The 57,671-nt window shown below is 38.2% G+C and carries 56 protein-coding genes (1 of these 56 running past the window's edge); 43 read left to right on the top strand and 13 right to left on the bottom strand.

What is annotated here, in order from left to right; genetic code table 11:
* A protein-coding gene (locus ACQ93I_RS14915; protein ID WP_431699207.1) for a TOTE conflict system archaeo-eukaryotic primase domain-containing protein crosses the window boundary here: on the top strand, window positions 1-963 show its final stretch. 2,025 nt of this gene lie to the left of the window's left edge; 963 of the gene's 2,988 nt are visible here — the last part of the coding sequence; its start codon lies beyond the left edge, outside the window; it ends in the stop codon at window positions 961-963.
* Between the two features lie 71 nt (window positions 964-1,034).
* Here the strand turns inward: ACQ93I_RS14915 and ACQ93I_RS14910 are convergent, their stop codons facing one another.
* Both ACQ93I_RS14910 and ACQ93I_RS14905 read right to left on the bottom strand, forming a co-directional pair.
* On the bottom strand, window positions 1,035-1,625 hold the full coding sequence (locus ACQ93I_RS14910) for a transposase (RefSeq protein ID WP_431699206.1): 591 nt from the start codon (window positions 1,623-1,625) through the stop codon (window positions 1,035-1,037).
* Between the two features lie 179 nt (window positions 1,626-1,804).
* The gene (locus ACQ93I_RS14905) at window positions 1,805-3,670 is read right to left on the bottom strand and encodes an ABC-F family ATP-binding cassette domain-containing protein (protein ID WP_431699205.1); all 1,866 of its coding nucleotides are present in this window, start codon (window positions 3,668-3,670) and stop codon (window positions 1,805-1,807) included.
* 276 nt (window positions 3,671-3,946) lie between these two features.
* Here ACQ93I_RS14905 and ACQ93I_RS14900 point away from each other — a divergent pair, with 276 nt between their 5' ends.
* From ACQ93I_RS14900 to ACQ93I_RS14875, 6 genes are all read left to right on the top strand, one after another.
* On the top strand, window positions 3,947-4,735 hold the full coding sequence (locus tag ACQ93I_RS14900) for a polysaccharide biosynthesis/export family protein (RefSeq protein WP_431699204.1): 789 nt from the start codon (window positions 3,947-3,949) through the stop codon (window positions 4,733-4,735).
* Between the two features lie 3 nt (window positions 4,736-4,738).
* Window positions 4,739-7,207: a polysaccharide biosynthesis tyrosine autokinase gene (locus tag ACQ93I_RS14895; RefSeq protein ID WP_431699203.1), complete on the top strand. Its 2,469-nt coding sequence runs from the start codon at window positions 4,739-4,741 to the stop codon at window positions 7,205-7,207.
* A gap of 80 nt (window positions 7,208-7,287) precedes the next feature.
* On the top strand, window positions 7,288-7,656 hold the full coding sequence (locus tag ACQ93I_RS14890; protein ID WP_431699202.1) for a four helix bundle protein: 369 nt from the start codon (window positions 7,288-7,290) through the stop codon (window positions 7,654-7,656).
* A gap of 87 nt (window positions 7,657-7,743) precedes the next feature.
* Complete coding sequence (gene gmd / locus ACQ93I_RS14885) at window positions 7,744-8,874, top strand: GDP-mannose 4,6-dehydratase (RefSeq protein WP_431699214.1); 1,131 nt, start codon at window positions 7,744-7,746, stop codon at window positions 8,872-8,874.
* A 36-nt stretch (window positions 8,875-8,910) separates the two neighbouring features.
* Window positions 8,911-9,831, top strand: a complete 921-nt coding sequence (locus ACQ93I_RS14880; protein WP_431699201.1) for a GDP-L-fucose synthase family protein — start codon at window positions 8,911-8,913, stop codon at window positions 9,829-9,831.
* 202 nt (window positions 9,832-10,033) lie between these two features.
* A complete protein-coding gene (locus ACQ93I_RS14875; RefSeq protein ID WP_431699200.1) occupies window positions 10,034-10,708 on the top strand; it encodes an outer membrane beta-barrel protein in 675 nt (224 codons plus the stop codon).
* Window positions 10,709-10,755: 47 nt separating this feature from the next.
* Here the strand turns inward: ACQ93I_RS14875 and asnB are convergent, their stop codons facing one another.
* Window positions 10,756-12,468: an asparagine synthase (glutamine-hydrolyzing) gene (asnB, locus tag ACQ93I_RS14870; RefSeq protein ID WP_431699199.1), complete on the bottom strand. Its 1,713-nt coding sequence runs from the start codon at window positions 12,466-12,468 to the stop codon at window positions 10,756-10,758.
* Window positions 12,469-12,894: 426 nt separating this feature from the next.
* On the opposite strand from asnB, the gene ACQ93I_RS14865 reads away from it, so the two are divergent.
* Entirely contained in the window at window positions 12,895-13,263 is a 369-nt protein-coding gene (locus ACQ93I_RS14865; protein ID WP_431699198.1) for a DUF3276 family protein, read from the top strand.
* Window positions 13,264-13,468: 205 nt separating this feature from the next.
* Entirely contained in the window at window positions 13,469-13,597 is a 129-nt protein-coding gene (locus tag ACQ93I_RS14860) for a hypothetical protein (RefSeq protein ID WP_431699197.1), read from the top strand.
* 37 nt (window positions 13,598-13,634) lie between these two features.
* Here the strand turns inward: ACQ93I_RS14860 and ACQ93I_RS14855 are convergent, their stop codons facing one another.
* On the bottom strand, window positions 13,635-14,336 hold the full coding sequence (locus ACQ93I_RS14855) for a cytidylyltransferase domain-containing protein (protein ID WP_431699196.1): 702 nt from the start codon (window positions 14,334-14,336) through the stop codon (window positions 13,635-13,637).
* A gap of 126 nt (window positions 14,337-14,462) precedes the next feature.
* Between ACQ93I_RS14855 and ACQ93I_RS14850 the strand changes: the two genes are divergently transcribed.
* Window positions 14,463-14,855 carry a four helix bundle protein gene (locus tag ACQ93I_RS14850; protein WP_431699194.1) on the top strand — a complete coding sequence of 131 codons (393 nt, stop codon included), beginning with the start codon at window positions 14,463-14,465 and terminating at the stop codon, window positions 14,853-14,855.
* Between the two features lie 35 nt (window positions 14,856-14,890).
* Here the strand turns inward: ACQ93I_RS14850 and neuC are convergent, their stop codons facing one another.
* Complete coding sequence (gene neuC, locus ACQ93I_RS14845) at window positions 14,891-16,045, bottom strand: UDP-N-acetylglucosamine 2-epimerase (RefSeq protein WP_431699193.1); 1,155 nt, start codon at window positions 16,043-16,045, stop codon at window positions 14,891-14,893.
* Between the two features lie 171 nt (window positions 16,046-16,216).
* On the opposite strand from neuC, the gene ACQ93I_RS14840 reads away from it, so the two are divergent.
* Complete coding sequence (locus tag ACQ93I_RS14840) at window positions 16,217-16,510, top strand: GIY-YIG nuclease family protein (RefSeq protein WP_431699192.1); 294 nt, start codon at window positions 16,217-16,219, stop codon at window positions 16,508-16,510.
* Between the two features lie 126 nt (window positions 16,511-16,636).
* Here the strand turns inward: ACQ93I_RS14840 and ACQ93I_RS14835 are convergent, their stop codons facing one another.
* Together ACQ93I_RS14835 and ACQ93I_RS14830 are read right to left on the bottom strand one after the other, a co-directional pair.
* On the bottom strand, window positions 16,637-17,632 hold the full coding sequence (locus ACQ93I_RS14835; RefSeq protein WP_431699191.1) for an N-acetylneuraminate synthase family protein: 996 nt from the start codon (window positions 17,630-17,632) through the stop codon (window positions 16,637-16,639).
* Between the two features lie 7 nt (window positions 17,633-17,639).
* Complete coding sequence (locus tag ACQ93I_RS14830) at window positions 17,640-17,795, bottom strand: hypothetical protein (RefSeq protein WP_431699190.1); 156 nt, start codon at window positions 17,793-17,795, stop codon at window positions 17,640-17,642.
* 248 nt (window positions 17,796-18,043) lie between these two features.
* On the opposite strand from ACQ93I_RS14830, the gene ACQ93I_RS14825 reads away from it, so the two are divergent.
* Window positions 18,044-18,877, top strand: coding sequence for a polysaccharide pyruvyl transferase family protein (locus tag ACQ93I_RS14825; protein ID WP_431699189.1), 834 nt, complete (start codon window positions 18,044-18,046; stop codon window positions 18,875-18,877).
* An 88-nt stretch (window positions 18,878-18,965) separates the two neighbouring features.
* A complete protein-coding gene (locus tag ACQ93I_RS14820) occupies window positions 18,966-19,808 on the top strand; it encodes a class I SAM-dependent methyltransferase (protein ID WP_431699188.1) in 843 nt (280 codons plus the stop codon).
* Between the two features lie 153 nt (window positions 19,809-19,961).
* On the opposite strand, the gene ACQ93I_RS14815 is transcribed toward ACQ93I_RS14820, so the two are convergent.
* The 6 genes from ACQ93I_RS14815 to ACQ93I_RS14790 all read right to left on the bottom strand — a co-directional run bounded on the left by ACQ93I_RS14815 (window position 19,962) and on the right by ACQ93I_RS14790 (window position 25,333).
* Window positions 19,962-20,267 (bottom strand): type II toxin-antitoxin system RelE/ParE family toxin, encoded by a 306-nt coding sequence (locus ACQ93I_RS14815; RefSeq protein ID WP_431699187.1) that lies wholly within the window; start codon window positions 20,265-20,267, stop codon window positions 19,962-19,964.
* Window positions 20,267-20,485 carry a hypothetical protein gene (locus ACQ93I_RS14810; RefSeq protein ID WP_431699186.1) on the bottom strand — a complete coding sequence of 73 codons (219 nt, stop codon included), beginning with the start codon at window positions 20,483-20,485 and terminating at the stop codon, window positions 20,267-20,269. Before ACQ93I_RS14810 ends, ACQ93I_RS14815 begins: the two co-directional genes overlap by 1 nt.
* A gap of 277 nt (window positions 20,486-20,762) precedes the next feature.
* Entirely contained in the window at window positions 20,763-21,905 is a 1,143-nt protein-coding gene (locus ACQ93I_RS14805) for a glycosyltransferase family 4 protein (protein ID WP_431699184.1), read from the bottom strand.
* A 73-nt stretch (window positions 21,906-21,978) separates the two neighbouring features.
* Window positions 21,979-23,403 (bottom strand): UDP-glycosyltransferase, encoded by a 1,425-nt coding sequence (locus ACQ93I_RS14800; RefSeq protein ID WP_431699183.1) that lies wholly within the window; start codon window positions 23,401-23,403, stop codon window positions 21,979-21,981.
* A gap of 185 nt (window positions 23,404-23,588) precedes the next feature.
* Window positions 23,589-24,398 carry a formyltransferase family protein gene (locus tag ACQ93I_RS14795; protein WP_431699182.1) on the bottom strand — a complete coding sequence of 270 codons (810 nt, stop codon included), beginning with the start codon at window positions 24,396-24,398 and terminating at the stop codon, window positions 23,589-23,591.
* A complete protein-coding gene (locus ACQ93I_RS14790; protein WP_431699181.1) occupies window positions 24,386-25,333 on the bottom strand; it encodes a polysaccharide deacetylase family protein in 948 nt (315 codons plus the stop codon). The genes ACQ93I_RS14795 and ACQ93I_RS14790 overlap by 13 nt, the downstream gene beginning before the upstream one ends.
* A gap of 244 nt (window positions 25,334-25,577) precedes the next feature.
* Here ACQ93I_RS14790 and ACQ93I_RS14785 point away from each other — a divergent pair, with 244 nt between their 5' ends.
* The 30 genes from ACQ93I_RS14785 to ACQ93I_RS14640 all read left to right on the top strand — a co-directional run bounded on the left by ACQ93I_RS14785 (window position 25,578) and on the right by ACQ93I_RS14640 (window position 57,550).
* Window positions 25,578-26,534 (top strand): glycosyltransferase, encoded by a 957-nt coding sequence (locus ACQ93I_RS14785; RefSeq protein WP_431699180.1) that lies wholly within the window; start codon window positions 25,578-25,580, stop codon window positions 26,532-26,534.
* A 41-nt stretch (window positions 26,535-26,575) separates the two neighbouring features.
* Window positions 26,576-27,490 (top strand): glycosyltransferase, encoded by a 915-nt coding sequence (locus ACQ93I_RS14780; RefSeq protein ID WP_431699179.1) that lies wholly within the window; start codon window positions 26,576-26,578, stop codon window positions 27,488-27,490.
* Window positions 27,487-28,611 (top strand): glycosyltransferase, encoded by a 1,125-nt coding sequence (locus ACQ93I_RS14775; RefSeq protein ID WP_431699178.1) that lies wholly within the window; start codon window positions 27,487-27,489, stop codon window positions 28,609-28,611. The genes ACQ93I_RS14780 and ACQ93I_RS14775 overlap by 4 nt, the downstream gene beginning before the upstream one ends.
* A gap of 29 nt (window positions 28,612-28,640) precedes the next feature.
* On the top strand, window positions 28,641-29,486 hold the full coding sequence (locus tag ACQ93I_RS14770; protein WP_431699177.1) for an ABC transporter permease: 846 nt from the start codon (window positions 28,641-28,643) through the stop codon (window positions 29,484-29,486).
* Window positions 29,487-29,489: 3 nt separating this feature from the next.
* Window positions 29,490-30,704 (top strand): ABC transporter ATP-binding protein, encoded by a 1,215-nt coding sequence (locus tag ACQ93I_RS14765; RefSeq protein ID WP_431699176.1) that lies wholly within the window; start codon window positions 29,490-29,492, stop codon window positions 30,702-30,704.
* Window positions 30,705-30,730: 26 nt separating this feature from the next.
* Window positions 30,731-31,489 carry an FkbM family methyltransferase gene (locus ACQ93I_RS14760; protein ID WP_431699175.1) on the top strand — a complete coding sequence of 253 codons (759 nt, stop codon included), beginning with the start codon at window positions 30,731-30,733 and terminating at the stop codon, window positions 31,487-31,489.
* 10 nt (window positions 31,490-31,499) lie between these two features.
* Entirely contained in the window at window positions 31,500-32,582 is a 1,083-nt protein-coding gene (locus tag ACQ93I_RS14755; RefSeq protein ID WP_431699174.1) for a DegT/DnrJ/EryC1/StrS family aminotransferase, read from the top strand.
* On the top strand, window positions 32,575-33,444 hold the full coding sequence (locus tag ACQ93I_RS14750; RefSeq protein WP_431699173.1) for a sulfotransferase family protein: 870 nt from the start codon (window positions 32,575-32,577) through the stop codon (window positions 33,442-33,444). Before ACQ93I_RS14755 ends, ACQ93I_RS14750 begins: the two co-directional genes overlap by 8 nt.
* Window positions 33,445-33,484: 40 nt before the next feature.
* Window positions 33,485-34,375 carry a glycosyltransferase family 2 protein gene (locus ACQ93I_RS14745; protein ID WP_431699172.1) on the top strand — a complete coding sequence of 297 codons (891 nt, stop codon included), beginning with the start codon at window positions 33,485-33,487 and terminating at the stop codon, window positions 34,373-34,375.
* Window positions 34,372-35,505, top strand: a complete 1,134-nt coding sequence (locus ACQ93I_RS14740) for a glycosyltransferase (RefSeq protein WP_431699171.1) — start codon at window positions 34,372-34,374, stop codon at window positions 35,503-35,505. Before ACQ93I_RS14745 ends, ACQ93I_RS14740 begins: the two co-directional genes overlap by 4 nt.
* A gap of 99 nt (window positions 35,506-35,604) precedes the next feature.
* Window positions 35,605-36,465 (top strand): glycosyltransferase, encoded by an 861-nt coding sequence (locus ACQ93I_RS14735; protein ID WP_431699170.1) that lies wholly within the window; start codon window positions 35,605-35,607, stop codon window positions 36,463-36,465.
* 2 nt (window positions 36,466-36,467) lie between these two features.
* Window positions 36,468-37,385, top strand: coding sequence for a glycosyltransferase family 2 protein (locus tag ACQ93I_RS14730; protein WP_431699168.1), 918 nt, complete (start codon window positions 36,468-36,470; stop codon window positions 37,383-37,385).
* Entirely contained in the window at window positions 37,378-38,331 is a 954-nt protein-coding gene (locus ACQ93I_RS14725; protein ID WP_431699167.1) for a glycosyltransferase family 2 protein, read from the top strand. The genes ACQ93I_RS14730 and ACQ93I_RS14725 overlap by 8 nt, the downstream gene beginning before the upstream one ends.
* Window positions 38,328-39,353 (top strand): glycosyltransferase family 2 protein, encoded by a 1,026-nt coding sequence (locus ACQ93I_RS14720; RefSeq protein WP_431699166.1) that lies wholly within the window; start codon window positions 38,328-38,330, stop codon window positions 39,351-39,353. The genes ACQ93I_RS14725 and ACQ93I_RS14720 overlap by 4 nt, the downstream gene beginning before the upstream one ends.
* A 49-nt stretch (window positions 39,354-39,402) precedes the next feature.
* Complete coding sequence (locus tag ACQ93I_RS14715; RefSeq protein WP_431699165.1) at window positions 39,403-40,143, top strand: class I SAM-dependent methyltransferase; 741 nt, start codon at window positions 39,403-39,405, stop codon at window positions 40,141-40,143.
* A 2-nt stretch (window positions 40,144-40,145) separates the two neighbouring features.
* Window positions 40,146-41,084: a glycosyltransferase family 2 protein gene (locus tag ACQ93I_RS14710; RefSeq protein ID WP_431699164.1), complete on the top strand. Its 939-nt coding sequence runs from the start codon at window positions 40,146-40,148 to the stop codon at window positions 41,082-41,084.
* Entirely contained in the window at window positions 41,081-42,301 is a 1,221-nt protein-coding gene (locus ACQ93I_RS14705) for a hypothetical protein (RefSeq protein ID WP_431699163.1), read from the top strand. Before ACQ93I_RS14710 ends, ACQ93I_RS14705 begins: the two co-directional genes overlap by 4 nt.
* Before the next feature lie 57 nt (window positions 42,302-42,358).
* Window positions 42,359-43,465 carry a non-hydrolyzing UDP-N-acetylglucosamine 2-epimerase gene (gene wecB, locus ACQ93I_RS14700; protein ID WP_431699162.1) on the top strand — a complete coding sequence of 369 codons (1,107 nt, stop codon included), beginning with the start codon at window positions 42,359-42,361 and terminating at the stop codon, window positions 43,463-43,465.
* Window positions 43,458-44,708 carry a UDP-glycosyltransferase gene (locus ACQ93I_RS14695; RefSeq protein ID WP_431699161.1) on the top strand — a complete coding sequence of 417 codons (1,251 nt, stop codon included), beginning with the start codon at window positions 43,458-43,460 and terminating at the stop codon, window positions 44,706-44,708. The genes wecB and ACQ93I_RS14695 overlap by 8 nt, the downstream gene beginning before the upstream one ends.
* Window positions 44,709-45,878: a glycosyltransferase family 4 protein gene (locus ACQ93I_RS14690; RefSeq protein WP_431699160.1), complete on the top strand. Its 1,170-nt coding sequence runs from the start codon at window positions 44,709-44,711 to the stop codon at window positions 45,876-45,878.
* Window positions 45,875-46,954: a glycosyltransferase family 2 protein gene (locus tag ACQ93I_RS14685; protein ID WP_431699159.1), complete on the top strand. Its 1,080-nt coding sequence runs from the start codon at window positions 45,875-45,877 to the stop codon at window positions 46,952-46,954. Before ACQ93I_RS14690 ends, ACQ93I_RS14685 begins: the two co-directional genes overlap by 4 nt.
* Window positions 46,955-46,978: 24 nt before the next feature.
* Window positions 46,979-47,602: a hypothetical protein gene (locus ACQ93I_RS14680; protein ID WP_431699158.1), complete on the top strand. Its 624-nt coding sequence runs from the start codon at window positions 46,979-46,981 to the stop codon at window positions 47,600-47,602.
* A 31-nt stretch (window positions 47,603-47,633) separates the two neighbouring features.
* Window positions 47,634-49,199 (top strand): glycosyltransferase family 2 protein, encoded by a 1,566-nt coding sequence (locus ACQ93I_RS14675; protein WP_431699157.1) that lies wholly within the window; start codon window positions 47,634-47,636, stop codon window positions 49,197-49,199.
* Entirely contained in the window at window positions 49,196-50,212 is a 1,017-nt protein-coding gene (locus ACQ93I_RS14670; protein WP_431699156.1) for a glycosyltransferase family 2 protein, read from the top strand. Before ACQ93I_RS14675 ends, ACQ93I_RS14670 begins: the two co-directional genes overlap by 4 nt.
* Before the next feature lie 2 nt (window positions 50,213-50,214).
* Window positions 50,215-50,997 carry a hypothetical protein gene (locus tag ACQ93I_RS14665; protein WP_431699155.1) on the top strand — a complete coding sequence of 261 codons (783 nt, stop codon included), beginning with the start codon at window positions 50,215-50,217 and terminating at the stop codon, window positions 50,995-50,997.
* 84 nt (window positions 50,998-51,081) lie between these two features.
* Complete coding sequence (locus ACQ93I_RS14660; RefSeq protein ID WP_431699154.1) at window positions 51,082-52,014, top strand: glucosamine inositolphosphorylceramide transferase family protein; 933 nt, start codon at window positions 51,082-51,084, stop codon at window positions 52,012-52,014.
* A 31-nt stretch (window positions 52,015-52,045) separates the two neighbouring features.
* Window positions 52,046-52,852 (top strand): class I SAM-dependent methyltransferase, encoded by an 807-nt coding sequence (locus ACQ93I_RS14655; RefSeq protein ID WP_431699153.1) that lies wholly within the window; start codon window positions 52,046-52,048, stop codon window positions 52,850-52,852.
* Window positions 52,853-54,130, top strand: a complete 1,278-nt coding sequence (locus ACQ93I_RS14650) for a glycosyltransferase (protein WP_431699152.1) — start codon at window positions 52,853-52,855, stop codon at window positions 54,128-54,130.
* Window positions 54,131-55,026: 896 nt separating this feature from the next.
* Entirely contained in the window at window positions 55,027-56,109 is a 1,083-nt protein-coding gene (locus tag ACQ93I_RS14645) for a glycosyltransferase (protein ID WP_431699151.1), read from the top strand.
* A gap of 73 nt (window positions 56,110-56,182) precedes the next feature.
* Window positions 56,183-57,550 carry an O-antigen ligase family protein gene (locus tag ACQ93I_RS14640; protein ID WP_431699150.1) on the top strand — a complete coding sequence of 456 codons (1,368 nt, stop codon included), beginning with the start codon at window positions 56,183-56,185 and terminating at the stop codon, window positions 57,548-57,550.
* The last annotated feature ends 121 nt before the right edge of the window (window positions 57,551-57,671 follow it).

Below are 57,671 nucleotides of genomic sequence, written 5' to 3'. Positions count from 1 at the left end.
CGTTCTGAGCTTACTCCTGTAATTTATGATTATCGGGATCATAAAATAGAGTACCTGAATAAACTATTTCTGAAGAGAAATACCTATTATCGTCATTTCGACAAGCAGGTTACTTTGTTTGATGAAGAAGAACTGTCAATGAAAAATTCTACAGCTCCAGAAATTTTTAGTGTTGATGAGGATCTCAATATTTTGTGGGAGGATCTTGATTTTCGCTTTGGTGCAGTTGCTTTTACTTATCAAATACCCAACCCTGCCATTAAACTTGAATTTGAAGTTGAAAATGACCTTTTTAGACCGGAGTTTGACGTTCTGAAACCTTATTTTGCTAAAGTTTTGAAGTCGGGAAAAGTCCGGATTAAAATTTCTGCTGAAATTCAGGAGGGAAAAATTATTTCTCAAATGGCAACTTCCAAAGCTCTGGAAGAGCTGGATGACGAAATCCTGCAAAGTGTCAAATTCAGATTTTTGGAGAAAGGACTTTTCAGTAAAAAAAGTGGGGGTGAAGAAATGGAAAAAGAACAACTTCAAACAGAAAATAACATTTCAGCTATTTTTAGTTACGGGGAAGATTTACTTCAGGATCTTTTAGATAATTCAAAGTACAAGCATCACCGGCAATTAAGGTACTTAGCAACCAAACATGAATATACTGTCCTGAGACTTCGTTTTGTCCTTGATCCGTTTTCTTTTGTATTCCTTATTTCAGGAATAGATCAATACCACCTTGTGCTCGAAACTCTAGACACAGAAGAAGCGACTTATGTGTGGCATTTCAATAAGAATGAACTTCAGAAATATCTAGTTTATATTAATGGGGAATTAAATTTCATTCGGAATAAAGGAAGAAAAGAATATCTTGAAAATCAGCCAAAAAATTTCAGCCGTATCTTTCATGATTATTCTGATGATAGAAAGGGATTTATTGTTTGGAAGGATTTGCTGGAGGAGAGGGTGTTTTAGCGTTGTCTAAAATTTTGGTCATGCCCTGTCTCAATCACCCCTTTCGGCGGCTTAGAATCCCGAAAGCGGGTTCAAAACAAATCCCTTCCCTCATTTCTCTCATGGTAAGCCTTAAAGTTATCTATGTCACCGAATATTTCAATGACTTCTTTTCGTTTTACGATAGTTGGATTATCGGATATAATAATATTATAGGAGGACCAGGGATATTCTCTCATTCTTTGAACAACCCCATGATGAACAGGATTATTATGGATGTAAAAAATTATTTGTTTAAGATAATCTTCAGACGTGATTCTTTTTCTTTCAAATGATTTCTCCATAAGACTTCCCGTTCTGCCATACTTTTTGTTGATGGCTTGAGCATAAGCATTAAATAAATGACCAAGCTGCCTGGAGGCATCGGGTTTCTTCGATTCTTTACCCGGAAAAAATAAATAATCTTCTTTTTTTATTTCGCTGTCGGTTTTAAGATAAAGAAGTAGGTGAAAATGGTTACGCATGAGGCACCAGGCAAAGGTATCAGCAACTGGAGGAATATATTTCTCATAGAGCCGCAGGAAATACGAATAATTTTCTTCCTCAAAAAAAATGTTCGAGCCATTGTTTCCACGGTTGTAGATGTGGTAAAAGTTTCCCGTTTCTATAGGTTCGATTTTCAACTTTTTGTTATTGAGGATTTAATTTAAAGATATGAATTTCCTTAAATCAACCGCTTTCAGGATTGAAAAAACCGCTGAAAGAGTTTCAATCACCCCCTTTCGGCGGCTTGGAGCCCCGAAAGAGGGTTCTGCGAGAAGTCAACCGCTTTCAGGGTTAAAAAACCGCTGAAAGGGTTCTCTTACTCCATTTTATCTCCCAGTTCAAACCACCTCTCGGTTTTCTGTTCTATCTCAGCCTCGATCTTTCCAAGTTCCATGGAGGCTTTTGTGATCTCATCGGGACTTAGATCCTGCAGGAATTTTTGCTGAACATCATTCTTTTTCTTTTCCAGGTTATGGATCTCTTTTTCCAGCCTGTTGTATTCCTTCTGCTCATTGTAGGTTAGGGTCGTAGAGGTAGTGTTCTCTTTTTTCCAGGCTTTTTTCTCTGTTGAAGCTTCAGCCTTTTCGGTAGGTTCAGCTATAGAACTCGCTTCATATTCCCTGTAATCGGTATAGTTTCCGGGGAAATCTTCAATTTCTGTTGTTCCTTTAAAGACAAAAAGATGGTCCACGATCTTGTCCATAAAATAACGGTCGTGAGAAACCACTACAAGACAACCCGGAAAATCGAGCAGGAAGTCTTCGAGTACGTTCAAGGTCACAATATCGAGATCGTTTGTGGGCTCATCCAGGATAAGAAAGTTTGGATTCTGAATAAGGACGGTACACAGGTAAAGCCTCTTCTTTTCTCCACCACTTAATTTTTCTACATAATCGTACTGCTTCTTACGGTCAAAAAGGAAACGTTCCAAAAGCTGCTGTGCAGAGATTTGCCGGCCTTTTTTCAGCGGAATATAATCTCCAAATTCCCTTATCACATCAATGACCTTTTGGCCGTCCTTTACCTCAATTCCGCGTTGGGTGTAGTAACCAAACTTAATAGTTTCCCCAATGGTGATCTTCCCGGAATCGGGAGCAAGGGTGCCGGTGAGAATGTTTAGAAAAGTGGATTTTCCGGTTCCGTTTTTTCCGATAATTCCCAGCCTGTCGCCCGGCTGAAAGTTGTAACTGAATTTATCAAGCAGTTGGAGATCGCCAAAGCTTTTGGAAATATTATGGAACTCCACAATCTTATTCCCCAGGCGCTCCATATTGATCTCCAGTTGCACCTGGTGGTCGTTGCGGCGTTTTGAGGCGCGGTCTTTAATTTCAAAAAAGTCGTCTATACGCGATTTAGATTTGGTTGTTCGAGCTTTTGGCTGGCGTCGCATCCAGTCCAGTTCCTTCTTGAAAAGTTGTTTGGCTTTATCGGTATTGGTTTGCTCTAAAGCAATGCGTTCATCTTTTTTGCTGAGGTAGTAGGAGTAATTGCCTTTGTAGGTGTAAAGATTTCCGTCCTCAAGCTCTACGATCTCGTTACATACACGTTCCAGGAAGTACCTGTCGTGCGTTACCATAAAAATGGTGAAGTTCTCTTTACGGAAGAATTCCTCCAGCCACTCGATCATATCAAGATCGAGGTGGTTGGTAGGTTCATCCATGATGATGAGGTCGGGTTTATTTAGGATCATGGAGGCCAGGGCGAGACGTTTCTTTTGTCCGCCGCTAAGACTTCCTACCAGCGCGTGAAGATCTTCAAGCTTCAGTTTAAAAAGGATCTGTTTATAGGTGGTTTCAAAATCCCAGGCTTGATGGGCATCCATCTGTTCAAAAGCCTTTTGATAGGCATCGGAATCTTCAGGATTTTCAAGTGCTTTTTCGTAGCGCTCGATAACTTTCAGGATTTCATTATCTGAAGCAAAGATGGTTTGTTCTACCGTAAGTTTAGGATCCAGATTAGGTTCCTGCGGAAGAAAAGCTGTGGTGATATCCTTTCTATATACCACATTGCCCGCATCGGGAGTATCGGCGCCCGAAAGAATATTGAGGAGAGAGGTTTTTCCTGTTCCGTTTTTGGCCACAAAGCCCACCTTGTCTCCTTCATTAATTCCGAAGGAAAGATTTGAAAAAAGTTCTCTTTCTCCGTAAGCCTTGGCTACATTTTCTACAGATAAATAATTCACACAGATATTTTTGGCAAAAGTAGGTATTTCAATGATCAATTAACAATTTAGAATTAGCAGAGGGATTTTGGTGATTTGAAAATTTGAAGATTTGAGGATGTGGGATTTGAAGATGAAATGGAGTTCGACCAATCTAACGCCGGTCTTTACTTGTATAAAATCTTACAGCTAACATTAGCCTTCTGCCTTTGATTAACAGTATTTAACAAACTAGTGATGCAATTATTTTATTATTAACCTTCAAGACCTATATTTGTCTCAAGCTATTAGTCCCAAATGAGTATCAGGCAATTAATTGTTGTTGTTAGTATTCTGTTTTTTGTTTCTTCCTGTGTGCCCACCAAGCGGTTGATGTACTTGCAGGAAGATGGTAAGGAGGCAGACAGTTTAATTTCTATAGAAAGAATTCAGAAACCCTATAGAATTCAGGTTAATGATCTTCTAAGTATCAGGGTTAAGGCAATAGACCAGGACGTGGTTGGGATGTTTAACCCTATTGGGGAGCAAAATCCTAACGCCACGGGAGAAGAAAGGCTTTATTATGACGGCTTCTTAGTGGATGCTCATGGAAATATTCGAGTGCCCACCCTGGGCGAGGTGAATGTGCTGGGTTTCACGGTAGAGGAGGTGAGAGAGAAGATCGAAAAAGCCCTTTTAGACAAGTATTTCAAGGAACAGGCAAACATCTTTGTCACGGTTAAGCTGGCGGGAATAAGATATACCACAATTGGAGAGATAGGATCAGGAACCCAGGTGATCTATAAAGAGCAGGTGACGATTATGGAAGCCATAGCCCAGGCCGGGGATATATCTGAGTTCGGAGACAGGACCGATGTGGTGATTGTGCGCCAATACCCGGGCGGGGAGAAAAGACACCATATTGATCTTACAAGCATAGATGCGATGAAGTCGCCGTACTATTATATTCAGCCTAACGATCTTATTATCGTGAATCCGCTTCCGCAGAAAGCATTGGGACTGGGTACTACAGGGCTGGAAGCCTTTCGTACTATCACGACTATTTTAGCGTTTGTAACTTCAACAATATTATTAATTACCCGGTGATGTATGGCACATGAAGATGATCATATTAGTGATGTAGGTTCCACATTTGACTTTAAAGGATTTGTGCTGAAAGTCTTTAGCTATTGGCAATTAATTCTGTTGTCTATAGCTATAAGTCTGGGAGTGGCTTATTACAATAATGTACGGAAACTTCCTGTTTATCAATTAGGGAATTCCATTTCCATAAAAGACGATCAAAACCCTTTTTTTACCAGTAATACCAGCCTCACTTTTAACTGGGGAGGAACCTCAGACAAGGTGAATACGGCCATGACCATTTTGCGGTCAAGATCGCATAATGAAGAGGTGGTAGAGCGCTTGCAGTACTATATTGCTTATCAACAGGACGGAGAATATCAACGTGTGAATGCTTACGGTTTCACTCCTTTTAAAGTAGTGGCCGATACTTCTGCGTACCAGGCCCAGGGAACCACTTTTACCATTCGTTTTAAAGATCCTGAAACCTTTACGCTCAGCACGACTTTTGCCGGAGGAAATGCTTCGGTATATAATTATGATACGAAAGAATATGGCAATGTGGTGGTCGAGGAAGGGGAGTTTAGCCGTGAATACCGGCTTAACGAGCCCATAAATTTGCCATTTTTCAATGGTAAGCTTGTGCCAACGCCACGTGCTCCTGTTATAGATAAACCTTTTTATGTGCAATTCCGGCATTTTGACGGTACTGTAGGGAGGTTCCGCGGAGTGGCTGTAAGTCCGCAGTCGCAGGGAGCTTCGGTTTTAAATCTTTCCATGACAGGTGATAATAAAGCTGAGATCGTAGATTACCTTAACGGGACTGTACGGGTATTGAGTCAAAATATGCTGGAGCGCAAGAACCTTTTTGCCACCAAGACCATTCGGTTTATTGATAGTAGTTTAAGTGTCAAGGCTATGGAGCTTAAGGTGGTGGAAGATGAATTGAATAGGTTTAGAAATACCAATTCTATCCTGGATATTTCTGCGGAAAGCAGTCAGTTAAACTCCAAACTTACGGGGCTTGATGTGAGGAAAGAAGATATTTCGCGTCAACTGGCTTATTATGAAACCCTGCAGGATTACCTGCAATCGCGAAATGATTATTCTGATGTACCGGCACCATCGGTAGCGGGAATTGCTGAAGGAAGTATTGTTAGCGGAGTAGGGCGAATTGTTTCCCTTGCCGAAGAAAGGCGGAAATATGAATATTCTCTACAGGAAAATTCCCCTGTTTTTCAGGATATAGACCGGCAGATAAATGCCGTAAAAGATGTGCTGCTCGAAAATATGTCTTCCTCTCAAAACTTACTCAGGCAGGAGCTGCGCGACATTAATAGAGAAATTGCACTGGCCGAAGCCGAAATTAGGAAACTACCGCAGGAAGAGCAGGACTTGCTTAAAATTCAGCGAAAGTATTCTATAAGTGAGCGCACTTATAATATGTTCCTGGAAAAGCGTAGTGAAGCCGGACTCGTTAAAGCAGCCAACGTGAGTGATGTTATGGTTATTGATACCGCCAAAGATACCGGTGGCGGCCAGATTGGACCAAATACACAACTTAACTATGTGATGGCATTAATGGTGGGTGGAATGATTCCGCTGACTTTTGTTTTCCTGTTAGTTTTTCTGAATACCAACGTGCACAACGCACAGGAAGTCACCCGTTTATCACCCATTCCCATTCTGGGCATGATTGGGAAAAGTAGGATGGACACAAATCTTGCGGTCTTCAATAAACCCAAATCGGCTATTGCTGAAGGTTTTCGGGGGTTGAGGTCCAGTCTGCAATTTATGTACAAAAAGCAGGGGGTGAGCGGCTCTAAAACGGTGATGATCACTTCTTCGGTTTCGGGGGAAGGGAAAACTTTTTGTGCCATGAACCTCGCCACTGTTTTTGCTTTGAGTGAAAAGAAGACACTGTTGTTGGGTGCCGATTTACGTAAACCGAAGATTTTTGATGATTTTAAGATCAATAACGATGTGGGAGTGGTGAATTATCTTATAGGGCAGGAGTCCCTGGAGGCAATCATACAGCCAAGTATGGTGCCACACCTGGATGTGATCACTGCAGGGCCAATTCCGCCAAACCCTTCAGAATTACTTATGAACGAGCAGATGGAAACCCTCATGAGTGAACTTCGGGAGCGTTATGATTACATTGTTATGGATACCCCGCCGGTGGGTGTGGTTGCCGATGCGCTCAACCTCATAAAATACGCCGATGCCACTCTATACCTCATCCGCCAGGATTACACAAAACGCGGAATGCTGGAGGTGATCAATGAGAAGTATAACAAAGGTGAAGTAAAGAATATTTCATTCGTTCTTAACCACTTTGTGCACCGGGCCAAGTACGGGTATGGCTATGGTTACGGCTATGGCTACGGTTACGGCTATGGGTATGGCCAGTATGGTAAAGGTTATGGGCAGCAGGAAACAAGGACTGGCAAGCTGAAGAAGAAGTGGAGGGAGTTGGTTAGGAACTTTGAATAGTCGTTAGACTATAGACGCTAGTCAGTAGTGATTTTTACCTCTTAATTTTTTTATTTGAGGCAAACGAATAACTCAAAAAAATGGAAGAACTGCCTAAATTTAAATTCGAAGATTTACAAGTATATCAGAAGTCTCTTGATTTTGTTGATCTAGCTTATGAAGTTTCGAAAAAGTTTCCGCATTCAGAATTATATAATCTTACTTCACAATTTAAAAGGGCAGCGGTCTCTATATCATTAAATATAGCTGAGGGATCAGGTGATACAGATGCTCAATTCAACAGGTTTCTTCAAATTGCCAGTGCATCCATTAAAGAGTGTGTTGTATGTTCCACAATTGCAAATCGACAGAATTTTATATCTGATCAGGAGAATTTAAATAATCGAAAAAAACTCGCGGAACTTTCAAAAATGATAAGTAGTTTGAAGAAGTACCTAAAGAAGAGTTGAGTTGAACAGTTGAACATTATCGACTATCGACTACCGTCTAAAGACTTTATTTTAACAAAAAACCAAAAACCACAAACCACGAACTCTATCAAGAATAACCAACAAAAAACCGCCCTCATAACCGGCATCACAGGCCAGGATGGAGCTTATTTAGCCGAATTCCTGCTTGAGAAAGGATATGTGGTGCATGGGATCAAAAGGAGGTCTAGCCTTTTTAATACAGAAAGGATAGATCACCTGTATCAGGATCCGCACGAGAAGGATATCAGGTTTAAGCTACATTACGGAGATCTAAGTGATTCTATGAATCTCACGAGGATCATTCAGGAGGTACAGCCCGATGAGATCTATAATCTTGGAGCAATGTCTCATGTGAAGGTGAGCTTTGACACCCCGGAATATACTGCTAATGTCGACGGATTAGGGACTCTTAGGATTTTAGAGGCGGTAAGGCTTCTTGGTTTCACTAAGAAAACAAAGATCTACCAGGCTTCAACTTCAGAGTTGTACGGACTGGTACAGCAGGTGCCGCAAAACGAAAGCACTCCTTTCTATCCGCGGAGCCCTTATGGTGTTGCGAAATTGTATGCCTACTGGATAACGATTAATTACCGGGAGGCTTATGAAATGTTTGCCTGTAATGGAATTCTATTTAACCATGAATCTCCGCTAAGGGGAGAAACTTTTGTCACCCGTAAGATCACTCGTGCCGTTGCCCGTATTGCCCTGGGAATGCAGGAAAATTTCTTTTTGGGAAATCTGGACGCTGAAAGAGATTGGGGGCACGCAAAAGATTATGTGGAAGCTATGTGGCTTATGCTGCAACAGGATCAGCCAGGTGATTATGTGATCGCCACTGGAAAAACTACTTCAGTAAGAGAACTGGTGCGAATGGCTTTTTCATGTGTTGGAATTACTGTGGAATTTTTAGGTACAGGAATCCATGAAATTGCAAAAGTGGTAAAATGCGAAAATCCCGATTTCCAGGTAGCATCAGGAGCTACAGTGCTTCAGGTAGATTCTAAATACCACCGTCCCACAGAAGTGGATCAGCTTATCGGAGACGCTTCAAAGTGTAAAGAAAAACTGGGATGGAAGCCAAAATATGCTCTACAGGACCTTGTAAAGGAAATGATGGAAGCCGATGTAAACCTCTTCCGTAAAGAAAAATATTTAAGAGAAGGAGGACACAAGACATTAGATTATAATGGAGAGTAGTCCGTAGTCTATTGACGTTAGAGGGTAGATTTAGAAATGGAGAAAGATTCAAAAATATATGTTGCTGGACACACCGGAATGGTGGGTTCGGCATTACTGCGGAAGCTGGAACAGGAGGGTTTCAAAAATGTCATTTTTCGCACCTCATCCCAACTCGATCTTACAAATCAGGAAGCGGTAAAAAACTTCTTTGAAAAGGAAATTCCTGATTATGTTTTTCTTACAGCTGCAAAAGTTGGTGGTATTATGGCCAATAATACTTACAGAGGCCAATTTTTGTACGAAAATCTGATGATCCAAAATAATGTGATCCACCATAGCTATTTGAATGGTGTCAAAAAGCTCCTTTTTTTGGCTTCTTCCTGTATTTATCCTAAAATGTCACCCCAGCCCATAAGAGAAGACTACCTGCTCACAGGAAAGCTGGAAGACACTAATGAACCTTATGCTATCGCCAAGATTGCCGGTTTAAAAATGTGTGAGAATTACAATCGGCAGTACGGTTGTGATTTTATTTCAGTAATGCCTACAAATTTATATGGTCCCAATGATAACTATGATCCTGAGACTTCTCATGTGCTTCCGGCTTTACTTCGGAAGTTTAATGAGGCAAAAGTAGAAGATAAAGCTTCCGTAGAAGTATGGGGAAGCGGGGAGCCGAAAAGGGAATTTTTACATGTAGACGATCTTGCTGATGCCTGCCTACACCTCATGAAGACATACAGCGGAAATGTTAGCGTAAACATCGGGACAGGAGAAGATTTATCTATTAAAGAACTGGCAGAAATGATAAAAGATATTTCAGGTTACTCGGGAGTGATTAGCTGGGATAGGTCTAAACCTGATGGTACGCCCCGAAAGCTGTTGGATGTAAGCCTGATTCACGACCTTGGCTGGAGGCATAAAATTGGTCTTGAAGAAGGTCTTGCAAAAGTTTATGAGGAAGAATTTTTGTAGTAGTGGAGAGAGAAGAGAGTGGAAAGAGGCAACCCACTAATGACTACCCACTACCTACTACAGACTATCGGCTACAGACAACTCCTATCAGCCTCAAATGAAATAATTCTCCAGCTTATCCGTTAGATAAATGCAAATTTATTGGGGTATATAAAAAAATCCTTTTTATTTGTAAACCAAATTGACGCATATTCCAAATCTTATGAAAAAATATCTTTTAGGCCTGTTTTTTATTTTTACCACAGTTTCAATAAGCTTTTCTCAAGAACTGAGTTATGGTCTAAAAGCCGGAGTTAATCATCCTATGGGTGGTGAGATTGTAGGGTTACAAAACAACTATGCATTCCAGAAGAATACTTCTGAGGCTGAGGGGAATCTTGGCTTTCATGGAGGTATCTTTTTACAGGTTGATTTTGGTAAGTTTTTTGTTCGGCCCGAGGTAGTTTATACTTCATTAGATACAGAATTCACTTTTATAGAAGAAACTTCAATCTATTCTGTTCAAAAATTTGATATTCCCCTATTAGTAGGTTATAATATTTGGGGGCCAATTGATATTTATGCAGGACCTGTGTATTCGAATATACTGGATGCTACTTTGGAGGGGGAAGAATTCCTGAACCCAATTGTTGTTCAAGACACACCAATAAATGCTCAGGTTGGCGTGAAAGTTGAATTTGGAAGATTTGGATTGGATCTACGGTATGAAAGATCTTTGTCTTCGGCTGAGCTTCAACGTCTAGATTTTGGTGAAGGTTATAATGAAATCAATGAAGCAGAATTCACAGATTCCAGGCTAAATCAAATAATTGTGGGAGTGATCTTCAAAATTGGAGGTCCAGGACTAAACGAAAGACGACGAAGGGCCTGTTACTAAAAAGAATTTGTTGACTTTTCTGTAAGTTAATTAGCTTCCTTTTTTCTTTAATCTGTTAGTTTAAGGAGTAATGCTGTGTTCACCCATTGCCACACATGGAAACTACTCGTGTTATCTCCTGCGAGGTATTTTTTCCATTCTTTCTGAATTGCGCCGTGATCAAACCAATCTGTTGCTGAAGTATTTTTAAGGTGTAGCAATTGCTCTTCCACAAATGCTTTAAGTTCCTGACTTAACCATTCCCGCTGGGGAGTTTGGAGAGGACGTTTTGGAGCATAAGAGATAGTAGAGGGAACTAGAGGTTTCAAGATTTCGCGGAGCATATATTTTCCAACTCCATTCTTGATTTTATAATCCTTTGGTTGTGCAAAAGCGAGTTCGACGAGGCGGTAATCAAGAAAAGGCTCCCGCAGTTCGGTGCTATAGGTCATGGAAATCCTGTCATTGAATCGCAGCGCTCGTGGGAGTTTGGTATAAAAAAGGTCCCGAAACTGCAGATTTTGCAGTCTGTTGTCGAACGGTTCTGGATAGTTTGGCTTTTGTGCCAAAGCAGCAAAATCTGGATTTAGCACCTGTGTCCGGAAAGGAGAATTTTGCCCGGTACCCTGAATGATTGAGCCGGAGGTTTGATAGTAGTCATACCCCGCCCATTGCTCATCCATTCCCTGCCCGTCAAGCAAAACCTTTACTCCGTTAGCATGAGCCTGTTCAAAGATTTTTGAATAGGCGAGGGTAGGAATTCCTCCGAAGGGCTCATCCTGTTGCTGAGTAATCTTTCTTGCAGCGGTCTCAACTTCAGAGGCCGTAAAAAGCACTTTTTGAAGCGGATTTTGAGTGGTAGCGATCATCTGTTCCACCCATGGAAGTTCATCATAGTGCTCATCTCCCGTGTAAAAAGAATAGGCTTGAATTTGCTGTTTATCTTGAAGAAGATTAACCAGAGCTAACAGGAGCGAACTGTCCACTCCGCCGCTAATATTAAAAGCTACCGGGACGTCTGCACGAAAACGAAGTTTGATACTGTTTTTCAGTAGTTCGAGATATTCAGCTTTTGCCTGTTCAAAAGAGCTTCCGGATCTTACATCTTGGACTTCTGAAACGAAATCATACCATTTTTCAAGTCTGAGCCGACCTTCAGAATATTCCAGCAAATATCCACCCGGTAATTGTTTGATGTTACTGTAAAAAGTCTCTTCCGGCATACCGTAGGAGCCATAGCTAAAATAATTTGCCCAGACCTTCAGGTTTGGTGGGGTGTCAAAAATGACATTTTTGAGCGTCTTTATTTCACTGCTGAAGTAGAGGTTTTTGCCAGCTTCAGAATAATAAAAAGGTTTCACTCCAAACCTATCCCGTGCAGCAAAAAGCTTTTTTTCCCGGCAATCCCAGATGGCGAAGGAGAACATTCCGTTGAATTTGTGCAAACAATCCTTTCCCCATATTATGTATGCGGCTAACAGAACTTCAGTATCTGATGTAGTTTTGAAGTCATAATGTCCCCTTAATTCTGTCCGCAGCTCTTTGTAGTTATAGATCTCTCCATTAAAGGATAACACGTATCTACGGGAATTATCTATAAAGGGTTCATTGGCATCGGGAGAAAGATCAATGATGGAGAGCCGGTTATGGCCTATTGCTGCAAACCGGGGATCAATATAAGTGCCGGTATGATCTGGACCACGATGTCTTTGGGCCTGAAGCATTTTTTGAAGTTCTGCTTCAGAAGGGTTGGGGCCAATGATTCCTGCTATTCCACACATTTTTTAATGTTTAATGTATATTAAATATTGTATAGTGATTCAAATCTATGGTAAAGCACCAAATTCCAAGCACCAAATTCCAGTTTTATGTTGTATTTGGTATAACAACAAGAAATATATAGAACCGTGTTTGGTTTTGCCCCTCACCCTAAAGGGAGCCCAAAAACGGGTTCAGAAAATTCAACAACAAGCAAAAAAAATCTATAAGCTCTTTTCTTAAGTCATGGGCGGAAAACCCTCTTTGTTTAATACAGAGAAGATACCAGGAATAATTTTTAATTTTTATAACAAAATGAAGAGTAGGTATTTACATAGATATTCTATCTTTAAAGTCTAAATTTCAATTCACCCCATTCGGTCGGAGAAAGAATTAAGCTACATCTGGAGACGGCTAAAAATTGTTTAATAATAAAATTACTTGGAGAAATGGATCACAATTTATTCTCAACGCGATTACAGTCAGGAAATAGAACTTACTTTTTTGATCTTAAGACAACAAAAAATGGCGATCCCTATTTACAGATTATTGAAAGTAAACGAAAGGGAGAGGCGGAATTTGAGAGACGACAAATTATAGTCTTTGATGAAGGAATCCATAAATTCTCTCAAAAGATAACTGAAGTAGTCGAAAAAATACAGGTTGAACAAAACAGTTATGTTTCTAAAAAGAGGAACCAATTTCCGAATGCATACCAACCCTGGACACCTGAAGAGGACGACCAACTTGAATTGCTATACTGCGAAGGGAGAAAACCGGCCGAATTGATCAGGATTTTTTGGTCGGAAAGATGGTGAAATCCGGTCGAGAATAAAGAAACTGGAACTTAAAGAAAAATATAGAGAATAATATCTGTGGTACCGGTTGACCCTTGGAGTAGAATTTAAGCTCATACTTCCCACTTTCCACTCTCCACTGAAAAAAAGCACCAATAAATAAGCACCAAATTTTTACCCGCCGAAGCTTTCAGCGTAGGTAGGCCAATTTCACAAACAAGGAACTATGAACAACAAACTAAAAACTACTACCATCTCCCGACTACCGTCTAAGACTTTTCAAAAGACCGTTTTCGATTTTACCCCTCACCCTAAAGGGAGCCGAAAAACGGGTTCAGAAAATTCAGAACAATAAACTAAAAACAACAAACCAATAGTAAACGCTAAACAGTCTACGAAAAATCTGATAACATAGTCAAAAGTCTCTCGGCTTTCTCCCAATCCGCAGGCGTATCAATATTTACATGCGGATCTCCGGTAGTGTCAATGAAACCTATCTTATTTCCGTATAGGGAATTTTGTTTCTGAAGAACCTCTGCCTTTGTAATATAAATAGCCCCATCGCGATGATAGGCCTTAGGAAGGTCCTGCCTTCGGGAAATTATCTCTTTGTCTCCGGTAGCAATTGCTAATTGTCCATTGTTTTGTTCAAAGATCCAGTGTGGATTAAATTCCGCAGGTACTTCGCGAACAGAGATCAGGGAATCGAATTTCCCTTTAGAAAATTGCTCTATGGCTGCATCTATCAATCCATTTCTACGAAAGGGAGAGGTAACCTGCAGCAGACAAACTGCATCAAAATTTTGCCCTTTTTGAGCAAAGAATTTCAGCGCATGCTGAATTACTTCCAGAGAAGACGTATCATCGGCTGCCAGTGCCGCAGGTCTTTTAAAATAAACTTCCAATCCCATTTCTTCAGCAACTGCAATGATCTCAGGATCATCAGAAGTCAGGACCACTCTGGACAACAACTTTGACTTTTTAGCTGCTTCAAAAGTATATTGCAGCAAAGGTTTTCCTCCCAGAGATTTAATATTCTTTCCGGGTATTCCTTTACTGCCGCCGCGGGCGGGGATAAGTCCGAGAATTTTCATTATACTGTTTTCTGTTTTCGGTTTTTTTGTTCTCTGTTTTTAAACTTTGCCTATGAAAAGAACAGATGAACAAATAAAAGCAAAAGATTCTAAAGGAAATAATTACTATTTTACTAACAAAAGAAGATGGGCAGAATTGACAAATTTGAAGACTTAGAAGTGTGGCAACTGGCATGTGAAATTTGTGCTGACCTGGAGGAATTGTTTATGACAACCCCTTTAGGCAAAAGATATTCGCTAATGAACCAGATGGATCGCAGCTCGGGATCTGTAATGGACAATATTGCAGAAGGTTTTGGAAGAGGAGGAAATCTCGAATTTCGAAATTTCCTGGGTTTTTCTAAAGGCTCTTGTTCAGAATTAAAATCCCAACTGTATAGAGCAAAGGACAAAAAATTAATTTCTAACGAACAATTTGAAGCTCTTGCTGAAAAATGTGACAAGGAAAATGCAAAGCTAGGTTCCTTTATTAGTTATTTGAGCAAAACTGAATTTAAAGGAACAAAATTTAAAAAATAGCAGCTTCAAACAGCAAACAGTAAACAGTGAATGTTTTAATAAGTAATAGTCTTCGAATACGTCAATTCCACCGTCGCAAGGATCTCCGCTATTTTCTCTCCAGCGTTTCCATCGCCGTAGAGATTTGAGCTTTCAAATTTTCCAGTTTCTAGGGCAATTTTTGTTGCTTCTAAAATGGCCTTCTGATTATAAGCTACATCGGTCACATTCTGCGCCCGACTTCTTCTATTTTGCCGGTTTCCGATGTTTACGACGGGCAGTCCCAAGTAGGAGCACTCTCTTAGTCCGGCACTCGAATTTCCTATTAAAGCTTTAGAGCTGTTAAGAAGCTTCAGGAAATCCAGGGGATCCATATTTTTAAAAAAATGAATGTTTTTCGGCTGTTCGAGCTCACGAAACGTTCTTATTCCGTTCGAAGTTCCGTCAGAACCGGCATCAACATTAGGCCAGAACCAAAAAGCCGGATAATTCAGCTTTTTTACAGCTCTTAATGTTTCCATAATGTGCTGTTTGGATTCCTTATATTCTGTAGTTACCGGGTGCTGCATCACCACTATATAACCTTTCTCCCAATCCAGATTGGCACCTACCCCGCCATATCTCTTAAGCGGATCAAAGTCGAGATAGGGATAGTCGGTAATTTGTTTTGCAAGGTCTATCGAAGGGCAACCGGTGTTAATCACCTTATCTGGCTCTTCTCCTAACTTTATTACTCGCTCCCGGGCGTCATTAGTACATACCAGGTGCAGATCTGCCAGTTTAGTATTTGCATGCCTTACCTTTTCATCTATACTCCCGGTGACTTCCCCACCCTGTATGTGCACGAGCGGAATGTTCTGATAGGAAGCAGCTATGGACGTTGCAATGGTTTCAAAACGATCTGCAATGGTGATGACGGCGTCTGGTTGTAAATTATAGAATACGTTAGTAAGCTCCATTACTCCCAAACCGGTCGTTTTTGCCATAGTCGTAGGGTTTTCACCCTCCAGCACCATAAATACTTTTGCAGCAATGGGAAATCCATCCTTTTCTATGAAATCCACGGCATTTCCATACCGGTCAAGCAAGGCCGAACCCGCGATCACCAGTTGTAATTCCAGGTCGGGGTGATTTTTAATAGCGGTGAGTGCTGTTTTTATTCGGCTGTAGGAGGGGCGGGCGGTAACTACGACGCAGATTTTTCGTTTCATTCAGTTCTCGGTTGTCAGTTAGGCTAAAGTAATAAAAATGTTGTTGGGGAAGGTCATTACGAGGACGCCCGTTCCTGGGGGAGACGTCATTGCGAGCCCAGCGAAGCAATCCGTTACTATTTTACTCACTGCCTCTTCAGTAAAACTCGGTCCATTTTTCTAAATTAGTATATGCGTACTTCCCATGTCTACATTCTTACCAACAAAAATCACACTGTCCTTTACGTGGGAGTTACTTCAGATCTGGTTAAAAGGATCGGTCAACATAAGACTAAATTTTACAAGGGTTTCACCTCCCGTTACAACTGTGACCATCTCGTCTACTACCAACCTTTCAGTGATATTCGTGATGCTATTATGTATGAAAAGAAGCTCAAAGCAGGAAACAGGGCGAATAAGGAAAAGCTGATCAATGAAATGAATCCTGAATGGAAGGATTTGGCTGAAGAATGGAAGTTTAATTAAAAACGTTATTGCGAAGGAGCTGCTTGCAGCGACTGACGCAATCTGCCGTAGTGTAGTCACAATCATGTTAAGAGTAAGCCTCAACGGATTGCCACGCCGGATTACATCCGTCTCGCAATGACGTTACTATTCAAGATCCCTCTGGTTTAAAAAATCCCACTGCACCAATTTTCTGCTCAAATTTCTCCCAATCACCTCCCTAAAATTTGAAGCGTCGATTCCAAAACCTTTTGGCTTTTTAGACTCCAGATCTTCAAAGGTTAGGATATGACCTGCGGGGAGATCTTTGTTTACCGCAAGGGATTTTTCGAAAATGTTTTTTAGGTCGTTGAAAGTCGTATTGTCCGATTTTTCTACAGGCTTTTTTAGAGCAGTGGAAATATTTTTCACTGCCGAAACCAGCTGTTGAATCTCTGCAATTTCTAATGAAGAAGATGCATCAGGGCCGAACATTTGTCGGTTGAAGACAGCATGAAATTCCAGGATCTCCGCTCCTAAAGCGGCGGCAGCAATGCAGGTTTCTATTTTAGCGGAATGATCTGAATATCCCACCGGGACTTTGTATCGTTCTTTTAATTCTCTAATCACGTTAAGTCCGTAATTTTCGGGACGGGTAGGGTAGGAGGTTGTGCACTGGAGGATGGAAAAATCCACATTCAGGTCTTTAAGGAAAGCCGTTGTCTTATCCATCTCTGCAAAAGAACTCATCCCTGAAGAAAGAATTATTAGTTTTTTTGTAGCAGCGATCTTTTGTAACAGCAGAAAATTATTGACCTCGCCCGACCCAATCTTGTATCTTTTTACATCAAGCTTCTCCAGCAAATCTACTGCCGCATTGCTGAAAGGGGAAGCCATGAATTCCACCCCTGCTTCTTCACAATGGGTCTTTAACTCCTGCCATTGTTCTATTGAAAATTCCATACGTTTCCAGTAGTCAAACCTGGTTTTGTCCTGTGTAGAGAATTTCACACGAAAAGGTTCATGTTCGCTGCTTTCAGCTTCGGCAATATGCACCTGGAACTTCACGGCATCGACCCCGGTTTTCGCCAGGGCATCGATATAGGAATGGGCAATCCCCAGACTGCCCTCATGGGCCTGGGCTATTTCTGCTATGATAAACATGTTTTTTTCAGTTGTCGGTTGCCGGTTTCCGGTTAACCGGTTGCCAGTTGCCAGTTGCCAGTTGCCAGTTGCCAGTTGCCAGTTGCCAGTTGCCAGTTGCCAGTTGCCAGTTGCCGAATTGTTTAAAGGCTAAAGTAGTAAAAATGTTGTTGGTCCCCGTCATTGCGAAGGAGCTTGTTAAAGCGACTGAAGTAATCCGTTTGTCAGTTAGCCACGATCATGATTGGAAAAAGGCTCAGCAGATTGCTGCATTCGTCCTGCGGACTCTCTCGCAATGACGGTTCGCGTTGAGAAACGTAATTGCGAGCGCAGTGAAGCAATCCGTCGTAGGATACCACAATGCCTCTTAGAGCCTCCAGATAAAAATTAATATATTTGATTTCGGGTAAAACCTCCTTAATTTCATTAAAGTTGAATAAGAACCAATATTTCCGAAGTCATAAAAAGATCCCTCTCTTCTACTGGAGTGAAAGGCGTTTTATCTTCAGGGAGAAAGAGAATTATGGGGATTTGCTTTCCAAATACCTGGTAGAGAAGATTAGCGGGAAGAAGACGCGGTTCGTTCATCCTAAGAAGCAGCCCTGGTATAACCGAAAAAAGATAAACCTTTTGGCAGTAGGGAGTGTTCTCCACCATGCTTCAAAAGATAGTATTGTTTGGGGCAGTGGGATCATTGACCATGAACAGGAAATTTCTGAAGCTGATTTCAGAGCAGTGCGGGGGCCAAGGACCCGAGAACATCTTCTTAAGCTTGGGTTCGATTGTCCGGCTGTATTTGGAGATCCGGCATTGCTGCTTCCGAAGTATTATCATCCAGAGATTGAAAAGAAAGCTGAACTGGGGATCATTCCGCATTACCATGATTTTAATGATGCAAAAGAAATTTTTTCCGGCAGGGAAGGGGTTGAGGTGCTCGATCTCCTCACTATGGATGTTGAGGAAACTACAAGGGAGATACTGGGCTACAAAAGGGTGCTCTCCACTTCGCTTCATGGTCTCATTGTAGCTCATGCCTACGGTATACCTGCGATCTGGATAAAAATGTCTGATAAAATATTCGGCAACGATATTAAATATTTTGATTACATGGATTCGGTGGGGATGGAAATATATAAGCCGGCTTTTATAGCAAAAGCGCCTACGGAAGAAGAGATTCAAAAAATGTTTTCTAAGTACCCCGTTTTGCCGGAAGAGATAAAAGTTCCAGAGCTTCAGGAGAAACTTATGGAAGTCTGTCCTTTTTAATGAAGTTTTACTATTTCCGAAGTAAAGATGCTTATAGTGAGAACTGTTAGAAAATAGATTTTTCTATTTTTAGCAAATAATATTCAGAATGAGTTTAGATAATCAGCAGAAGAATAAAGAGCACTATGACCAGCTTTATGGCGGGTATAACATAAAAAATATTCTGCACTGGATCAATCATCTGGATAGCTTTCTGGACTCTGCTACCACTACCGAAACCAGTTGGTTTGCTATGTATAAAAATGATTTCAGAAATAAGATCCGCGGGAAAAAAGTTCTGGAAATGGGCTGTGGCGACTGCACTAATGCAGCTGTTATGGCAGCACTTGGAGCTGAAGTTTATGCTAATGATATAGCCGATTCTAGTGGAAGGATAATTAAAGCCTTAAATGAAGCGTATGACTTTCGGTACCCAATTACTTTTATAAGCGGCGACTTTCTCAACAATGACCTACCCTCAAAGAATTTTGATTATGTGGTAGGAAAAGCTTTTTTACATCATCTGGAAATTCCTTTGGAAGAAAAATTTTTACAGGAAACAGCCCGACTCTTAAAAGCAGATGGGGAGGCCAGATTTTTTGAACCGGCGGTGAATTCTAAGTTCCTGGATGAGATTCGGTGGCATATTCCAGTAGGTAATAGACCTTCAAAATTCCAAAAGGGAGCATTTAAAAAATGGAAGGATAACGATCCGCACCCCAATCGTAGCTTTAGCTCTAATCATTTTGAGACTGCAGGGAAGAAGGTTTTTAAAGAGGTGGAAATCTATCCCGTTGGTACTTTAGAGCGTTTTGGCCGGTTGTACAAATGGGGTGAAAGGAAAAACAGGTTCAAACAATGGGCATTGAAAGCAGAACAGAAAATACCATCAGGTTTGAATCGCAGTCTTAGCAGGGCTCAGTTGATTGTTTACAGAACCCCGATACAATGAATAATGAATAATGATCAATTAGTAGGGTTAATTGGTTGATTAGGGAATGGTTAATCCGGGATTCGTTAATTCGGGAATCGGAAAGCAAATGTTCGTCTTCTTAGTATTAATTGCGCTGAAGACTCTGAGTGCCACTACAATTTCATCAGATATTTATTTGATGTCATTTTTCAAATTATGAGGATTTTGTCTGGTGTCAAAAATGGTGATAATCTCAATTTCATTGGAATGTTGTAATATCCGGTAATACAGAGTTGTCTGTTTAGTTACTACACATTTATACAATCCCTCAAATTCATTCGATTTTGGGCAACTGTCAGGTTGGGAAGATATTTGATTGATTTTATCAGTTAACTTTCGAATAAAATTATCACGAGTATTTAAATCCCACTTTTCGATTAAAAAATCTGATAAACGAAGAAGTTTAAATTCAGCAAGCTCGGATAAAAAGACTTTCATTAGGAAATTTTCTCTAAGAATGTCTCATAAGAAACTCTTTTTCCATTTTTCAATTCCTCAACTCCCTTTTGAATTTCCTTTTGTTCGGCATAACTTAAATCAAACCAAAAATCAGATTTCTCTTTCCTCACAAAATCAGAAAGTTTTTGGATAAACTCAGCGTCTTCATTCTCCAAAATAGTTTTGAGTAATTCCAGTTTTGTTGTTTGAATATCCATAAGTTATTTCTTTAAACAAATTTACTAAAAAAATCATGACGTTCTATTTTTCCTCTAAAGCTAAATAAGTTGAGCTTAAGCTTGAGGGCAGGCAATCCAATCGGGATCTGAAGCAATCTGTTGAAGTGTAGTCACGATGACAGTTTGGAGTAACGATTGGCAGATTGCCGCGTCGGCGGTAGCCGTCTCGCAATGACGGTTCGCGTTGAGAACCGTCATTGCGAAGGAGCTTTTCAAAGCGACTGAAGCAATCTGCCGTCGGCTACTCCAATCATGATTAGGACCTTTTCACAACCTCCTCATAAAATCTAATATTCTGCTCCACCACCACTTCTGTAGAAAACTTTTCCAAAACACGTCCCCTGGCTGCTTTGCCCATCTGCTTTGCCAGGCGGGGGTCCTTTAATAGTGTAACTACTTTTTCTGAAAAGGCTTCATGATCTTTAGGGTCGACCATAAAACCTGTTTTTCCATCAACCATAACCTCCTTCGCCCATCCAATGTTTGATGTTACTAAAGCTTTTTCCATAGCCATGGCTTCGATCCAGGTCATGGGCAAAGCTTCAGCAAAGGAAGGAAGGACCACTACCCGGGCTTTGGCAATTTCATCAAGTACAGCTTCATACGGCAGACTTCCCAACCATTCTACTTTTTCTGCTGCTGAAGAATTGAATTGTCTCATCATTAATTCTTTGGTAGATTTTCCTGTGCTTATATCCGGCACATCTTTTCCCGCCAAAATGAGTCGTGCTCCAGGTACTTCTTCAATGACCCTGTTGAAGATCGCTGGTAGCTCCAGGACACCTTTTTTCCTTATAATGCTTCCAAAATAAAGGATGCTTCCTTCCTGCATCTTCTCCTGTAAGGGTTGAAATCGCTTTACATCTATCGAATTGGGAATTACTTTAATTTTCTTTTTAAGCTGAAAGATCTTTCGGGTTTCTTCTGCGGTAAAACTGCTCACAGACAATAAATGATCTGCTCCCTGCAGCGCCAGTTTCTCAAACCAGAAATTCTTTTGCTTCTGTTGCCGGTTCTCCAGTTTACAGAAGTATGCATCACTGCCGTTCATTCTTATTACCAAAGGGCAACGCAGTTTCATAAAAGCAGTGATCCCGGTCCAGTCGGGGGCTTCTATGGCGTCAATTTTATCTACAGCAATGTATTTGTTGAGGTAATTCTGAAGGAATTTCCGGTGCAGGTACCAGCCAATTAGCTTAAAGCTCCTATGTTTTATGAAATGGAATTTTATTCCGTTTTCTGTAAAGATGTCATCCTCCTGCTGGTCAAATATAAAAATGGAAACTTTCACCTTATTTTCTACAAGTGCTGTCGCCATATTCTTTATACTGGTGCCGAGTCCTGCGGCAGGACCGGAACGGGGATGTGGGTATTCGGGAGTTAAAAATCCAATATGCATTATCAATTCTTTGTTATATTGTCATTGCGAGGCCGACAAAGGAGGACGTGGCAATCCGTCGCTGAGCAGTCCGTCATTTCATGGTAATCCTCTCAATCTCCTCCCAAATCCTTTGCGAAGCCTCTTGAGGGGGATGTATATTTATTTTCTTGAACCATTTCCTGGTTTCCTTAAGATCCTCTGGTTTGGCAGCAAGTGCAAGTTCTAACTTTTTAGAAATTTTTTTTCTGGAATTTACCCAGAAAACAGTTTTTGTGGAAGGCATGGATCTAAAGTGAACAAAATTATAGACCTTTTGAGGAGTCCATGTATTGTCTTCTTTATTTTCAACTTCATAATTTAGGTACAAACAGGGTTTATCAAAGATTCCGTAGTCGAATACCATGGAAGAAGCAAGGTTCACCACAGCTTCTGTATGAATTATGGTGTTTATCTGTAGAGCAAGATCTTTTTTTGTGGGTAAAATAGTATTCCAGTTATCACCTACTTTTTTCCATAGGGGAGCAATGGGAGTAATTAGATCTTTGTGCCTTGTTAATACTTCATCATAACGATCTGAAAAGTCCACCGGACATCTCCTGAATATTATTCCCAAATTTGAACCTTCGCTATTGAGCTTTTTTACTGAATCGGCAATGTCATCCAGATATTGAGGATCATCCGGACAGGTAGTTTTATCATCTCCACTAAAACAAATATATTTTTTAGAAAGATCAAGATTATGTTCCCGGAAAAAATCCTGGCGGCTCTGTCTCAAAGTCAGGTCAAAATGGGGCTCAAACTGCGGACTCCCCGTCACTAAAGTCTGTTCAGATCTAATATGAGGATAATACTTCAGAAGTTCCATTTTCATATAGTCACTCCAAACAAAATAGTAATCTGTTTCCACTACCATGGTAGCCTTTGGCAGGTTGTCCCAGGAAAAAATAAATGTACCCGTTGGAATGTTTAAATCCAGTGCGGCGGTGAGAGGGGCGATAGCAGCTGCAGGTCGCTGATTAGTACAAAAAATAAAATCCGGTTTTTCTTTTTGCAGGATGGTTTTACAGTGTTCGTAAAAGGAGCCCTTCCTCTCTGAGAATTTTAATTTTTTTCGAAGCCGTTGCAATCCTTCTTCTCCCCGATGATTATTAATTAATAAACTGATGATTCTGTTCTTAATAAAAGGTTTAATTCCTTTTTGAGAAGTCGGGAATTTGTAGGTTTGATAAACAGGGTCCTCAAATTTTCTTGAAAAATGATCCAGCTCGGCTTCTATTTTTGCCCTTTTCAACAGGTCGGTTTTGGAACGGATTCTTCCCTGAAGCTTAATTTGGCTAAAATTGAATTGGGAAAGATCAAATGGAGTATGATTCCAAAATATGACCTCCCAACCCAGTTTTTCTCCTATTGCCACAAAAGAGGTAAAGGCAAAATTCCTCAGGCCTACTCCATCGGGAAGCAGGATAAGGATCTTCTTTTTAGCTGTCAAAGCGCCGGCTGATTTGGTTTGATTCAAATATAAGGTTTTTTGGGAATGGGGAATTAGTGAATGGTTAATTGGTTATTTGATAGTTTTTAATTGCAAATTGAAAACAGCCACGAATTCACGAATATCTCTGTTATAGCTTGCTAATTGAGAGGTTCCACTTTGGAATTTGGTGCTTGGAATTTGGTACTTGTACTTAATCTGTGAAATTCACTTTAATTTGCGTAATTCGAAATTATGGGTTTAGCCTCATTCCTTATTCTCTTATCTGCCAAATATTCCTCAATTAAACCTGCATCAAAACTCCTGTAAATGTCCCTTAACACCTCCGGACTCAGATCTTTATTCCTGCAGATTTTCCCGGAACCTTTTTGTCCTTCGGGTATAATTTTCCCGACCTCATAATCCTTCAGAATCTCAGGAAGGATCTCGCCACCTTTTAAGATAACTTTGTTCCCTATGTCATGCAAATTATCGTCTGGACTTATATCCGGGCGAAACTGGTGCAAAATTTCTCCTTTATCCACCTCTGCAGTAGCCAGATGGAAAGTGCCACCAATACACTCGGGTTCTCCAAAGAAGTAGGGAAACAAATTTGTGGCTGAACCCCGATAGTAGGGGGAAAGGCCAAGATGCAGATTAATGATTCTCCCGGAATATTTTTCTAACAGCTGGTCCTTTATTATAGAGGTTCCAAAGAGGACAATGTAATCAGCTGTTACCTTTTCTATAGTTTTAACTACCTGCGAACTATTGATTTCTCCATGCTCTACTTCCAGTAAAGGTATATTAGAAGGAAATTCGCTGTACTCTCCAAAATATTTCTTTTCTGAAGTTTCTCTGGCTATAAAATGTTGCCTGATGAATAAGGCTTCGTCCTCGTTATAACCACCGGTTTCGGTTATGCGTGATGATTTTTGTTCAGTAACAATTAGTGCAAGATCGAGTTTCGAAGCCAGGCAGTGGGCAATATATTTATGCCGCAGGCTATTACTTGTAAGTAAAACTGTTCTTATATATGCCATTGTCTTAAAGCTGAAAGTTTAAAAGGATCTTCATTTCCAAACAAATTGTTTTTCTCGCCGGGTAGATCGTTACAGTCGTATCTGGCGATAAGAAGGCTGTCTTCTTTTAAGGAGATATTGCCTGCTCTTTCCATGGTAAATCCTAACTGAAACCCCGCCTTTTGCACAATTTCCTGAATCCCTTCACAGGAATCCCGTGAACCATAGGGGTAACTCAGCGAAACTGCCTTTTGCCCGAAGCGTTCTAAAAAGAAATCCTGCGTGTTCCGCATTTCCTTTTCAACCTCAGCAGATGAAATTAGTCCCAGGGGTAAATGCCGGTGGGAATGAGATCCTAAAACCCCTTTTTTATACAATTCCTGAAGCATTTCTTCTGTAAAGTACAGCTCTTCTGCAACTTTCTCTTCCTCAAAGACTTCAGCAAACAAAGGATCCACAAACTTCTTTTGCTGTTCGAGGCTAAGTTTAAAATTAAGTAGATATTTCAAAAGGGCGTTTTCTTTGCTGTCGTAATTATAATGTTTTACAGCAGCCTTTTCTTCTATTTCTGAAAGTGAATTTACCTCCAATTCCTGCAGCAGCTCTTTCGGGGCTACCTGTGACCGCAGTAAATGGATCTTATGTACCAAAGAAACTTTCTTGTCACTGAAGTTGGAGGTGTTGATAAAAAAAATGTAAGGAATCCCCATCTCCTCCAGCATAGGTTTGGCAAGTTCATACTGTTCTTTCAAACCATCATCAAAAGTGATGAGAAAAAAGTTCTTTTCAAATGCCCTTTTTGGATGGTAAAGTAAATCCTGCTGGGAAATAAAATTTCCAAACCTGGAGAGCTGTTCCAGCTGTGCTTTAAATTTTGAAGGAGTCAAACCAAAAATACTTGGATATGGTGCGGAAAAATCTTCCCGGATGTAATGATAATTGGCGACTATAAGCATTTAAGAAGTATTAAAATCAAAAGTAGATATTTCTATTGGATGGAAAAATAAACCTTTCTATAATATAGGTTAATCAGAGTCCATTTGCCCCGGTATAATTTATTTTTTTAGCTCTACGGGGTAATGTCATAATATTTGACCTGGCGAAACTGACATTGGTGCAGTTAAAACTTCCGATTGTCGCTATAAAATGAAAATCTGAAAAGCGATAAAATATTCTTATAATTACACTTCAATAAAATCCATGGGTACTATTCAAATTTTAAATATTCCGAGTTATGTTAGTAGCTATTATTTGGCGGGATTAAATGAAATTGGACGTTTTGAATATGAACCAAATGAGGAATTCAGAAAATGGAACGGTACACCCATTCTGATCCTAAGAATAGGTAAAAAAAATATTGTTATTGACAATCACGATCCCATAGGTGTACAACAGGGGTTATACGATGAGGCTGCTTTGTATTACACTACAAATAAGCTCAAAGAGAAGCCAGACTACAATTTGCCAAAGGTTAGAGCCCTGTTTCCACATTACCCGGTTAATTTGTGGTGGCTTTATAAGAAACTATTTGGATTCGACTGGTATCGGGAGTGTGGTCTTGAAAAAGTTTTGAGAGACATAAGCGCTCACACCAAGCGCCCCCCTTACCGGAATTTTAAGAACACTTACGAATTTACTAACTATATTTTTTTTTCCGGGTCTATTTGGAAAAAGGAGGGCGAGGCGAATATTCAACGAGCACAGTTCATAAAAACCTGCCGAAGTAATTCCACGATTAACTTTGAAGGAGGATTAGTACCTCGAAAAGAGGGAAATTTTTCGCAATTGGATGAGGCCTTAGGCACTAAAAGATATAGTTGGAAAGAATTTGAAAAAAAATCCTCTCGTTCAATGGTTAATTTCAACAACCCGGCTGTATTAGGGGCTATAAGTTGGAGAGTGGGAGAATATCTGAATTTAGGAACATTTCTGCTTTCTCTTCCATGGAAAATCTACTTACCAGTCTTTCCAATTCATGGCGAAGAAATTCATATGATTGAAGATACGCGGGAAATTCCTGAATTATTTAAATTTCTGCTAAGGAACCCAACCTATCACAAGAAAGTGGCTTCTGGAGGGAAAAAATACTTTCATAATAATTGTACTCCCAGATCTCAGATCCTGCGTATATATAAAGATATAACACAAGATTTCTAGCAAATTTATAGAAAAAAATTGGATTCGATAAAACAATTATAATGGCAGTTTGTGTAAGTATATTTATGTTAACTTATAATCAGGAAAAATACATAGCACAGGCTATAGAAGGTGTTCTGAAACAGCTTACGAGCTTTAATTATGAATTAGTGATCGGAGAAGATTGCAGTACGGACCAAACAAGAAAAATTTGCATAAAATATGCTGAAGAGAATCCGAAAAAAATAAAGCTATTGCTTAACAAAAGGAATCTGGGTTTAGGAGCAAATTATGTGAAAACCTATAGTGCCTGTACTGGAAGATATGTTGCGATCTGCGATGGAGACGATTATTGGATAGATCCTCTGAAACTTCAGAAGCAGGTGGAGTTTTTAGAAGAAAATCCCGATTTTAATATTATTTATACAAACAAGATTGATTTATTTCCAACCGGTAAAAAAGATGAACCTAGAAAAAATAATGGCCCACAAATTTCAAATTTTGAGGATCTGGTAAAAGGTAATTATATTGCCTCCGTTACTGCATTATTTAGGAAGGTGCCACTTACTGATAAAATGAAACAGTGGATTCCTTCTTTTCCTTATGGAGACTGGCCTACTTATTTGCTGGTAATAAGCCAGGGAGGAAAAATTTATTACTTAAATAAACCTACCGCTGTTTATCGAAAGGGTTTTGGAACTTCTACGTCTTTAAGACAGGAAAAAAGTAAACCAGGAGAGGTGAATGTTGATATACTTCAGCATTTAAAAGCCGATCCTGTATTTAAAAAAAGAATTAATTTACTTCAAGAGAGTATATTAAATTTTAGAATCGGTATTATGGCTAGCTATATTAAAGAGGGACGGTACTTAAAATCTTTTTTAATGATGACCCAACTTTTTTTATTTAAACAAAATTTTTCGGTTCCTAGATTATATCTATATTCTCTAAGAAGAAAAAAGTCACTGAAAAATTGAAAAAAATTCTTTTTATCACACACGACGCATCCCGCACGGGTGCTCCAATAGTTTTACTTTATTTTATTAAATGGCTGAAACAGAATTATGCACAGTATTATATTGATATTTTAGCTTTAAAGGGAGGAGAACTGGAGGAAGATTTTAGAAAAGCAGGAGATAATTTCACGATAAAGCCTCAGAATTCGAGTCTTCCATTATATGGTGTAATTAAGAAAAATTTCTTGGGCTTTTTAGGGTTTGATGATTTATGGATAAAAGAATTCGCACAGAAGAATTATAGCGTAATTTACGCTAATACAGTATCTTCACTCCCTGTAGCTTCACAAATATTAAGTTATTGCAATAGCAAACTAATATGTCATGTCCATGAATTGGAGACAGTTATACAACTTGTCCTTCCTACTTTTGATATGTACATAAATAAAATCAGCTTTTTTATAGCAGCCTCAAATCTTGTAAGAAAAAATTTAATAGATAATCATAAAGTTCTTCCTGGAAAAGTAAATACTATTTACGAATTTTCTCCCATGGAAGTTATAGGTGAAGATAACAAGGAATTAAATAATTTCACCGTGGGAACATCCGGCACCTTACACTGGAGAAAAGGAGGAGATATTTTTTTACAGGTATGCAGATATTTAAATAAAAATTATCCTTATTTGCCAATTCATTTTAACTGGGTGGGATCTCTTCCAGTTACAGAGAAATTAATTATGGATGAGGATATTAGAAAATTAGGTCTCCAAAATAAACTTAGTTTTAAGGGTCCTACAAGTGATCCTTATAATTCTTATAAAAGTTTTGACGTTTTTCTTCTCACTTCGCGGGAAGATCCATTTCCTTTAGTATGTATTGAAGTGGGTAGGATGGGTATACCAATCATTTGTTTTGAAGATGCAACAGGTACCACCGAGATTTTAAAAATTGGCGGTGGTACCATAGTGCCCTATCTTAGTATTGAAGAGATGGCTGAGCAGATCGTTAAATACTATGAGGATAGGGAACTTCTCTGCCGGCATGGGCGGGAGAGTAGAAAATTATTTTCTAAGTTTACACCAGCTGAAATCTGCCCTCAAATTTATAATTCATTGAATATTTATCTGGAATCAGGTAATTAAGATATCAGGAAAATACAACCTTAATATAAATGGCTTTAGAAACCAGGATATATCAAAAAGAAAATAATTTAAGTCTGGGAAAACATCTAAAGGAGAGCCTTAATGATATCTATAACTCCCGGTTTTTAGCAAGGCAACTAGCTGAAAGGGATATAAAGGCACAATATCGACAATCTTATTTAGGAATTTTATGGGCTTTTTTAACTCCACTTGCTACTGCGGCAGTTTGGGTATTCTTAAATCTTTCAGGAACTATCCAGGTCACAGATACTGGTATTCCCTATCCGGTGTTTGTATTTTCGGGAACTTTACTGTGGTCAATAATTACAGAGGCAATTAACTCTCCATCTCAAAGCACTAATTCTGCTCGCGGATTACTGAGTAAGATCAATTTCCCAAAGGAGGCATTAATCATTTCCGGGGTTTATAAATTATTGTTTAATGCATCTGTAAAGATTGCTTTACTTTTGATCTTCATTTTTTTATTTGGACTGGGTTTTCACTGGGGCTTATTATTATTGCCCTTTGCAATTGTTGGAGCCTTATTGTTTGGGACCACAATCGGGTTATTCCTAACGCCCATTGGGATGTTATATAAGGATGTGGCTAAAATTACTTCTATGGGATTTAGTTTCTTAATGTATATAACTCCAGTAGTTTATGCCATGCCAAAAGAAGGGATGATGAGAACAATAATGGAGTTTAATCCCTTCACTCCGGTTATATTAACCAGTCGTGATCTTTTAACTGGTGCTTCACCAGAATTCTTGACCTATTATATGATATTAATGGTACTTTGTTTACCATTGTTTATTATTGCATTGCTATTATATAGGATCTCCATCCCAATAATCGTTGAACGATTAAGTGCTTGATATATGGAAAAAGGTGAAACATTAGTCGAGGTAGAGGGGCTTTCTAAAAAATTTTGCAAAGACTTAAAAACGAGTCTAAATTATGGGATTAAAGACCTTTTTTCTAATCTTTTTGGAAATAAAGAAAAGCGTGAACTTAGAGATAAAGAATTCTGGGCTGTAAAAGATATCAATTTTAAATTACGGCGCGGCGAATGCCTGGGACTAATTGGACATAATGGTGCCGGGAAATCTACTCTGCTAAAAATCTTAAACGGGCTCATTAAACCGGATGCGGGAAAGGTTACCATTAAAGGACGGGTTGGAGCCCTTATAGAATTAGGGGCGGGATTTAACTCCATATTAAGCGGGAGAGAGAATATTTATAATAATGGAGCAGTTTTAGGATTCTCCAGGAAAGAAGTTGATGAAAAGCTAGAAGAAATAATTGATTTTGCTGAAATTCGGGAATTTATAGATATGCCGGTTCAAAACTACAGCAGTGGGATGAAGGTTCGCCTCGGCTTTGCCATTGCAGCCCAAATGGAACCTGATGTGTTGCTTATCGATGAGGTTCTGGCAGTAGGCGACTTAGGTTTTATTCTGAAATGTTTTAAAACAATTGACCAGATTCTTCCGAATACAGCGATCATTTTCGTTTCCCATAGTATGCCGATGATTTCCCGAATGTGTAATGAGATTATTTTAATGGAGAATGGGGAAGTGAAATTCCAGGGAGAGAATGTTTCCCTTGGAATAGACCTTTATCATGAAAAATTTCTCACAAATGAAGAATCGGATGTAGTCTTTACTGATAATTCAATAAGCCTGTCAAAAGCTTATGTGGAGGACGTTTCAATATTTAATAATCTTTATTTGGTCCCCTGGGGTGAGAGTGTAACTCTGAATTTCATAATTGAGGTTCATTCTCTCGAGAAGATTCCTTTTATTTCCCTTGCTGTATATGATAAGGAACAGCGGGGTATTGCGGAGGTTTTTCCCGAAGGACAAGAATTAAACCGGATTAATGGTCAAAAGGAGATTCACCTCCGATTTAGTCTAAAAAACCTTTACATGTCTAAAGGGATTTATAATGTTACATTCACTGCTTCCGACGAAAGGGGGAAAAATACTTTTTATAAAATACATAAAGCGGTGAGTATCAAAATAGATCATAATGTTCAGATTTGGACTCCTTTTTTACTCGAGTCTCATTTGATAGATAGTGAAACCCGCTGATTATGAGAAAATTTTTTATAATATTAATGAAGAGGATTTTCGGCAGGATGGGCTTTAAGATTTTAAGTTTAGAAAATTATAAGAGATTGATGGAGAGGGAAGCTGTTCCGTATCTTACATATAATAAGGACCAGCTTCTACAAGATTTTTACAACCTTCTTAAGGATCAGGATTTTCATCCGGAAAACATTTTTGATATTGGTGCTAATAAGGGCACGTGGAGTAAAGAATGTATGAGGGCTTTCCCCAATTCCCGGTACTATTTATTTGAGCCTCAAAAAGAGTTGGAATCTGATATCCATGAAAATCTGAAAAAGTGTGGTAATTATGAAGTTTTTCAGGTTGGCGTGGGTAATACCAATAAGGAAATGAATTTCACCATTCACGAACGGGACGACAGTTGTTCATTTCTTTATTCGGTGGACGAAGCTTCCGAACGGGGCTTTAAACAAGTGAATATTCCTATGGTAAGACTGGAAGACTTTGTGAAGACACAAGGACTCGAATATCCTTCAATGATTAAAATAGATGCTGAAGGGCTTGATCTTGAGGTTCTTGAAGGAACAGGAGATCTGCTTTCCCATACAGAAGTGATTCTGGTGGAGGCAGGAGTGATGAACAAAAGAATTCCTAATACTATGCTGAAGGTTTTGGAAAATTTGGATTCAAAAGGTTTCAGGATGTTCGATATTACCGAAATGAATAGACCGTTCTCCAACGGTGTATTGTGGTTGTGTGAGTTGGTTTTTATAAAGAAGAATGGCGTTTTAGATAAAAAAATATAACTCATTAGGAATGATTACAGTAACCAAAACCTTTTTGCCTCCACAGGAAGAATACCAGGCGATTTTAAGTCGTGCCTGGGATGCCGGGTGGATCACAAATCGTGGTGTGCTGGTAAAAGAACTCGAAGAAAAGCTTAAGACCTATTTAGGGGTTCCGAATATTATTGCTACAACTAACGGTACCCTTCCTCTTCAGATAGCGATTAAAGCATTAGGTTTAACCGGGGAGATAATTACCACTCCTTTTTCATATGTCGCCACTACAAGTAGTATTGTCTGGGAAAATTGTAAACCTGTTTTTGTCGACATTCATCCCGACTATTTTACAATTGATGAGTCCCTTATTGAAGCCGCAGTTACTGATAGAACTACCGCAATCTTAGCAACTCATGTTTTTGGGAATCCCTGTAATGTAGAAGCAATAGAGAAAATTGCAGTTAAACATAATTTAAAGGTAATTTATGATGGCGCACATTGTTTTGGAGTAACATATAAAGGTACTTCTATATTTAATTTTGGTGATGTAAGCACCTGCAGTTTTCATGCGACCAAACTCTTTCATACCGGGGAAGGGGGTGCTATTTTTTGTGGGGATGCAAACCTTTCCCAGAAACTATATTTTCATCACAATTTTGGGCACGATGGTCCCGACAAATTCAAAGGAATTGGGATAAACGCTAAAATGAGTGAATTGCAAGCCGCGCTGGGCTTAGCTGTCTTCGTTTATATCAATACTCTTATCACCGGGCGAAAAAAGGTGTTTCAATACTATTATGAGAGATTGGTAGAGGAGAAAAATATTCGCCTCCTAAAGATTAGACCTGAAACTGAGCTGAATTACTCTTATTTTCCTGTAATATTTGAAAATGAAGAGGTTTGCTTAAAGGTTAAACAAAGATTAGAGAAATTATATATATATCCCAGAAGATACTTTTATCCTTCTCTAAATTTGATGGATTATGCTGAGGGAGATAGCTGCCTTATTGCTGAAAATTACTCTACACAAATTTTATGTCTTCCTATGTACCACGATTTATCTGCTGAATCTCAAGAATTCATTATTTTGATTATACAACAGGTGCTAAATGAATAAAATTCCATCCTTCTTCATCTTGTCGAATCCCAGAAGTGGTTCTTCCCTGTTGCGGGTGATTTGTGAAGCCCACCCAGAAGTTACTGTTCCACCTGAATGCGGTTTCATTGAGTGGTGGTATGATAAATACAAAGACTGGAAGATAGAAGACAACGAAAAGGAAAGATTTAATTCATTCTGTTTCGATTTAGCATCTTCGAGAAAATTTGAAACCTGGCATTTTAGTTTTTCTATTTTTAAAAAATATGTTAGAATTTGCCAGCCAAGAAATTATAGTGATTTAACTGCACTTGTTCATATAACATTTGGTCTTCAAAAAAATAAGAATCTTAAGGTTTGGGGGGACAAAAATAATTATTACATCCATCATATTGACCTTTTACTCAAGCTGTATCCTAGAACGAAATTTATATACATTGTCAGAGACGGGCGGGATGTTGCAGCGTCTTATATTGCTTTAAAAAAAATAAACACAGAGAGCCCTTATGTGCCTAACCTGTCTACTGATATTGCAGAAATAGCACATGAATGGAATGACAATAATATAAGTGTTTATGAAAGTTTATCTAATCTTGAAAATGAAAGAGCTCTTATTTTACGTTATGAAGATTTAGTAATAGATTTTAAATATTCTACTGAAACCATTTGTGAATTTTTAAATATTGATTTTAATCCATTAATGTTGGAATATTATAAACAGAATCTGGAGCCTAAAGAAACTTTAGACTGGAAAAAGAAGACCCTTTCAAAGCCAGACAAACTAGCTATAGGAAAATTTAAAAGAGAATTAAATAAAGAACAAATCGAGGTAATTAATACCATAGCAAAAGAAAGTTTGATAAGGTTTAATTATGAATTGTAACTCCAAAAAGAACGAGAATATTCTATTAAGCATTAGGTTGATGACCTATAACCATGGAGGATATATTGATGAGGCTTTAAAAAGTATAGACGAACAAAAGACTGAATTTCCTTTTGAGCTGGTAATAGGGGATGATTTTTCAACAGATGATACACTGGAAAAGATTAGAAATTTTAGTTTTATCAATCCTAATTTATCGGTTCATGTACTCCGCCGCCAACCAGGTGGTTCTTATCATCAGCTAAGGCAGCAAGAAGGAAGGCTGTATAATTTTATTAATATTATTGAAAATTGTAAGGGGAAATATATTGCATTACTGGATGGAGACGATTACTGGATAGATCCATTAAAGCTTCAAAAACAGGTAGATTTTTTAGAAGATCATAATGAATACGGTATATGCTTTCATAAAGTAAATCAAATTAACGAATTTAATGGTAAAACTTCTATTATACCTAACGGTTCAGGAAATGAAATTTTTAAAATAGAAGATTATATCCTAAATAATCGTACTGCAACATGTTCTATTTTATTTAAAAGAGAAATTCTGGGAAATTTCCCAGACTGGTTTTCTAATTTACCCTTTGGGGATTTAGGTGTAATTCTAATTGTCATGAAAAAATCAAACAGAAAGGCTGCTGTATTAGAAGATAATATGGGAGTTTACCGTATACATGCGGGAGGTATACATGGTTCATATCATAGAAACAAAGTCGAACTGATTAAAGCTTATAAACAGCATTTAGATTTTATTAGAATAATTGGTTCCCATTTATTAATTGAAAAAGAATATAAGCGATACATTTATCAAAAAAAAGCTCATACTTACGCTTTATTGGCTGTTTTATTCATGGAGAATGGAAAGAAGCAGAAGTATTTAAAATCCAAATTTTCCACAATATACTATTCTATATTAAAAATATTTTATTGAAAAATATTCTTTTTATTACTCATAATACCTCCCGAACAGGAGCTCCATTAGTGCTTTTGTATTTCCTCCAGTGGCTGAAGGTAAATAAGCCAGAAATTAGAATTAGCCTTCTCAATTTACAAGACGGACCATTAAATGAAAATTTTAAGAATAATTCTGATGAATATTTTGAACTTTCCAATTATAAAATGCAGGGAAAATCTTTATTAGAAATTGTAATCCATAGGATCTTTAAAAAAACAGGGTTTGTTCAGAAAAGTGCTAATAAACAGGACATTTTATTTAAAGAACTCTCCCTTAAAAATTTTGATCTTATATATGCTAATACTGTCGTTTCTCTGCCAATTGCATGCAAAATTAAAGAGTTCAATAAGGACATGAACTTAATTCTTCATCAGCATGAGTTAGAATTAGCAGTTAAAAGTTTGGTTCCTGATTTTGAGAAATTGGTTTTAAATGTAGATCATTTTATTTCAGCATCCAATAAGGTAAAGGTGTTTTTAGAGGATAATTACAACATTGACTGCAGCAAAATTAAAACTGTTTATGAATTTGTTCCGCAAAAGAAAAAGAAGATATTTCAAAAAAGTTCTTTTACCGTTGGAGGTGCAGGAACTGTGGAATGGCGAAAAGGTGTAGATCTTTTTTTACAGGTCTCCGCCTTTATAAAAATAAATTACCCAGATTACAAAATTAATTTTCAATGGGCAGGAAAAATGTCCAAGACTGATGAGTACAAATTAAATTTTGATATAAGAAGAGCAGGTCTTAGCGAAAGCGTCACATTTACTAATGAATACTCTAAACCAGAAGAAATTTTCCAAGATTTTGATGTTTTTTTAATGACTTCACGTGAGGATCCGTTCCCTTTGGTTTGTATCGAAGCCGGTATGATGGGAATTCCAATAATATGTTTTAAGGGAGCAACGGGAACTGAAGAAATTTTACTTAATGGAGGCGGTAAAATTGTTCCTTATCTTGATATAAAGGAAATGGCGATGCAAATAATTGAATATTTTAATCACCCAAAGCAAATTGTAATAGATGGAGAAAGGGCAATAGCTAGTTTTTCTGAATTTAATCCTTATGTACAGGCTCCCAAAATCTTTGAGGAGATTAAATCTTTCTAAATAATGTAATTTTATTATAATATGGTTAATTGGAATTCTTAATTGTTTAAATAGAATATTTAAAAAATAAAATTAATTCACGTTTTTATTTAAGTTGTAGTGCAAAGAGAAGAAGGGATATCTGTTATTGTATGTTCTCGGAATGTTAAAAAATCCATTTTTTTGCGGAAAAATATAGAAGAGACAATTGGTTGCGATTATGAATTTATTTCCATTGATAATTCTCAAAACAATTTTTCCATTTTTGAAGCTTACAACCTATCAAGTTTAAAATCTGTCTACCCATTCCTGGTTTTTATTCATGAAGACATTATCATACACTCAGTTAATTGGGGAAAGACCCTTTTAGATTTATTTAAAGAGCATTCACAATATGGGTTAATTGGGGTAGCCGGATCCAGAGAAAAAACTAAAATGCCTTCGGCCTGGTGGCAATCCAATGATAACGTATGGCGGATAATTCAACATTTTAAATACAAGCCTAAAGAATATTGGGAGCATGGTCTCAATGGGAAAGAATTAATCGAAGTTGCGATAATTGACGGAGTGTTTATGGCAATGAGGAAAGATTCAAAAATTAATTTTGATGAGCGCCTTAAAGGTTTTCATAATTACGACTTGTCCATATCCTTGCTAAACAGAATACATGATAAAAAGATAGGTGTTACCGGTAAAATACTAATAGAGCATTTTTCAGAGGGAAATTTGGATCAGTCCTGGTATGAATCTACTAGTGAATTTCATAGGCTGTATAAAAAAAGTTTACCAGTTCAAGTGGAGAATGATCCTTCTTCAATTTTAGAGCTAAAGAAGAAAGAAGTGACACTGGGTTTGAATTTTATTAATCAATTAATTAATCGAAATTTAACAAAAGAAGCTTTTTATTGGTGGTGGCAGCTTTTTAAATTAAAACCGGTTTCTAAGTATCATTTCAGGATTCTAAACAGACTACTTTCGTAATAATGGAACATAAAATAGCAGTAGTCATTCCATTTTACAAAATAGCTTTCTTTGAAGAGTGTCTGTCTTCCCTGGCAAGCCAGAGTAATAAGAATTTCAATGTTTATATAGGAAATGATGCCTCAAATGAGGATCCTAATAGGATTATTGAGAAGTTCGAAAGGGCACTAAACATTTCCTACAAAAGATTTGAGATTAATTTAGGACAAAAGTCATTAACAAAGCAATGGGAGAGGTGTTTGGCTTTAATAGAAAAAGAAGAATGGTTTATTTTATTAGGCGATGATGATTACCTAAGTGACAATTATGTTCAGAAATTTTACGCCAATATTAATTTAATTAAGAAATATGGATTAAAGGTCGTTCGCTATGCATCTCAGGAAATAAATGAAAAAGGTGAGGTGATTTCCAAACGCTTTGAACATCCTGTTTTTCAAACATTTAATGATGCTTTTAGCATGAGATTTTTTGAAGGTTCAAGAAGTTCTCTTTCAGAGTATATTTTTTCAGTAGAACAGTATAAAAAATATGGTTTCAGGGATCTGCCGCTAGCCTGGCATGCAGATGATCTTGCCTGGCTAGAATACAGTGAATTCGGTGACATTTTTACAATCAATAAGGCTACCGCTTTTTTTAGAATATCTACTTTGAATATTTCAAGGCCTAATTATTTACTGGAAGAAAAGGCAAATACCCAGTATTGTTTCTTTGAAATAATAGTGAAAGAATATTTAAATAAATTCGATAGGAATACTGCAAGAAAGATTTTAAAAAGATTTGAATTACTCACCTATAACCTAAATAAAGCCTCATTTAAGTTCTGGAAATTTAATATTTTGTATTTTCTGAAATACTTTGGGTTATTTGAATCCGTTAAGTTCTCACGAAGAGTTTTTTTAAAGGGAATTAAAAATGAATAAAAAGGTTTCAATTATTATTCCTAATTATAACAGGGCACACTTAATTTCCTTCACTTTAGAAAGCATTAAAAATCAGGATTATCAGAATTGGGAATGTTTGATTGTTGATGATCATTCAACAGATAATTCTTTTGAGACGATTCAAAAATTCATTCAGGCAGATCATAGATTTAAATTTTTTAAGCGTCCACAAGACCGACCTAAAGGAGCAAATGCCTGTAGAAATTTTGGATTCGAAATCAGCCAGGGATATTACGTTCAATGGTTTGACAGTGATGATATAATGATAAGAAATCACCTTAGTATCCTGATAAATGCTATAGAAAATTATAAAGTTGATTTTGCAGTTGGTGATTCTTATAATTTTATTCAGAATAAAGGTCTAACAGCTAGACCCTATAATTTTGATAAAACAAATCTAAAAATAAATGCTGAAAATTATGCTAAGCAAGTAATTGGATGGATCACTGATGATTTCTTAGGGAAAAAGGAAATTCTTAGTAGTGCCAGGTTTAATGAGGGATTTACAACTGATGGTGATGAATATAATTTTTTCACTCAACTCTTACATCAACACAGGAATGGAGTTTTTGTAAATCAAACCTTGAGTTATAGAAGAATTCATGAGAACTCTTTAAGTCATGGAGAAAACAGTGGATTGGAATATGACAGGAAAATTGCAAGCATTAAATTTATGACCTTTAAAGACATGCAGAAGTATAATGATATCTCTTTAATAAAATGGTTTTTATCCGGTTATATGTATTATGGATTTCAGACAGCTTTAAAAAAAGAATTTCCTCCTTTTTTTAAAGAAGCACTTTGGAGTATATCAAAATATTTAGGATGGAAAAAAACTGCAAGTTTTGCAATGGCTATTATTTCGGCAAAAAAATTTAGGAAAGGATATAGATTCTTGCAGAAAGCAAGGAATTCTAGTTTATGAGTAATGATAATCACTTGATAAGTATAATACTGCCAGTTTATAATGGTGAAGAATTTTTAACAGATGCTATTGAAAGCATCTTGAATCAATCTTATACGAATTTTGAACTTATCATAGTTGATGATGCTTCTACAGACAGGTCGTTATCTATAGCTCAGGAGTTTTTTCATATTGATGAAAGAATAAAAATTATTTCAAATTCAAAGAATTTATTATTACCAGAAAGTTTGAATATAGGACATCTAAATTCCAAAGGTGATTATATTACCTGGACCTCTGATGATAATAAGATGAAAGTTCACTGTCTTGACAAATTATACAAGACCATAATCGACAAAGATTGCGATCTTGTGTATTCCTACTACGATATTATCTGGGCAGACGGTGAATTGAAAAGAATTAACCACCCTGGTCCTGTAACAGGTTTGATTTTTGGTAATACTATAGGGGCATCCTTTTTATATAAAAGAGAAATTTTTGAAGAATTGAATGGATATAGGAAAGATCTATATCTGGTAGAGGATTATCATTTCTTCCTGGCTGCTTCTCTTAAATTTAATTTCTTTCACCTGAAAGAAAGTCTTTATGAGTACAGAATCCACCCACGCAGCCTGACGACAAAAATTGATGCGGATGAAGTGTATACTTTCAAGTTCAATATGGCTCTGAGAAAAGTGTATAATGAGGTAGGGAGAAATTTAAAATTTCATGAGGTCACAATAGAATTTCTCTTGTCCTCTTATTTTAATAAAGACTCTTCATTTAGCATTTACCTAAACAACAGAGATATTATTGAAAAGGATCTTCTTAATTTTCAGAAAAAATTATTTCTTTCTGATGTTGACATACTCGTTTTATTGAGAAACAGGATTAGGGAAGGCTGGAATTTAAACAAAAAGGAATTAACCCTTCGGAATTTGTTTAAGGTGTTGAGACGTGACAGGTCATTGCTTTTATCCCGAAATTATAATAGTAATCTAACTTTGAGCATTATGTATAATTGTTTTCGGAAATATAAATAATGGAATTACCTGGATTGAATTTCCCTTAGCTATTCTAGATCACTTATTTATGAAGAAAAAAATAAAAAAGCTTTCGCAAGTTTCTCCTTATTCGTTTTATGAAGTTTTTAGGGATAGAAGGCTGTTGAAAAGACGTTTTACCAAACAGGAGAACCTATTCCGTTCATATGGTGAGGGAAATTCTGAAATTAAACTTCATATAGGATGTGGCGCAAATTTTCTTGAGGGATGGTTAAATACAGATATTGATGATAGTGATGAGAGGATTGCCTATTTAGACGCCGGCGAAGAATTCCCGCTAAGTACAGAGAGTTTTGATTTCATATTTTCAGAACATCTTTTTGAACATCTTAATGTAGAACAGCAGGTAATTATGCTAAGGGAATCACTTCGGATATTAAAGCCAAACGGTATCATGCGAATCGCTACTCCTTCTTTGGGTTTTCTTAACAGATTATATAATAACCCAGATAAAGAATTACACGAGGAATATATTAAATGGGCAGTTGAAACCTCTCCCTATCTATCGGCTGTAAAGGAATCGATCAAGGATGAAAGTAAATTTTACTGTTATGTCATCAATAATTTTTATAAAGCCTGGGGGCATAAGATGATTCATAATTTTGATAGTATTTATGCTTTAGCTATTCAATCAGGTTATTCTGAATGCAAAATTGCAAAAGTTCATGAGAGTTCCATCAAAGCTTTTCAGAACATAGAAAAACATGGTACAGTTATCCCTGAAAAATTTAATATTCTGGAAACTATGGTGGTTGAATTAAAAAAATAAATATGGCGCCTAAGGTTTCTATAATTATGGCTACTTATAATCGGGCTCATTTAATAGGTGAGAGCTTGAATTCTGTCCTTAATCAGTCGTATAATAACTGGGAATGCCTGGTAATAGATGATGGTTCTACTGATGAAACGGAGGAGGTAATCAAAGCTATTAGCCTAACCGACCAAAGAATAAAGTATAACAGAAGACCTGTAAATCACAAAAAAGGCCTCCCGGGCTGTCGCAACTATGGATTAGATGTAGCTAAAGGAGATTACATGATCTTTTTTGACGATGATGATATAGCCCATCCCGATAATTTAAAGATTTGTGTAGCTGAACTAAAAAATAGCTCTGTTTCTTATTGCAGATATTTGAAGGATGTTTTTCGGGGAAATTTTGATGTGGAATTTGATCGCAGATTAGAATATTCGAAAAAAATGCTCAAAATAACTAATCTGGAAGAGGTCGTCGTTGGCACAATTCCATTCAATTCCTGCCAGGTGATGTGGCGACGGGAATGTTTTGATGGCAATTACTTTAAAGAAGATTTAATGTACGCGGAGGAATGGGAGTGTTACTTGAGGATCTTATCAGAAGGAACTGTTGGAATTACTATTAATAAAGTGCTCTTCTATGGCAGAAAACACAAAGATTCTAATACGGGAGAATTTTACAGTAATGATCCGGTTAGAAGAAGTTCCTACAGCCAGGCGGTTAAACTTGTAATAGATAATTTAAAGAAGAAAGATCTTTTTTCAGCTGAATTAAAACAGTATTTTATCAGGATGGGATTTTTTTTTAAAGACTATTCTATTATTCAATATACTCTCAAAACAGTTGACTCTTCTATCATAGAAAAATCCAAATACAAGCTGGGCTATGTATTTTACCCCCTGTTAAAGAGGTACTTTAATTTGGTTAATGATTTAAAGAAAAGAACGGAAAGATGAAATTTCTTTTAATTGTTCAGGATCTTAAGATCTCGGGGACCAGCGAAGGAATCGTTTCCCGTTCCTTTCTGTACAGATTAAGAGAGGCATATCCTGAGGCAAAAATTTCAGTTCTTTACTTCACAAATACACAAAGTGAAGATCAGCTGAAATTGCTGCCGGTTGATGCTATGGAAGTGATCCGGGTAAGAAGATCCCCCCTCAAGATCATTAAAACAATAAATCACCTTTACTGGAGGATCTTTAAGGTTCCTTTAAACGAAAAATACATTCTTCATCAATACCGGCGGCATTTAAAAAAGATAGATTGTGAAAAATATGATCACATATTCATCAGGAGTGCCGGGAATAATTTTGAAACTATTCTGGCGAGTAAAGATCGGCCTTTACTTAGAAAAGCTATTGTAAATTTCCACGATCCTTATCCTCAATTCTGGGATCCGGGTACAGATCTTTCACTTTCCGGACTGGAATTAAACAGATTGAAAAGGATGTGGGAAGTGGTGCAGCAGGCAAAAACCTGTATTACGCCTTCTCAATCCCTGTCTGAAGATATGGAGTTTCTGTATGGGTCAAATAAAAGGTTTTACACTTTGCCTCATCAATTTACGCCGACTGTATTTGAAAGTTTTCCCGAAAAGAAGAATACTGAGAGCAGGAAAAAAATGGTGATAACCTATCAGGGGGCGGTTCAAACGGGCAGAAATCTGGAAATACTTCTGGATGCTTACCTGGAATTACTAAACAGAAAAAGTTCTTTTCGGGAAACAACGCAATTCCTGTTGAGAATAACCGGACCTTATAGTGCAGAAATAACTAAAAAATATCAACATTATCCTAATCTTATTTTTCTTGAGCAGATGGCTTTTGTAGAGTCCTTACAGGAAATGAAGTATCAAACAGACATTCTTATCATTCTGGAGAATTGTAGGGAGTGTAGTAATATCTTGCCGGGGAAGGTTCCTGTTATTGCCTCTCTCAATAAACCCTTTCTCTGTCTCTCTCCTATAAAAAGTGAATTGCGAAGGCTACTTTATGAACCTGCATTTGTGGCCTGCTGTGATGACAGGGGAGAAATTATGCAGAAACTGGAGCACCTTATTGCCTCAGTATCTTTGGAAAAGAAATTTAAAGAAGATCCTTTTAGAGGGTATTTCAATGAGAAGAATTTCAATAACCGGCTGAAGGCAATATTAAAGGATGGAAACAGTTTTTAAACCTTCTTGTTTTATATGTTTGTATAAATCAACTTTCATAACCTGCCTCACTAAGAAATGAAACTTCTGCTTTGTTTTGGAACCCGTCCTGAAGCTATTAAAATGGCACCTATTATACATGAGCTAAAACTATTGGGTATAAAGCACATAGTGTGTGTCACTGGTCAACATAGAGAAATGTTGGATGGTGTATTAAAGTTCTTTAAAATACAACCAGATTATGACCTGGATCTTATGACTAAGGATCAAAGTCTAAACATTTTAAGTGCGTCTATACTAAAAGAGTTTGATGCGATTATCGAAAAGGAACGGCCGGAGGTGATCTTAGTACAAGGAGACACGACGACAGCTTTAATGGCTTCTATAGCTGCATTTCACAGGAAAGTTCCTGTCGCTCACATTGAGGCCGGGTTAAGAACTTTTAATTTAAACTCCCCTTTCCCGGAAGAGGCAAACCGGCAATTAATTAGTAAAATTGCAGAATTTCATTTTACAGCTACCGAATCTGGTAAGACCAATCTATTAAAAGAATCTGTTTCTGAAGATAAAATTTTCATAACGGGAAACACTGTTATTGATGCGCTATTTTTGGGTAAATCCCATTTAGATTACCAGAAGGAAAATGAAGAAATTAGTCAATTAAAAACAGTAATTGATATTAAAAAGAAATTGATTCTGGTAACCGGCCATCGCAGAGAAAATTTTGGAAAGGGTATAGAAGAGGTTTGCCGTGCTTTAGTAAAAATTGTAGAGAATCAATCTGTGCAAATTATTTTTCCTGTTCACTTCAATCCTTCCGTTCAAATTCCTGTAGCTGAAATTTTGAGTAATGTCCCAAATATTAATCTTATCGCTCCCCTTAACTACCCTTCCTTTATCTGGTTAATGGCGGAGGCGGATCTAATAATTTCAGATTCTGGAGGGATTCAGGAAGAGGCTCCCAGTTTTAAAAAACAGGTCATTGTTACCAGGGAAAATACAGAGAGGCCAGAAGGTGTGGAAAAAGGTTTTGCTTTTTTAACGGGGACTTCTGAACAGAAAATCTTTGATGCTGCTATGAATTGCCTGAATTCTCCTCCAGATCTTTCTGCCATTGAAAATCCTTTTGGGGATGGATTTGCTTCCCAAAGAATTATAAAAACTTTATTAGGGAAGTATGGGTGAAATAAAGAAATCAATTCTTGTTGTCGCCGAGTCGATAAATGTTGAAGATAGTAGTGGCTCTAAAGCAAATGTTGCTTTAATAAAAAACTTACAAAAAGCAGGTTTTAATATTAAGGTCTACCATTACACCCGGAGCGAAATTCAAATGAGTGGAGTGGACTGCGTAGCAATAACTGAAAATAGAAAAAGCCTTCTTTTTTTGCTTAGTCGGCTGTCAAATCTAGGGCGCAAATACCTAAGCTTTGACTTGAACAGAGTCTTTGAGAAATATTCAGGTTTTTCACTTGCCCATTTGAATGACAGGAATAGCATAGTTCGCGGGTTGAGGAATATTGAAGATTTTAAACCAGACCTGGTTTTAACTTTGAGTAAGGGTGCCAGTTTTAGACCCCATCATGCTTTGCTGAGAATACCCGAATTCCATTCCAAGTGGGTGGCATACATTCATGATCCTTATCCGATGCATTCTTATCCGAGACCTTACGATTGGGTGGAACCGGGGCATCAGCAAAAAAGAAAATTTTTCTTACAGGTAGCCGAAAAAGCACTATACGCAGCTTATCCCAGTAAACTGCTGGCAGAATGGATGGAGAGTTATTATCCACCACTAAAAGGAAAGCGAGTGATAGTTCCACATCAGATAGTTGAAGGAAAGATTGACACTTCAGAATTACCAGATTTTTTTAAACAGGAAGCTTTTACTATTGTTCATGCAGGGGCTTTAATGAGTGCCAGGAATCCCATGGGTTTGATCAAAGCTTTTGGTATGTTTTTGAAAGTAGTACCAGAAGCGGCATCAAACAGTCAGCTGCTTTTTTTAGGTCCAAAATCCATTTATGCTAATAAGTTTGAAAAAATTAAAGAAGAATTAAGTCAATTTTATAGCAGTGATGACAATTTACCTTTTGCACAGGTTCATGCCATACAATATAGTGCGGCGGTCAATGTTATTCTTGAAGCCAAAGGTCCTATAAGTCCTTTCCTTCCGGGAAAATTCCCCCATTGTATCCAAGCGGGAAAACCCATCTTACTTTTAGGTCCTTACTACAGTGAATCCAGGAGATTACTGGGAGATGATTATCCCTGGTGGAGTGAAATTGATGATGTGGAAAAAATTTCAGAGATTATTGGTGGTTTATATCAAACGTGGAAAGCTTCAAAATGTGAAGCTGGTTATAATTATGAAAATTTAAATAAATATTTATCAATAGATTACCTAAGCGATCAATTACTAAGATTATAAATGAAAATTTTAATGCTATCTATTTTCTCTCCCCATTTTATAAATTGGACGAGACAGTTAAAGGATTCTGGACATGAAGTGTACTGGCTTGATGTTTTGGATTCGAAAACTGAGGTGAAGCATTTAAGCTTTGTAGAACATCTCACTGGGTGGCGATATAGATGGGATTATCCGGGAAGATATTTTTTAAAAGAAAAGGCGTCTTACTTTACGAAAATCATTAACATCTTTAATGAACGTAATCTTCAGGTTCAACTTGAAATTCAGATAAAAAAGATTCAACCAGATGTAGTTCACAGTTTTGTGATGTACCTGGCAGGAATTCCTGTTTTAAACGTGATGAAAAAATTTCCTGGAGTGAAATGGATCTATTCAGCCTGGGGTAGTGATATGTATTATTACCAGGGGCTTCCGAAACATCTCAAAGGAATGAAAAAAACTTTACCAGAAATAAATTATATGTTCGCAGATTGCCAGCGGGATTATAATATCGCCAGAAAACATGGTTTTCAGGGGGAATTTCTAGGGGTTTTCCCGGGTGGTGGTGGTTATGATTTCAATACTCTTGATCCGCTTATAAAGAATCAGACAGATAGAAACCTTATTTTAATCAAGGGGTATCAGGGTCTGCACGGGAAATGCATATCAGTTTTAAAGGCAATTCTAAACTTGAAAAGTCAATTAGGTAATTATAAGATTGTCATTTTTGGAGCGACTCCTGAAGTTTTTGATTTTGTTGAGGGTTCTTCCTTAAAGCAATTTAATAACATTAAAGTATATGGAAATTTGCCATTTGATATCCTAATGAAAATTATGGGAGAATCAATAATATATATAGGGAATAGCACTTCTGACGGAACACCTAACACACTTTTGGAAGCCATAGTTATGGGTGCATTTCCAATTCAGTCTAATCCCGGCGGGGCTACTTCAGAAAATATAAAAGATAATTTTAATGGGTTATTAATTAAAGATCCTGAGGATTCTTCTGCCATAGCCTCCACTATAGAGACAGCGCTGAATAATCATGAAATGTTGCAGGCCGGTGTGGATTTTAATAACCTGAATATAAAACCTAAACTTGAGAGAGGTTATATTCGGAAAAATGTTCTGGCGGCGTATAAGGTTGTAGAGAATAGTTTAAAAACCAGAATGGCAGAGAATAAATGATAACTATTATATATCCATATCGAAACCGCAACTTAACAAGAGTCGAAAATTCTTTTCTTTCCCTTAAAGAACAAACTTCTGCTAATTTCAAAGTTAAATTTGTTGATTACGGTTCTGAAATTGAAACAGCCGGAAAGGCGAGGCTGCTTTGTGGTCGCTATTCTTTTATTGATTATATTTATTATTATACACAACATCAACCCTGGAATAAAAGTCGTGCTTTAAATTCGGTGATAAAGACACTGGAATCGGGCTATTGTTTTGTAGCCGATGTGGATATTATATTTCATCCTGAATTTATCCAAAAGGCCATTCAGCTTCAGGATAATGAAAGAATCACCTATTTTCAGGTGGGATTTCTTGCTGAAGGAGTTGAAGTATTGGAGGATCATTTTACAACCGGGAACTTCAGGAAAAGCACATGGGAAGCAACCGGCTTAACTATGTTTCCGGTAAAAGTATTACAAGAGCTTCGCGGGTTTGACGAATTCTATCATTTTTGGGGTGCCGAGGATACCGATATACACGTGCGTTTAAAAAATGCCGGTTATGAGGTTGAATTTTATGATAAAGATAAAGAGGTTTTGCTCTTGCACCAGTGGCACTCATCTTACCGCAGCAAAGAAAAAAAAATTTTGACCCGGGACCTTCAAATCACCGGAATTGTACAGCTCAACCATCAACATCTTCAATGGGCAATTGAGAATAAAACTACCGCAACAAATTGTGAAGAGTGGGGAGTGGTTATGAGTAAAAAGGATTTTGAATTTTTAGATCAGTTAAAACCAGACATAACTTTAGATAATGAAAAAAGAAAAATTGATGATCTATTATATGGCCAGTTTCCTTCTTTTAAGAACAAATTTGTGAAAATTGAGATAAAGAAAAGCCAGTATCAAAGATCCCTGCTTTATAATTTGAAAAGAATTCTTCGAAAAAAAGTCCCTGAATACTATACCTTAAAAGAAGTAAATGACCTGGTATTGCTCCATCTTATTTCCTTATACCGCAACCAACCCTACTTTTATAACATTCATAAAGATCTTAATGGAATAACCATAGGTATTAAATTTTAATAAATTTCCGTGAAATATTCTTCTTTGAAAACCTCTTATAAAAAATTTTCCGGTCTGGAGGGAAATCAACATATAGCCGGTGAATATGCGATTTTAAAACTGGCTGAAATCATTAAAATTTTCAAGGTTAAGAACGTCTTTGAAGTTGGATTGGGAATTGGGAGCATAGCTGGCAGTATATTAAAAGCAACAAGGGCAGATGAAATAAATCAATATGTCGGAATTGAAAATAATGTCTTTTGCCTCACTTCATTGCCTGCTAATTTGGGAGCTGAGTACAAGAGACTTTCTATCTATCCCGATTTAGGTTCTGTCCCTGATAAGCATCTATATGATCTGATAATCATTGATGGAACTGATTCCCACCTTGGTAAAATTAGATCCCTTATTTCGAAACATGGTATAATTGCTATTGAAGGGGATCGCGGGCTACAGCAAAAAACATTACAGGATCTTTTTCCCAATCATTTAACTGTTCACACCATTAGTACAGAAAAGAATAAAAGTTATAGTCCTTTTCCTGTTAAGCATTGGCAGAGTGGATTAAAAGTTATATTTATAGAGCCTACAGTACATCAATATTTATGGTGTTATAAGGAGAAAATCTCTACCAAAGTTAAAAACTTATACAGATTAAGTAAGTATTGAAAGTGTTACTTTTGTTATAAAGCCCCTGAATTTGAAGATCCTCGTTCATAAAAGAGCCCTTGTTCCTGTGAAAGTGATTTCTTCTAACGGGGAGGAGATAAATCTGAAAAGTAAAAGCTGTACAGCTGCTTTATGGGAACTTGCCGGGCGTTTTCCTAATGAACTATTAGGCTGGTGCGAGGAAGCTCATTCGGAGCAATTGGATCTTGAAGAATGGAAGAAGATTTTTCACCACGATTTGATCATGGCATCCTATGCTGTGGAGTCTACCTTTTTACCTGAGAGTATTGGGTATGTAGAGCAGCTGCCATTTGCTAATCTTAACCGGGACGTATTCTATGGTACCTGGAGGATGAGCCGGGATGTGGGGGGGGTGCATGCGAAGGTATTGCTGCTATTTAAGCCTTCAATGAATCGGGTCAGGGACTTTGAATACCTTATAAATTCTGTTGCAAAACTTGGGCAGCAAAATTCCCTTTTCTGTTACAGTTCACCAGGCCTTGTGAAAGAGCCTCCGGCTAAACCTGTAGTTCACACCGCTTCCAGACACCAGCTTTTTACCTTTGTTTACCAGCACTATAACTCTGTGTGGTTGATGATCTTAATATGGTGCTTGTATAAATACGAGAAGAAGTTTCCCGTAAAATCTCTCCTTAAGGGATTTAAAACAGAGAAATATTTTCAGAAAAAAGTGGATCTTTCTGAAATTACTGTCTCATCCTGCAGGTTTCCGGAAGTTTCTGAGGCAATAGATGTGATCATTCCCACCATGGGGAGGCGGGACCACTTGTACAATGTGCTAAAGGATTTTACAGAACAAACCCTACTTCCGCGTAAGCTGATCATAGTAGAACAAAATCCCGATTCCAATTCTGTTTCTGATCTTGATTACCTTAAAAAGGAAAAGTGGCCCTTTGAGATCATTCACCATTTCATTCACCGCACAGGAGCATGTAACGCACGAAATCTCGCTCTGGCTGAAACTACTGCCGACTGGGTATTCTTTTCTGACGATGACCAACGCTTCGATAAAGACTTACTGGAAAATATTTTTAAGGAAATTAAAAAATTCGGCGTTGATGGTTTGACCACCAGTTATCTGCAATCTGGAGAAAAAAAGAACTTTACAGTGCCAAAGCAATGGGGTACTTTTGGGGCCGGAAATAGTGTTGTGCTCGCAGAATTCGCCCGGAGCGTAAAATTCTCACCTGCCTTTGAACATGGATATGGTGAAGATATGGATTATGGGATGCAGTTGCGTAACCTGGGTTGTGATATCATATACCATCCCGGGCTTGTAATCCATCATATTAAGGCAGAGACCGGAGGCTTTCGGGAAAAAACCAATATGGATTGGGAAAAGGAGCGTATTAAACCAAAACCATCACCAACTCTAATGGCTTATGCGCTAAAATACTATTCAAAAGAACAGCTAATGGGTTTTAAGACTTCCCTGCTTCTTAAATATTACAATAAGCAAGCTGTCAAAAATCCGTTTAAGTATAACAGGGAAATGCGAGAAAGCTGGAAGAAGAGTAAAACCTGGGCCAGGAAGTTATTGCTGCTGGAAAGAACCCTTAAAGATAGAACAATATGAAATCTGGTTTGATCATTTGCACCTATCAGCGACCGGAGGCGATAATTAAATTGTTGCGGTCGGTCAAGGACCAAACTGTTTATCCCGATCAAATCCTGGTGGTAGATGGTTCCCTGGATGATCATACCAAAAACTCACTGCCGCAGCAGGAATTTACTAAGCTTGAGTATTTTAAGGTGGGTGAAGAGGATAGAGGATTAACGAGACAGCGGAATTTTGGAATTTCTAAATTAGATCCACAAATAGAAATAGTATTTTTTCTGGATGATGATGTGGTTATAGGTCCAACTTATTTTGAGGAGATCCTGGGCACTTACCAAAGTTTTCCTCAGGCGTTGGGAGTTTCAGGATATACAGTAAACGAAACTCAATGGAAAGAAGTGGGGGAGAATTATACGCCATCTTTTGGAGAATTCATTTTTGACGGATGGGTGCGAAAAGAAGGCGGCAGGTTTTTATTACGTCGAAAATTTGGGCTGCAACCCGATGTACCTCCCGGTTATATGCCCGAATTTTCTCATGGTTATTCTGCCGGATTTCTTCCCCCCTCGGGAAAAGCATATGAAGTAGAAATGTTAATGGGAGGTATTGCTTCTTACCGGAAACAGGTTTTTTCAGAATTCCAATTTTCCCCTTTCTTCGAAGGATATGGCCTTTATGAAGATGCCGATTTTTCTCTTAGGGTCTCCAGGAAAGGAAAATTATATGTGAATACAGCAGCAAAACTTGAACATTATCACGACGAAGCGGGTAGGCCTAACAAATTCAGGTATGGGAAAATGGTAGTTAGAAATGGCTGGTATGTATGGAGACTAAGGCATGCAAAGCCTTCCTCAAAAGTTAAACTGAAGTGGCACGGCACCTCTTTTTTACTTACTTTGGTTCGCCTTGGTAACATTTTTAATACCTCGAAAAAGAAAGAAGCATTTACAGAAAGTCTCGGCAGGATCGCAGGATGGTGGAGTTTGCTGTTTGAGCGGCCGGACTCAAAATTTAAAAATTCCGTAAGATAGGCATGGATTTTAAATCACTCTTCAGATCGCGGAATTATCAGCATTTCTTTCACAGGATAAAACCTTTCCCTGCTTCAGTAAAAAAGGAACAGCTTGACTACTCTGAATTTAAGGATCTTAATGCCGTCATAGAATACCTGGAGATAAAAAGTTATAAAAAGATCGTGGTCGCAGCCAGTGGCCCTTCTGCCTCAAAAATGTCAAACGAACAGGGGAGCCTGTACTTTACCTGTAATGACTCTTTAAGACTGGTGCAGGATCTTCCTCATGTGTACATGCTTTATGATATGTTTTACCTTACCAGATATTTAAAGACCTATGAAGGTAGGAGTGGCTGGAAAGGAAGTATCTTCTGGTATAACTACAACAATCCACATTCGCACAAAATATACAGGCTTACCTGTAAATATTTGAATCACTATTCCAGGAAAAAAAGAGAATTTCTAATTACCAATAAAGGTGAAGAGGACCTACAGCCTGTTTATAACCAGGTTGAAACGCTTTTGCTGGAGGCTTTTGATTACAGGCACTACAGGGTGAATTCTGGTTTTAATACCCTGGTGTTTGCTGCTTTACTGGCATACCTTGAAAATAAACCTCTGGAAGTTTATGGGCTGGATATGGGCATTGGGGGAGATAAATATTTTAATAAGGATTCCCCTCTGGGACGAAGTGTGAAGTCCCAAAAAAACAGGGAACTCGTAGGAGTGTTTCTTGATAAACTATATAAGAGTAAGGTGGAGACAAGGAATTTCTCTAATTTTCAGGGGAATGTTAAGGCTTAAGCTATATATCGGGGAAGAAAAATGAAGAGAGGAGGGCTGTTTTTCCTGGGATTCTTAGGAGTTTTGTTGTTAATCATTCTAATAATGAACTACAGGTATCCTTTTATGGTCGCCCCGGGAGGGAACTGGTCGGTTGGTTATCAAACAGCTTCTCAAATTTCAGGTTTGAAGATCATTCCATTGAATATAATTACCCATCAACAGGTGAACAGCAGTACCACAGAAGAAATATCCTATATAGCCGATCCTTTCTTTATAAGGGACGAAGGCACATTTTATCTTTTTACAGAGATCAAAGGGAAGGATAATGCAAATATTGCTCTTTTTACTTCGGAAGATGGGGTTGACTATAGCTATAATGGAATTGTTCTGGATGAAACTTTTCACCTTTCTTACCCTCAGGTCTTCCGGCATGAAGAGGATTTTTATATGTTGCCTGAAACCAAAGGGGCAAATCAGGTACTTCTCTATAAAGCTGAAAAATTTCCTTACTCCTGGAAGGTTGAGGATACCCTGATAAAAGATAGGGCTTTAAAGGATGCTTCCATTCTTCTGAGTGATGATCTGAACTTAATCGTAACAGTAGATGACAAGCTAAAACAGATAATGTTTACTGCAGACTCCCTTACCGGAAAATGGAAAGAAGTAAAAGAATTTGAACCCCGGTGGGGGAATGAAAGCAGACCCGGAGGAAGATTTGTTTCAGTTGATGAAGTCTGGTATCTTCCACTTCAAAACCATTCAGAAGGTTACGGTACCGGGATCTCTTTATATAAACTGCTTATTACTTCCGAAGCATATAAATTTGAACTGGCAGATAAGCTACTCCTGAAACCCCAGGAAGAGATTAAGTGGTTTGGAAGAGGGATGCATCATCTGGATGCGCAGCAAATGCCTGAAGGGGGTTATTATATGGTTTATGATGGAAATATAATTACCGGGGAGGATAAGGAACTTCAGTATAAAAGAGCGGTGAAATGGAACCTGGTAGATCTATATAATTACCTGGGGTTTTAATTAGTAAAAGTTCTTATTTGGAACAATGATCATGAAGCAGAAGAAGCAGCCAACAGTAAATCAACGACAGCGGGAATTCTATGATTCCAAGAGGAAAAATTTTCCTACCCGACTGTGGTCTTACCTGCGGAATGGGGCTCTTAACCGTATCAAGAAGAAGGTAGGAATCGAAGCCGATATTTATAATCTACATAAATCCTGGTTTGGTGATCTTTCAGAAAAGAAAGTGTTGGACCTGGGCTGTTATGCGGGAAATTCCCTTAGTTTTTATCTGGCTGAACATTCAAAAAGCTACCTGGGCATTGATCTTAGCCCAAAAGGAATTGAGAACCTGGACAGGCGGCTTAAAAATATTCCCGGCGCCAGGGCCGAAGTAAACGATTTTCTTTCTGAAGCTTTTGAAGAAACAGACTTTGATCTTATCTATGCTTATGGAGTGCTGCACCACTTTAAAGATGTAGATCAACTCATTCTGAAACTGAAGGAAAAGCTTAATCAGGATGGAATAATTATTAGTCACGATCCGCTGGAAACAAGTTTACCTATTAAAACGATCCGCAGGATCTATCGTCCCTTCCAAAGTGACAGGGCCTGGGAATGGCCTTTTACCAGAAAGACTTATTACAGCTTTGCAAAGGAATTCAAGATCGTAGAAAGAAGAGCGGTTCTGGGAAAGACCAAGTGGACGGCGCTCCTCAATATTCTGCCGGTTTCTCAGGAAAAAAAAGTACAGAAAGCTGCCGCATGGCACCGCGAAGATTGGGAGCGTTCGGCGGTAGATGATGAGCATATGTTCAGCTGCATGCATTTGAGCATGCTGATGCAAAAAAAGAAATAGATGAGGTTTGCGATCTTCACCCATGTAGAACATAGTGAGCGGGAGGGGCAGTATTTCGCCTATGCTCCTTATGTGCGGGAGATGGATGTGTGGCTGAAGCATATGGAGGAGGTGGAGGTTGTAGCCCCCCTCCCGAAAGCTATCGGGACCAAGGGGGAGAAGCCCCCCGACCTCCATAGGGGGAGTTTTAATGGGAAAGCTTATCAACATTCTCATTTAAATTTCACCAGAATACCTTCCTTTCATTTCCTGAACCTGAAGGGTGCTGTAAAGGCTATTATAAAAATTCCATATATACTCTACAAGATATTGGGAGCAATGAAGAGGGCAGATCATTTGCATCTGCGGTGTCCGGGGAATATTGGTTTGCTGGCTTGTATTTGCCAGATCTTTTTTCCATCCAAACCAAAATCGGCTAAATATGCCGGCAACTGGGATCCAGAGGCGAAACAGCCCTGGAGCTACAGGTTCCAAAAATGGCTTTTGAGCAACACATTTTTGACAAGGAATATGCAGGTACTGGTTTACGGGGAATGGCCGAAGCAGTCGAATAATATTGTACCTTTTTTTACAGCTTCCTTTTCAGAGAGAGAAAAAACTGAGGTGCCAAAAAAGGTATTTTCGGAACCTTTTATTTTCCTGTTTGTTGGAAACCTGGTGGAGGGAAAGCGGCCACTGGAGGCCATTAAACTCGTGGAAAAACTTAATTTAAAATTGAGAGAAGGCACGGATCAGGATATCCACGCCAGCTATATTCCAATGAAATTGGAACTATATGGTGATGGCCCGGAAAGAGAGAAGCTGGAAGCCTATGTAAGGGAAAATCATTTAGAACAATTAATAAGTATTAAAGGAAACCGATCTCTGGAAGAATTAAAAGAAGCTTATCAAAAAGCCCATTTTGTGATACTGCCATCAAAGTCTGAAGGATGGCCTAAAGCCATAGCCGAAGCAATGTTCTTTGGCTGCATTCCCATCTCCACTCCGGTGAGTTGTGTACCTTGGATGCTTGGAGGCGGCTCCAGAGGAATGCTTATTTCCGGGAATACTCTTAGTGGGAGCCGCGTGGAAAGTGAGAATCATGAGGGGGAAAATGGGTTGTCAGTAGTCAGTGGTCGTAGGTCAGTGGATATTATGAAAATATGTGACTTAATGAAGAATGAAATAGAAATTCAAATAATGTCCACAGAAGCTAAAAAATGGAGTCAGGAATATACCTTGGAAAGATTTGAAGAAGCGATAAAGGATGTGTTGAATAAGGAAAAGTTCAACGTTTAAGATTCTACGTTCAAGGTGCCGCTGAACTATTTCAAAATTAGAATTATGTTGTAAAGCTTTCCCCGGCTCCCTTTAGGGTGAGGGGTAAAACGGGGAAAGAGTGAAAATGCAACGAATGTCCGTAGAAGCTAAAAAATGGAGTCAGCAGTATATTCAGAGAGATTTGAAGAAGCAGTAAAGGATGTGCTGAATAAGGAAAAGTTCAACGTTTAAGGTACCGCTTAATTATTTTTAAAATTTCAATTATGTTGTAAAGCTTTCCCCGGCTTCCTTTAGGGTGAGGGGTAAAACGGGGAAAGAGTGAGAAAGAAAAATGAGCTTATTTAAATCCAGAGGAAATGACAAGGATGTCTACAGAAGCAAGGAAATGGAGTCAGCAGTATACGCTGGAAAGGTTTAAAGCTGTAATTAAGAGACTGCTTGCCCCAACCTCGAAAAGGAATTAATCAAAATACGGAAAAGGATTAGAGAAAATATTCTAATTGTTATTGAATATCTGCCAGATATATAAGTTTTTAAGCGGCCTATCGAAAATTGATCGTAAAATTTGAAGTGAGATGACGTTTAAATTTTCTGCTGTTTGAGCGACAGGTTTTTTTGTCATTATTCATATTTTTCCCGCGAGTTCAGAAAATTTAGACATCGAACTAAAAATTTAGATCTATTTTCGTATGCCTAGATTTTTTGGTTCTTTTTCATCAATGGAAAAAGAACAGAAGATTATTCTTTCTTCCAGGCCTGTTATAAGTTCAGAAAGTAAAATTAAATGAGTAAATCGTGGGAGGAATAAAATGAAGCATTCATATAAACCAGCACTTCGATCCTCGCTCCCTACGGTCACTGGCTCAGTGTGACATTCGTGAAAATTGTAAACAGAAAACGGTAAACAAGAAAAGATGCGCATCCTCCAATTAATCGACAGCTTACGTCCCGGCGGTGCTGAGCGTATGGCCGTCAATTATGCCAATGCCCTGGCAAAAGAAATCGATGGCTCATTTTTATGCAGTACCCGCATTGAAGGTCTATTAAAAAAGCAACTGGCACCCGAAGTTGGTTACCTGTTCCTGAATAAGAAGAAGATTTTAGATTTGAAGGCAGTTTGGAGATTGAGAAAATTTGTAAAAGAAAATAAAATTGATCTCATACAGGCCCATGGTAGCTCATGGTTCATGGGGGTACTTCTAAAAATATCTCTTCCGAAATTAAAGCTGGTGTGGCATGATCACTATGGAGCAAGGGCAGAGAAAGATCTGAGACCGGGGTTATTGTCTATATTTTCCGGGTATTTTGATGGAATTATTAGTGTGAACCCCCAACTTAAGGAGTGGGCAGAGAGAAGGCTTCATTGTAGTAAAGTTGAATTTATACCTAATTTCGCTTCCTTTGGAGGAAGAGAGCCTAAAGATAGTAATCTCCAAATTAGAGAAGGTTTCAAAATAATTCACCTGGCTAACTTGAAACCACCAAAAGACCATCTGAATCTTTTTAAGGCTTTCGGGAAGTTATCACAGGTCAATACATCTGTAAGCCTTCATTTAATAGGGAAAGAGGAGAATAATTTTTATTCCCGGGAATTAAGAAAGTTTATTAAAGAAAATGGTCTTGAAGATAAAATCTATTTTTACGGTGAAAGGGAAGAGATAATAAATGTTTTGCAAGAGGCTGATCTCGGGGTGCTATCCTCTTCCTCGGAAGGCTTACCCGTTGCCCTCCTGGAATATGGTTTTGCAGGTTTACCTGTGGTTTGTACAAAAGTGGGAGAATGTGAGACTGTAGTCGGAACAGCGGGGGTGTTAGTTCCCCCGAATGATCCGGAAGCCCTATTTTTGGCTCTTAAATCATATGTGGAAAATGAAGTTGAAAGAAGGAAAGATTCCGTAGCTTTCCAAATAAGGGTTTTTGAAACTTATTCTGAAGAGCAGGTATTAAAACAGCTTTTGAGCTTTATGAGGGATTTGGGATCAGATCATTCGGAATGAAAAATAGGTTGCAGGTTAAAGAGACAAAGTGAGATATAAGAGATCATCCAGAATTGTGCAAAACCTTTTACAGGTGGAGTATATCAAATTGGTGTTGCTTCATTTGGCAATAGCTTTTGCTATTTATTTATACGAGCCTCTCTCTATGCTCTATTCATTATCGGTTTTTGCTTACTTTATCTTTACTATCCTACAAAAAAAGAATAAGAATAACGAAGCATTAATGGCTGCTGCTTATATTGCCGGCGTTGAGATATTCTGGAGAATGACGGGCGGGGTCGTTTTTTATGAAACCGGTAAATATGCAGTTATTGTTTTTCTGCTAATAGGAATGCTTTTTAAAGGAACTTCGGCAAAGACTACTCCTTTTTGGCTCTATCTATTGATTCTGGTGCCCGGTATTGTGATTGCTTCTATGAACCCAGACTATGATGAGGTATTTCGGAAAGCTGTTGCATTTAACTTAAGTGGGCCTGTATGCCTTGGGGTTTCTGCCCTATATTGTTATTATAAGAAAATTTCCAAAAAAGATTTCCAAAAAGTGCTTTTAATGTTGCTGCTGCCTATAATAACAAACATGTTCTATTTGTTTTTCTATACTCCAAGTCTGCAGGAAATGGTTATAAATATTGGAGCTAACTATGCAGCCACTGGAGGCTATGGACCCAACCAGATAGCCACTATTATGGGAATGGGAAGTTTGTTGTTGGTCATTCGATTGTTCGATGTAAAAGGTAAATGGGTCAACCTCATTGACCTCGGATTATTAGGAATGATGAGCTATAGAGCAATAATTACTTTTTCTAGAGGAGGAATTGTAACTGCATTGATATGTGCAGCAGCTTTTATATTTCTGCTATACTACAAAAAGGGGCGTAGGGAGCAGAAACAACTACAAATCAAAATTTTATTTTTAGTAGGAGTTCTTTTTGCTTCATGGGCTTTCTCGGCGGCTGGAAGTTCAGGTTTAATAGTAAATCGATGGACTGGGAAAGATGCACGGGGTCGAGAGAAAGAAGATTTGACTACGGGAAGAGTAGATCTTTTGTCGACTGAACTTGAAGCTTTTTATCATAATCCGGTAGTCGGTGTTGGAGTGGGAAAAGCCAAATCTTATAGAGAAAAAGAGCTGGGAGAAGAAATTGCTACACACAGTGAAGTGAGCAGACTTCTTTCAGAACACGGACTTTTAGGTCTGCTGGGGGTTACAATCTTAGTTGTTGTACCTATGCTCTTCTGGCTGAAATTTAAAAATAATTACTTCTTTCTTTGTTTTATGTTATTCTGGTTCCTTACGGTAAACCATTCTGCCATGAGAATTGCCCTTCCAGCATTTGTATATGGTTTGGCATTACTGTATATAGTTGAAGATAAGAGAGCTGTAGGGAGAAATGCAATAAAAGAAAGAAAACCGGGCCCAATTTTGAGTTCTCAGTTTTGAGTTCTCAGTTGCTAAAAACTGAGCGAAGCGAAGTTTTCGTAATTTAGTTTAAGATTGTAAAACCGACAACCGACAACCGACAACCGACAACCGACAACCGACAACCGACAACCGACAACCG

It is taken from the genome of Salinimicrobium sp. WS361, assembly GCF_050750585.1.
GTDB lineage: Bacteria > Bacteroidota > Bacteroidia > Flavobacteriales > Flavobacteriaceae > Salinimicrobium.
Note: the sequence above shows the minus strand (reverse complement) of the source record. Positions and strands in the feature narration are given on the sequence as shown.

Excerpts from the sequence above, each read along its gene's own strand:
- ACQ93I_RS14900 (WP_431699204.1), top strand. The coding sequence starts at position 3,947 with ATGAGTATCAGGCAATTAATTGTTGTTGTTAGTATTCTGTTTTTTGTT.
- ACQ93I_RS14895 (WP_431699203.1), top strand. The coding sequence starts at position 4,739 with ATGGCACATGAAGATGATCATATTAGTGATGTAGGTTCCACATTTGAC.
- ACQ93I_RS14890 (WP_431699202.1), top strand. The coding sequence starts at position 7,288 with ATGGAAGAACTGCCTAAATTTAAATTCGAAGATTTACAAGTATATCAG.
- ACQ93I_RS14880 (WP_431699201.1), top strand. The coding sequence starts at position 8,911 with ATGGAGAAAGATTCAAAAATATATGTTGCTGGACACACCGGAATGGTG.
- ACQ93I_RS14875 (WP_431699200.1), top strand. The coding sequence starts at position 10,034 with ATGAAAAAATATCTTTTAGGCCTGTTTTTTATTTTTACCACAGTTTCA.
- asnB (WP_431699199.1), bottom strand. The coding sequence starts at position 12,468 with ATGTGTGGAATAGCAGGAATCATTGGCCCCAACCCTTCTGAAGCAGAA.
- ACQ93I_RS14865 (WP_431699198.1), top strand. The coding sequence starts at position 12,895 with ATGGATCACAATTTATTCTCAACGCGATTACAGTCAGGAAATAGAACT.
- ACQ93I_RS14860 (WP_431699197.1), top strand. The coding sequence starts at position 13,469 with ATGAACAACAAACTAAAAACTACTACCATCTCCCGACTACCGTCTAAG.
- ACQ93I_RS14855 (WP_431699196.1), bottom strand. The coding sequence starts at position 14,336 with ATGAAAATTCTCGGACTTATCCCCGCCCGCGGCGGCAGTAAAGGAATA.
- ACQ93I_RS14850 (WP_431699194.1), top strand. The coding sequence starts at position 14,463 with ATGGGCAGAATTGACAAATTTGAAGACTTAGAAGTGTGGCAACTGGCA.
- neuC (WP_431699193.1), bottom strand. The coding sequence starts at position 16,045 with ATGAAACGAAAAATCTGCGTCGTAGTTACCGCCCGCCCCTCCTACAGC.
- ACQ93I_RS14840 (WP_431699192.1), top strand. The coding sequence starts at position 16,217 with ATGCGTACTTCCCATGTCTACATTCTTACCAACAAAAATCACACTGTC.
- ACQ93I_RS14835 (WP_431699191.1), bottom strand. The coding sequence starts at position 17,632 with ATGTTTATCATAGCAGAAATAGCCCAGGCCCATGAGGGCAGTCTGGGG.
- ACQ93I_RS14830 (WP_431699190.1), bottom strand. The coding sequence starts at position 17,795 with ATGACGGGGACCAACAACATTTTTACTACTTTAGCCTTTAAACAATTC.
- ACQ93I_RS14820 (WP_431699188.1), top strand. The coding sequence starts at position 18,966 with ATGAGTTTAGATAATCAGCAGAAGAATAAAGAGCACTATGACCAGCTT.
- ACQ93I_RS14815 (WP_431699187.1), bottom strand. The coding sequence starts at position 20,267 with ATGAAAGTCTTTTTATCCGAGCTTGCTGAATTTAAACTTCTTCGTTTA.
- ACQ93I_RS14810 (WP_431699186.1), bottom strand. The coding sequence starts at position 20,485 with ATGGATATTCAAACAACAAAACTGGAATTACTCAAAACTATTTTGGAG.
- ACQ93I_RS14805 (WP_431699184.1), bottom strand. The coding sequence starts at position 21,905 with ATGCATATTGGATTTTTAACTCCCGAATACCCACATCCCCGTTCCGGT.
- ACQ93I_RS14795 (WP_431699182.1), bottom strand. The coding sequence starts at position 24,398 with ATGGCATATATAAGAACAGTTTTACTTACAAGTAATAGCCTGCGGCAT.
- ACQ93I_RS14790 (WP_431699181.1), bottom strand. The coding sequence starts at position 25,333 with ATGCTTATAGTCGCCAATTATCATTACATCCGGGAAGATTTTTCCGCA.
- ACQ93I_RS14785 (WP_431699180.1), top strand. The coding sequence starts at position 25,578 with ATGGGTACTATTCAAATTTTAAATATTCCGAGTTATGTTAGTAGCTAT.
- ACQ93I_RS14780 (WP_431699179.1), top strand. The coding sequence starts at position 26,576 with ATGGCAGTTTGTGTAAGTATATTTATGTTAACTTATAATCAGGAAAAA.
- ACQ93I_RS14770 (WP_431699177.1), top strand. The coding sequence starts at position 28,641 with ATGGCTTTAGAAACCAGGATATATCAAAAAGAAAATAATTTAAGTCTG.
- ACQ93I_RS14765 (WP_431699176.1), top strand. The coding sequence starts at position 29,490 with ATGGAAAAAGGTGAAACATTAGTCGAGGTAGAGGGGCTTTCTAAAAAA.
- ACQ93I_RS14760 (WP_431699175.1), top strand. The coding sequence starts at position 30,731 with ATGAAGAGGATTTTCGGCAGGATGGGCTTTAAGATTTTAAGTTTAGAA.
- ACQ93I_RS14755 (WP_431699174.1), top strand. The coding sequence starts at position 31,500 with ATGATTACAGTAACCAAAACCTTTTTGCCTCCACAGGAAGAATACCAG.
- ACQ93I_RS14750 (WP_431699173.1), top strand. The coding sequence starts at position 32,575 with ATGAATAAAATTCCATCCTTCTTCATCTTGTCGAATCCCAGAAGTGGT.
- ACQ93I_RS14745 (WP_431699172.1), top strand. The coding sequence starts at position 33,485 with ATGACCTATAACCATGGAGGATATATTGATGAGGCTTTAAAAAGTATA.
- ACQ93I_RS14730 (WP_431699168.1), top strand. The coding sequence starts at position 36,468 with ATGGAACATAAAATAGCAGTAGTCATTCCATTTTACAAAATAGCTTTC.
- ACQ93I_RS14725 (WP_431699167.1), top strand. The coding sequence starts at position 37,378 with ATGAATAAAAAGGTTTCAATTATTATTCCTAATTATAACAGGGCACAC.
- ACQ93I_RS14720 (WP_431699166.1), top strand. The coding sequence starts at position 38,328 with ATGAGTAATGATAATCACTTGATAAGTATAATACTGCCAGTTTATAAT.
- ACQ93I_RS14715 (WP_431699165.1), top strand. The coding sequence starts at position 39,403 with ATGAAGAAAAAAATAAAAAAGCTTTCGCAAGTTTCTCCTTATTCGTTT.
- ACQ93I_RS14710 (WP_431699164.1), top strand. The coding sequence starts at position 40,146 with ATGGCGCCTAAGGTTTCTATAATTATGGCTACTTATAATCGGGCTCAT.
- ACQ93I_RS14705 (WP_431699163.1), top strand. The coding sequence starts at position 41,081 with ATGAAATTTCTTTTAATTGTTCAGGATCTTAAGATCTCGGGGACCAGC.
- wecB (WP_431699162.1), top strand. The coding sequence starts at position 42,359 with ATGAAACTTCTGCTTTGTTTTGGAACCCGTCCTGAAGCTATTAAAATG.
- ACQ93I_RS14695 (WP_431699161.1), top strand. The coding sequence starts at position 43,458 with ATGGGTGAAATAAAGAAATCAATTCTTGTTGTCGCCGAGTCGATAAAT.
- ACQ93I_RS14690 (WP_431699160.1), top strand. The coding sequence starts at position 44,709 with ATGAAAATTTTAATGCTATCTATTTTCTCTCCCCATTTTATAAATTGG.
- ACQ93I_RS14685 (WP_431699159.1), top strand. The coding sequence starts at position 45,875 with ATGATAACTATTATATATCCATATCGAAACCGCAACTTAACAAGAGTC.
- ACQ93I_RS14670 (WP_431699156.1), top strand. The coding sequence starts at position 49,196 with ATGAAATCTGGTTTGATCATTTGCACCTATCAGCGACCGGAGGCGATA.
- ACQ93I_RS14665 (WP_431699155.1), top strand. The coding sequence starts at position 50,215 with ATGGATTTTAAATCACTCTTCAGATCGCGGAATTATCAGCATTTCTTT.
- ACQ93I_RS14660 (WP_431699154.1), top strand. The coding sequence starts at position 51,082 with ATGAACTACAGGTATCCTTTTATGGTCGCCCCGGGAGGGAACTGGTCG.
- ACQ93I_RS14655 (WP_431699153.1), top strand. The coding sequence starts at position 52,046 with ATGAAGCAGAAGAAGCAGCCAACAGTAAATCAACGACAGCGGGAATTC.
- ACQ93I_RS14650 (WP_431699152.1), top strand. The coding sequence starts at position 52,853 with ATGAGGTTTGCGATCTTCACCCATGTAGAACATAGTGAGCGGGAGGGG.
- ACQ93I_RS14645 (WP_431699151.1), top strand. The coding sequence starts at position 55,027 with ATGCGCATCCTCCAATTAATCGACAGCTTACGTCCCGGCGGTGCTGAG.